The organism is Micromonospora sp. NPDC023644 (assembly GCF_040640115.1).
Lineage (GTDB): Bacteria > Actinomycetota > Actinomycetes > Mycobacteriales > Micromonosporaceae > Micromonospora.
In genome coordinates this window covers 1-41,480 of record NZ_JBFABA010000050.1, presented here as the reverse complement: position 1 = coordinate 41,480, position 41,480 = coordinate 1, and the positions used below count along the sequence as shown (strand labels likewise).

Below are 41,480 nucleotides of genomic sequence, written 5' to 3'. Positions count from 1 at the left end.
GCCAAGTCCGTGCCGGGCAGCGTGCAGCTGTTCAGCCCGGCGCTGGAGTCCCGGTCGCTGCGGCGGGGGGGGGGGGCCGGGGCCCCGCCGGGCGGGGGGGGCGCCCCCCCGCCCTCGGGGGGGGGGGGCGCCCCGCCGCGGGGGGGGCCGGGCGGCGCGAAGCCGCCGGGCCACCCCTGTCAGGTTCGGGCCACGGTCCCCGTCGCCGGCGGCGAGGGGACCCCCGCTCAGTCCGGTACGGCCGACGGGGCGACCCGGTCGGTCGCGGGGACCGGCGCCGGCGCCTGAGCACCGTCGTCGCGGTGGCGTACCGCGGGCCGGCCCCGCGCCGGGCCGCCGCGCGCGCTGCCGAGCTGCCGGCCACCCCAGCGGCGCATGATCGGCCGCTCGACGCCGACGAAGAGCAGCCAGCCGGCGACCAGGTTCGCCACCAGGAAGGCGAGCAGGACGGCGATGGCGGTCGGCGTGCCGTACTGCTGGTTGTCCCCGAACAACGCACGCCCGTGGTAGAGCACGATGCCCTGGGCCATGTAGAAGCCGAACGAGACGTCGCCGAGCCACTGCATCGTCCGGCCGCCGAGCAGGGTCCGCCGCCCCTCCCGGTCGGCGTCGGCGGCGGCGCAGATCAGGATGCCGATCGGCACCATCGTGGCCAGGCTGAACGCGTACACCGTCGGCAGGAACGTCGACACGGCGTAGCCGGCGACGGCCACGGCCGCCGCGGGCAGGACGCCGACCTGCGGCCACCGCCCGGCCAGCACGATCCGGGCCAGCAGCATCCCGAACAGGAACTCGAAGATCCGGGCCGGCGGGAAGAAGTAACCGAACCAGAACTGCTTCATCGAGAGATCCGGAATGAACGGGCCCTTCGGCATGTCCGGCACGACGAACAACGTGACGAGCACGACGCCGATCCCGCCGAGAACGGCGGCGCCCGCCCACGCCCACAGCCGGTTGTCCGCGATCCGGCGAACCGGGTTGATCAGGAACGGGAACATCACGTAGAAGAGCAGTTCACAGGAGAGCGACCAGCTCGGTGGGTTGACGCTGATGGAGGTGGCCGGGTCGGGGGAGAAGGAGTGCAGCAGCAGCAGGTTCGGCAGCCACGCCGACATCGGGGTGAAGGTCGCCGCGAAGAGGATCATCGCGACGGCCCAGGTGACGAGGTGGGTCGGGTAGATCTTCACCAGCCGCCGGCGCAGGAAGGTGCCGGCGCGGTCGCCGGGCCGGGCGGCCCAGGTGAGGACGAAGCCACTGAGGATGAAGAAGAACGACACGCCCACGAAGCCGCCGCCGGCGAGCACCCGCGCGTAGCCCTGGCTCCAGTCCGGGTCGGCGAACGGGGTGACGGGCAGGTGCGGCGGCACGGGCGCCATGAACTGCGACGTGTGGTAGAGGAACACGAGCAGTGCCGCGACGAATCGGAGGCCCGTCAGCGACGGTAACTTGCTCCCGGTCCGCGGCGTGACCGCGGCGGGGTTTTCCGGACCGGATCTGGACATGCCACACCTTTCACTCCTTGTCGCCGACAATCGAGAGTGCGTGGGCAGCTCGATTTCACGACAATGACCGGGTCGAGACGCATTTCCGCACAGGAAGCAAATCGTCGGGCTCCCGGCCCGACGGTTTCTCCAATATGGTTCTCGTCGCCGCTCGGCCCCGCATCTTTGGAAATGCTGAATCCGGGCGCCACCGGTGACGGGTGGTGACGCCCGTGCTATGGCGACCGTTTCGCGGATGGCGGCGGGCCGGCACCCGCCGCACGTCCCCCGGCGGATCAGTCGTCGGCGGGCGTCCTCTCCCACCGCTGCGGGCGCGCCCGGCGGTCCCGGTCCGGTCCACCGGCGGGCGCCGCGGTGGCACCGTGGTCGTCCGCCGGCGCCGCGACCTCGTCGCCGGCGGGGTTCCCGGCCGCGCGAGCGCGCAACCGCAGCGCGAACAGGCCGCCGAGCAGCAGGACGCCCACCACCACGCCCAGCGCCGGTCGCACGGCCGGCAGGAAGGCGTCGGCGAAGGCCGCCTCGGCCAGGTCCCGGTACCTCTCCGCGAGCTCCGGCGGCGTCCCGGGCGGCACCACGAACCCGCCGGCCTGACCCGCGCCCAGCTTGGCGCCCTCCCCGGCGGCCCCGTCGAACCCCGCCAGGAAGTCCGCCCGCGCCTGCGGGGGCAGCTGCGCCGCCCCCGCCCGGGCGGCCTCGGGCAGGGTGTCGGCCAGCCGGTGCTGCAGGACGGCGCCGACGACCGCCGCGCCGAGCGCGCCGCCCACCTGGCGTGCCGTGTTGAGCACGCCCGCGGCCGCGCCGGCCAGCGGGGCGGGGACGTGGCGCATGGCCTCGGTCGTGGTCGGCGCGATGGACGCCCCCATGCCGACGCCGACGGCGATCAGCGGTACGACGAACGTCGCGGCCGTGGCGCGCGGCGTGACCAGCAGCGCCATGCCCAGCACGCCGAGCGCGTAGACGACGAGCCCGCCCGCGAGCAGGCGTCGGCCGCCGAGCCGGTCGGTGAGCCGCCCGGCGACCGGCGCGACGGCGCTGAGCACCACCGTCCAGGGCAGCGCGGCGAGGCCCGACTCCAGCGGGCTCATGCCGAGCAGCGCCTGCGTCTCGATCACGAAGACCAGCAGGAAGCCGTACAGCCCGAACGAGCTGACGAGCGTGATCAGGGTCGCCGGAGCGAAGTTGTCGAGGCGGAACAGGCCGGGCGGGACGAGCGGCTCCCGCTGCCGGCGCTCCCGCAGCGCGAACAGCACCCCGCACATAGCCGCGGCGACGAGGATCGCGGGGATGCCGACGGGCCCGCGTACCGTGCCCCAGTCGTGGCGTTCGCCCTCGATGAGGGCGTACATGAGGCCCACCAGCGCGGCGGTGGCCAGGAGCACGCCGACCACGTCGAGGTGGCGCGGCCGGCGGGTGCGCAGGTCGGGAACCAGCCACCAGGCCAGGGCGACACCCGCCGCGCTGAGCGGCACGTTGAGGTAGAAGATCCACTCCCAGCCGAGCCGGGTGATCACGAGGCCGCCGAGGGTGGGCCCGCTGACGGCGGCCACGCCCGCGACGGCCGTGAAGATCCCGAAGGCGGCGCCGCGCCGCGCGGCCGGGAAGATGCCGGCGATGAGGACCAGCGCCTGCGGCAGCAGCGCCGCGGCGCCCACGCCCTGCACCACCCGCGCGGCGATGAGCTGCCCCGGGGACTGGGCCGCCCCGCAGAGCACCGAGGCCACCGCGAACACCGCCATGCCGGCCATGAAGACGGTACGCGGGCCGAACAGGTCACCGAGGCGGCCGGCGACGATCAGCAGGGACGCCAGCGCCAGCAGGTAACCGTTCAGCACCCAGAGCATGCTGTCGATCCCGGTGTCCAGGGACCGCATCATGTCCGGCACGGCGGTGTTGACGATGCTCGTGTCGAGCAGGATGAGGAAGTTGCCGAGGCACAGCACCAGCAGGGCGGCCCACGGGTTGGCGGCTCTCGGTCGCGGCGGCGTCGTCACCGGCTCGACGCCCCGCTCCGGGTCACGGCTCGCCCGCACGCGACGTCCGGTCCTCGTACAGGCCCGCGCCGATGCGGCGGGCGGTGGCCAGGCTCGCCCAGGCCGTGACCGCGACCAGCGTGGCGTCGTCGGCCCCGCCGTCGCGGCAGGCGGCGACGTCGGCGTCGGTCACCCGGTACGGCGCGAGCGCGGTCAGCAACGCCAGCCGGGCGACGGGTCGCTCGGCCGGCGACAGCTCGGCGACGGCGGCGTCGAACCACCGGCCGCCGCCCGGCTCCGGCGGCGGCGGGTCGGCCAGGCAGGTCAGGACCCGCCGCCGGACGTGCTCCGGCAGGGCGGCCTCCCCGGCGCGGCGGACCGCCTGGCCGGCCCGGGCGAAGGCGGCGGCCACGTGCGGCTGGCCGACGGCCCAGGCCAGGTCGGCCTCCGGCGGCGCGGGCGGCAGCAGCTCCAGGGAGCGGCCGGGCGGGCGCCCGGCGCGGGCCAGCGCCCCCATGATGCGGGCGGCCGTCCGGCGGACCCCGGCGCGGATCCCGGCCGGCGCCGGCGGCAACGGGGAGTCCTGGAGGAAGACGCTCACCATCCGGTTGAGGTAGTGGAAGGTCACCGCCACGCCGATCAGCTCCGGCCCGTGCTCGGCGGGGAACGGCGGGGGCCGGCGGCGCGCGCTGCCGGCCCCGCTCTGCCGGGCCCACTCGGCCAGGGCCCGCAGCCGGGGGTCGCCGATGCCGCCGACCCCGGCGCTCAGCCACCCGCCCGCGTCGCCCAGCAGCCCGGCCGCCGTGGCGCCGTGCACCTCCACGCAGTACGGGCACCGGTTGCTCTCCGAGACGGCGGCGGCGACCACCTCCTTCGCCTCGCGGCCCACCAGGCCCTCGGCGAGCAGCGTCTCGCGCAGCATCGACCAGCAGGCCCGCAGCACGTCGGGGGCGGGGGAGTGCAGCAGCACCGGGGGCGCGAGGACGCCGAAGTCGTCGGCCATCTGCCGGTAGACCCGTTCCACGGGTCCGTCGGCGGCCTCCGGGGCGACCGGTGTCACGTGCCGGACGTGGGTCAGCATGGTGCGGCTCGTCACCCGAGCCAGTCGCCTGCCCATCGGTTTCCTTCCTGGTCGGGCGGACGCCGGGGCCGGGGGCGGGCGCGCCCCCGGCCCGCCGGGTTCCTAGCTGGGCACGACCTGGGGCACCGCGGTCACCGACCCGTCGGGCAGCGATCCGTGGTAGCTGACCGCCACGCCGCGCTCCTGCGCCGCGCGGACGATGCCGGGCACGGCCCGTTCGGCGAGCGCGGCGATGGTGAGGGCGGGGTTGACGGTGAGCGCGCCCGGCACCGCCGAGCCGTCGGTGACGAAGATGCCGGGGTGCTGCCGCAGCTCGTGCCGGTCGTCGAGGGCCGACGTCGCCGGGTCGTCGCCGATCCGGCAGGACGACAGCGGGTGCACCGTGTACGCCCCGACCACGTCGTTGGTCCACGGCATCACCCGGGCCAGCCCGTCGCGCTCCAGGATGTCCCGGGCGTCCGCGTCGGCGGCGGCCCAGCCCCGCCGCGTGTTGGCGGTGGGCCGGTAGCGCAGCGGGCCCCGGCCGAGCATCTGCTGGGAGATGCGGTCGGCGTTGCCGGTCGCCGGCGGCGGCCCGAAGACGCCCTCGTTGTCGTCCTCCGACATCGTGAACAGCGTCAGCCACGACTGCCAGCGGCGCAGCATCTCCTTCTTCTCCAGGCCGAACCAGCTCGGGCCCTGCGCGTCGGGGACCTGGGCGAGGATCGTGCCCAGCCCCAGCGGGAAGAACAGCTGCTCCAGCGAGTACCGCTCGTACTCGGGCAGGTCCGGGTCGAGCCGGTCCCAGGTCGCCACCGTCGGCCCCCGGCCGATCTGGTTGGCGTCGTAGCCCTTCCCGTTGGGCCGGCTGAGGCCGAGCACCTCCCGGACCCGGTCGTCGTCGAAGACGGCCGTGTTGAGCCGCTCCCCGTTGCCGGAGAAGTACCGGCCGACGGCGGGGGGCATCGTGCCCAGGGTGGGCTCCGAGCGTTGCAGGATCACCGGGGTGGCCCCGGCCCCGGCCGCCACGATGACGATCTTGGCGTCGATCGTCCCGCTGTCGTGCAGGATCCGGTAGTCCTCCGCGTCGACGATGCGGTAGTGCACCCGGTACCCGCCGTCCTCGGTGCGGGAGAGGTGCTGCACCTCGTGCAACGGCCGGATCTCGGCGCCGTGCGCCAGGGCCGCCGGCAGGTAGTTGAGCAGCAGGGAGCGCTTCGCGTCGAAGCGGCACCCGGCCATCATCCAGTTGCAGTTGGTGCACTTGTCGACGTCCACGGCGGAGGGCACGGGATTGGCCGTGCGCCCGGCGTGCGCGCAGGCCGCCGCGAAGAGGCCGCCGGCGTACGGCACCTTGTCCCAGCTCTGCATCGTCACCGGCAGCGACTCGCAGACCCGGTCGTACCAGGGGTCGAGCGTGGCGCGGGTGATGGCCGCCGGCCACATCCGCCGGCCGATGCTGCCCTGCCGCTCGAAGACGAACTGCGGCGCGCGCGGCATCGTGGCGAAGTAGACGACGCTGCCGCCGCCGACGCAGTTGCCGCCCAGCACGCTCATCCCGTCGCCGACGGTGAAGTCGAAGATCCGGGTGTACGACGAGCCGAGCTTGAAGTCGTGGTCGAACTCCTCGCTGGACAGCCACGGCCCACGCTCCAGGACCACCACGCGCGCCCCGCCCGCGGCCAGGTGGTAGGCCGGGATCGCGCCGCCGAAGCCGCTGCCGATCACCACGACGTCGGTGCTTGCGCTACTGGTCATGCCGGGCTCCCTGTGGGGGTGGTGTGCGGGTGCAGTCGCGACAGCGGGCGTCCGTACGAGTACTCGGGGAAGCGCCACAGCCCGTCGGCGTCGGGCTTGGTGATGCCGATCGCCAGCAGCCCCGGGTGCCCGGCGGCGAGGGCGTCGAGCGTGTTCATGTGCGCGGCGCTGTCGTAGGCCATGTTGCTGAACAGGGCGAGCCCCACCCACATCTCCTTCTCCGGGTTGTCCGGGGCGAGCAGGTGGCTCAGCAGCGCGGTGCGGTGGTCGAACGCGAGCGCGACGAAGGGCGGCACCGCCGCGTCGAGGGTCAGGCCGTTCGCCTCGGCGTACCCGGTGGCGTGCGCGTTGAGGGCCTCGGTGAGCGTGCCCAGCATCATCGACAACCCGCCGGCCGGGTCCTCCATCAGGGCCAGCGCCCCCGACTCGACGGCGCCGCCGTCGGTCGAGACGCCGGCGATCGCCCGGTCGTCGGCCGAGCGCTTCACCCCCGGGATGATGGTGTCGGCGAACGCTTCCAGCGTCAGGACGCGTACCTGCTGTTCCTCGGGTGTTTCCGGTTGCACGGCGGCTACCTCCTTCTGGGGCGGGCGCGTCGGTGACCCGCCAGACGTTTTTCGGGCAGCCTTGACCACCGCCCGGTAAGGCGACGGAAGCAAGGGATGAAATGGTGGTCGCCCGAAATGTTTCCGGGCGGTGGGGATGGTGCGCGAAGTCCTGCATCATCGTGGCTACGCAGGCAGATGGAACGCATCTTCTGTTTTGCTGAGGCCGACGTCTGCGGCGGACGGGCCGATTAGCGTGGAAATTGCGGCCGGGCCGCGCGCCGCACAATTTCCGCGACATCGCGCGGCCGCGCCGGCGGGCGCGGTGGACCGGGGTGGCGCGCGGCGCCGGTCGACGTGCCGGGGCGCGCCTGGACGTCCCCGGGCGGCGGGCATGGCGGCCGCGGGGCGGACCGGCCCGGACGGGCAGTCCGGCGGGCCGGGGCGCCCCGGCGGCGGCGGTGGGTCAGGCCGGTTCCGCGGCCCGGTGCGGCGCGGCGGTCGCCGGGAGCGCGGCGCGGCCGGCCTGCCGGCGGCTCAGCCGCCCGGTCCGGTGCAGCCAGCGCACGGTGTCGGCCATCGTCTCGTCCAGCGACCGGCTGACCGGCCCGAGCAGCTCCTCGGCGGGCGTGCCGTCCATCGGGCGGGCGGTGGCGCAGAGGTAGATCGCGCCGTGCTCGGCGGGCAGGTGCACGGGCGACAGCCGCTGCGCCGCGCTGACCAGGTGGCCCATCGGCAGCAGGGCCCGGGCCGGCAGGTGGAGGGTGGGCAGGGCCCGCCCGGTGACCCGGCGCAGCGCGTCGACGAACTCGCGGGTCGTGACGTACCGCCCGGGGGCCGGGAAGCGGCGGGGGCCGCGCCCCGGTTCGAGCACCGCCGCGTGCAGCCGGGCCACGTCCCGCACATCGCCGACGGGGAAGCCGCCGCTCGGCCACAGCGGCATCAACCCGCGCAGCACGTTGCGTACCCGGGTCGTCTGGTCGCCCAGGTGCGGGTCGTCGGGGCCGAGCGAGGCGAGCGGGTACGTGATGACCACCGGCGCCCCGTCGTCCTGGTGCCGGCGCGCTACGTGCTCGGCGGCGGCCTTGCTGGCCAGGTACGCCTCCCGGGGCGCGCCGACCGGCGAGTCGACGGTCAGCGGGGACCGGGCGGCCGGCAGCAGCACGCCGAAGGTGGAGACGTGGACGATCGGGTCGAGGCCCGCCGTCCGCGCCGCCTGGAGCACCACCTCGGTGCCGCGGAGGTTGACCGCCCGCATCCGTGCCCGGTCCCGGGAGTCGAAGCTGTACACGCCGGCGGCGTGCAGCGCGGCGGCGCAGCCGTCGGCGGCCCGGGCCACGTCGGCGGGGTCCGTCACGTCGCCGGTGACCAGCTCGACGCGCCCGACGTCGGCGCCCAGCGCGGTCAGCACCCGTCGGGCGCGCGCCGGGTCACGCACGAGCATCCGGACCCGGTGGCCGGCGTCGAGGACGGCCGCCGTCGAGTGGGAGCCGATGAATCCGGTGCCACCGGTTACCAGGACCAGCATCGCGACTCCCGTGGGTGGGGGACTGGGTCGTCGCCCATCATCGGCGCGCGCCGCCGGGGGCCCCTTCTCCCAGGGTGCTCAACAGGTGTCGATCGCGTTGCCTGCGCCCCCGGTTTCCCAATACTGGCATTGCCGCAGTCGTGGGAGCCGTCGTCGTGACCGCCCGGCGGGGCGGCGCAGAGCAGGAGGCAGATCATGATCGCTCGTCGGGTGGCCTCGTCGGTGGTGCAGCGCCAGGTCAACTACGTCACGCCGGTGCCGCAGGGGGCCGCACGGGGCCTGGTGGACACCGTCTACACCCAGGTCGCGCAGGAGATGCGACTGGTGGTGCCGCCGGCGCAGCTGCACTCCCCGTCGCCGGAGGTGCTGGCCGCGTACTGGATGGTCATGCGGGAACCGCTGCTGCCGACGGAGAACGTGGACCGGGCGACCAAGGAGGCGGTGGCCGCCGCCGTGTCGGTCGCGAACATCTGCCCGTACTGCGTGGACATGCACAGCGTCGGGCTCTACGAACTCTCCACGGAGCACGACGCGGAGGCGATCGTGGCCGACCGGCTCTCCGAGATGGTCGACGGGCGCCTTCGCGCGGCGGCGGAGTGGGGCCGTACGGCACACCAGCCGCAGACCTCCCGGCCGGTCCTGCCGTTTCCCGAGCGGGACCGCCCGGAGCTGGTCGGCGTGGTGGTGGCCTTCCACTACATCGCCCGCGTGGTCAACGTGTTCCTCTCCAACTTCCTGCTCCCGCCGGGGCTGACGCCGCGGGCGCGGCGGCGCCTGAAGCGCGGCATCGGCTGGGTGTTGCAGGGGACGCTGCGCGACGCCCGGGAGCCGGGCCGCTCGGTGGAGCTGCTGCCGCCGGCGCCGCTGCCGGCGGAGGCCGCCTGGGCGGCGGGCAGCCCGCACGTGGCCGGCGCGATGGCCCGCGCCTACGCGGCGTTCGGGGCGGCCGGCGAGCGGGCGGTCCCGCCGGCGGTACGGGAGCTGGTCGCGGAGCGCCTCGACGCGTGGCGGGGGGAGGAGACCGGCCTGAGTCGACAGTGGTGCGAGCGGCTGATCGCGCCGCTGCCCGAGGCGGAGCGGGCCGCCGGCCGCCTGGCCCTGCTGACCGCGTTCGCCTCGTACCAGGTCGACGAGGAGGTGGTCGCGGAGTTCCGCCGCCACCGGCCGGGCGACGCGGCCCTGGTCGACGCGGTCGCCTGGGCCAGCTTCGCGGCGGCCCGCCGGGTCGGCACGTGGTACGCCCCCGCCGGCTCGCCCGAGCCGGTCTGACGGGTTCCCGACCCGAACTGCGCAACATTGGAGACGTGTCGGCGTGTCCGAGCCGACACGCTGGGTGAGGGCGCGGTGTTCTCGCGCCCGTGACCCTTCCAAGGAGGCAACGTGACCAGCTACCAGGCGACCCTGCCCGGAGCGTCCGGGCGTTGGGCGGCACTCAACGGCGCGCACCACCGGGCGGCCCTGAACGGCTTTCTCGTGATCGTGCTGGCGCACTGGGCCGAGCACCTGGTGCAGGCGTACCAGATCTGGGGCCTGGGCTGGTCGCGGCCGGAGGCGCGCGGGGTGCTCGGCATGCCGTTCCCGTGGCTCGTCAGCTCCGAGTGGCTGCACTACGGGTACGCCATCGTGATGCTCGTCGGGCTGTGGATGCTGCGCCCCGGCTTCGTCGGGCGCAGCCGGAGCTGGTGGACCGCCGCCCTGGCGATCCAGTTCTGGCACCACATCGAGCACCTGCTGCTGCTGTTGCAGGCCCAGACCGGCCGGCACCTGTTCGACAGCCCCGTGCCCACCAGCCTGCTCCAGGTCGTGATCCCCCGGGTCGAGCTGCACCTGTTCTACAACACGGTCGTCTTCGTGCCGATGGTGATCGCGATGTACCTGCACCTGCGGCCCTCGGCGGCCGAGGCGAAGCTGATGTCGTGCAGCTGCCGGCATCCCGAGGCCGCCGTGCAGCCGTCGTGACCACCGTGGACGACGCCCGCCCGCCCGCGCCGCCCACGTCCGCCGGAGCGGTGCAGCGGGCGGCCATCGTCGTCGCGGTCGGCGTCGTGCTGTCGATCGTGGCGCTGCTGGCCTTCGGCACTCCGGCCGAGAGCCGGAGGTTCATGCTCAACCCGGGCGACGGTTCGGTCGTCGGGGCCGCGCCCCCCGAGGTGACGCTCACGCTCGGCGGCGCCGAGTCGGCCGGAAACCCGCACCTGGCCGTCACCGGACCCACCGGGGCGGTCGTCTCGACCGGGAGACCGGCCGTCCGCGACGGCCGCCTGGTCGTGGCGGTGCGCGACGCCGGGCCGGGCGCCTACCGCGTCGCCTACCGCGCCCTGTTGCCCGACGGTCGACAGGTCGCCGGCCTGGCCGGCTTCACCGTGACCCCCGGCGCCGTCCCGGCCGGGCCCGTCGCCGCGCCGATCGGGGACGCGGCCGCGAACGCCGGCCACGACCACGCCCGGATCGACGGCATCAACGGCACGCTCCTGCTGCTCGACCTGGGTCTCGTCGCGGTGGCCCTGCTGCTGATGTTCCTCCGCCCGCAGCGCGGGAGGAGACCCGTCGCAGGTTTGTGATCCGCCCGCCGCGCGCCCCCTCCGGGCCGCGGCGCGGCGGCGGATGAGCGCACAGCAGAAGAGGCGGCCCCGGCCGGCACGAGGTGACGATGAAGTCACCCGCCGGCCGGGGCCGGCGTCGTCGTACCGACAGGGGGATCTACCATGCCGACGGTACTGGGCTCCATGCGTCGCCTGCTGATGGCACCGAAGCTCGCGGAGGTGACCTTCGCGCGTCGCGGCTTCCCCGGCCCCGCCACGGACGTCACCCGTCGGTTGGAGGCGGTTCCGCAGTCGGTGGTCTGCGGGTTCGAGTGGGGCATCGACACCCGCGACCCGTGGGAGCTGGAGCGCCGGCTCGCGCTCGTCGACCGGGAACTGCTGGGCTTCGCCTACGAGGGCGCCACGATGGCCTGCACCATCCTGGACGTGATGGGGCCCCGGCGCGGCACCCGCACCCGCGACCTGCTGCGGGGCCCCGGCGCGCCGCACCTCTTCCTCGCCTACATCGGCATCGGGTTCGCGATGGCCCGCCTGCCGCGGCGCCTGTGGCGGCACGTGGTCCCGGACCTCACGGGCTCGCCGTACCACCCGACGATGACCTGGCTGGCCGTGGACGGCTACGGGTTCGACCGTGCCTACTTCGACCTCGACCGGTGGGTGACCCGGCAGGAGCGGCTGGCGGCCTACCCGTGGCAGGGGCACGGGGACTACTTCCTCCGGGCCACGGACCAGGGCCTCGGGCGGGCGCTGTGGTTCATCCACGGCGCCCGCACCGCCGACGTGGCCGGGGCCGTCCGGGCCTTCGCCGCAGACCGGCACGGCGACCTCTGGAGCGGGGTGGGGCTCGCCGCGACCTTCGCCGGGGGCGCCGACGCCGAGGCGCTCGTCGCGCTGCGCGCCGACGCCGGTCCATGCGCGCCGGACCTGGCCCAGGGCGCGGTCTTCGCCGCCAAGGCCCGCAGCCACGCCGGATACGTGCCGGCGCACAGCGAGGCGGCGATGCACGCGCTCGGCGAACGGTCCGTGGCCGCCGCCGCGACCCTCGCCGACGACGTGGCGGTCCGCGCCGAGACGGCCGGAGGGCTGCCCGCGTACGAGATCTGGCGGCGCAACGTCCGCGCCCACTTCGAGCCGGCCGACGTCGGTCACGCTCGCTGAGAACACCCGCGTCACCCTCCGGACGGCTGCCGTGCCGCCGCCCGGTCGACGCCGCACGTGAATGTTCCGGATAGTTGCGACGAATGCGCAAGGTTGAAGAAATCAAATCTTCCCCCTCTTGCCATCATCGAATTGGATGTCCATCCCCGGTAAACGGTAACACCGACCCTTTGGGGGAACGTGCGATGCAGAGCCTGCGTGATCTGCGGCGCAGAATCCTGACGCCAAATATCTCCGAGACGAAAATGGACGTGCGCGGCTTCCACGTGAAGAACGAGGAATCGAAGGCGCTGCTCGAAACCGTCGGCGCCTCGTTCCTCGCCGGTTACGGATACGCCGCCGAGGCGCCGACGACCGCGGCGGCCGAAGCCCGGCTGGAGACGGTGCCGACGCGCTTTCGTGGCTTCGCGTACGAGGGCGCCGGGATGGGTTTCGCCGTCCGGGACGCGCTGCGGCCGGGACGCCCCCGGCACGTGGCGAGCCTGCTCGCCGGCCGGGGCGACGCGCACGTCTACATGGTGTACGTCGGCGTGGGCTGGGCGATGGCCCGGGTGCCCCGGATCCGCTGGGGCCAGCTGTACGCCCCGGACCCGCTGCTGCGCTGGCTGGTGCTCGACGGCTACGGCTTCCACCAGGCGTACTTCCACACCGACCGCTACGTCCACGGGCAGTACCGCCAGCCCCGGTTCCCGTGGCCGGCCGACGGCCCGCACGAGTACGCCGACCGGGTCATCGACCAGGGCATCGGCCGGGCGACCTGGTTCGTCGGCGGGACCGACGTGGACCGCGTCACGGAGATCTTCCGCGCGTTCCCCGCGCACCGCAGAGCCGACCTGTACGCCGGGGCCGGCCTCGCCGCCACCTACGCCGGCGGAGCCGTCGAGGCGGACCTGCAACGGTTCCGCGACCGCGCCGGCGACTACCGCGCGAACCTCGCCCAGGGCAGTGCCTTCGCGGCCGGGGCGCGCGTCCGCGCCGGCCTGGTCGCCCCGCACAACGAGGTCGCCACGCAGGTGTTCTGCGGCATGTCCACCGCCGAGGCGGCGAAGGTGACCGACGTGACGCTGCCCCACGGCGGGGACGGCGCCACGCCCGCCTTCGAGCGGTGGCGCCAGGCCATCGCCGCGGAGTTCGAGGGGCGGTGCTGATCGTGGCGCCCCACCCACCGGCCGGTCCCGCGCCCCGGCGGTCCACCACCGCACGTAACGAAGGAGAGACCTCGTGACCAGGATCGCTGTCGTGGGGATGGCGTGCCGCTACCCGGATGCCACGTCGCCCCGTGAACTGTGGGAGAACGCCCTCGCCGGGCGGCGGGCCTTCCGCCGGCTGCCCGAGGTGCGCATGAGCCTGGACGACTACTGGGATCCGGATCCGGCCACCCCCGACCGCTTCTACGCCCGCAACGCGGCGGTCATCGAGGGCTACGAGTTCGACCGGATCGCCTACAAGGTCGCCGGCAGCACCTACCGCTCCACCGACCTCACCCACTGGCTCGCCCTCGACATGGCGGCCATGGCGCTGGCCGACGCCGGGTTCCCGATGGGGGAGGGCCTGCCCCGGGAGCGGACCGGCGTCGTCGTCGGCAACACGCTGACCGGCGAGTTCTCCCGGGCCAACCAGCTGCGGCTGCGCTGGCCGTACGTGCGCCGCATGGTCGCCGCCGCGCTCAAGGAGCAGGACTGGGACGACGACCAGCTCACCACGTTCCTCGACGACTTCGAGGCGACGTTCAAGGGCCCGTTCCCGGAGGTCGACGAGGACACGCTCGCGGGTGGCCTGTCGAACACCATCGCCGGCCGCATCTGCAACCACTTCGACTTCAAGGGCGGCGGCTACACCGTCGACGGCGCCTGCTCCTCGTCCCTGCTCTCCGTCGCCACCGCGTGCAAGACCCTCTCCGACGGCGAGGTCGACGTGGCGGTCGCCGGCGGGGTGGACCTGTCCATCGACCCCTTCGAGATCATCGGCTTCGCGAAGACCGGCGCGCTGGCGCGCGGCGAGATGCGGGTCTACGACCGGGGCTCGAACGGGTTCTGGCCGGGCGAGGGCTGCGGCATGGTGGTCCTGATGCGCGAGGACGAGGCCCGCCGGGCCGGGCACCGCATCTACGCCACCGTCGCGGGCTGGGGCATCTCCTCCGACGGCAAGGGCGGCATCACCCGGCCCGAGGTCGCCGGCTACCAGCTCGCCCTGCGCCGGGCGTACGACCGGGCCGGGTTCGGCATCGAGACCGTCGGGCTCTTCGAGGGCCACGGCACCGGCACGGCGGTGGGCGACGCCACGGAGCTCCAGGCGCTGTCGCTGGCCCGGCGCACCGCCGACGAGAACTCCGCGCCGGCCGCGATCAGCTCGATCAAGGGCATGATCGGTCACACCAAGGCGGCGGCCGGCGTCGCCGGCCTGATCAAGGCCGCGATGGCGGTCCACCACGAGGTCCTGCCGCCCACCATCGGCTGCGTCGACCCGCACGAGATCCTCACCGCCGAGCAGTCCGCGCTGCGGGCCCTGCGCAAGGCCGAGGCGTGGCCCCGCGACGTGCCGGTGCGCGCCGGCGTGACGGCGATGGGCTTCGGCGGCATCAACACCCACATCGTGCTGGAGAACGCGCAGCCGCGTCGCTCCGCCCGGCTGGACAGCCGCTTCCGCAACCTCGCCGCGTCGGTCCAGGACGTGGAGCTCCTCCTCGTCGACGGCGGCAGCCCGCAGGAGCTGCGCGAGCGGCTGCAGCGGCTCGTCGAGTTCGCGCCCACGGTGTCGTACGCCCAGCTGGGCGACCTCGCCGCCACCCTGCACCGGGAGCTGCGCGACCTGCCGTACCGGGCGGGCGTGGTGGTCTCCTCGCCGGAGGACGCCGAGCGGCAGCTGCGCCGGGTCTGCGACGCCCTCGACGCCGGCGAGTCGCGCCTGTTCTCCGCCGACGGCCGCTGCTTCCTGGGCCACGTGAGCGGTCCGGGCCGCATCGGCTTCCTCTTCCCGGGGCAGGGCTCCGGCCGGGGCACCTCGGGCGGCGCGCTGCGCCGGCGCTTCGCCGACGTGGAGGAGGTCTACCAGCGGGCGGCGCTGCCGAGCCGCGGCGACATGGTCGCCACCGCGGTGGCCCAGCCGCGGATCGTCACCGGCGCGCTGGCCGGCCTGCGGGCGCTGTCGCTGCTCAACCTCGACGCGACGGTCGCCGTCGGGCACAGCCTCGGCGAGATCGCCGCCCTGCACTGGGCCGGCGTGCTCGACGAGGAGGCCCTGCTCCGGGTCGCCGGCGTGCGCGGCCGGACGATGGGGGAGCACAGCGCCTCCGGCACGATGGCCAACATCGGCGCCCCGCCGGAGCGGGTGGCCGGGCTGATCGCCGGCCTGTCCGTGGTGATCGCCGCGTACAACGGGCCGGAGCAGACCGTGATCGCCGGCTCGGAGGCCGCGGTGGAGGACGCCTGCGAGCGGGCCCGCGCGGCCGACCTGCGGGCCACCCGGCTGTCGGTGTCCCACGCGTTCCACTCCCCGCTGGTCGAGCCGGCCGCGGACGCCTTCCTCGAGGCGCTGGCGGGGGAGCGGTTCGATCCCGTCAGCCGGCGGATCGTCTCCACCGTCACCGGCGAGCCGCTCGCCCGGGACACCGACGTCTCCGCCCTCCTGCGCCGCCAGATCACCGACCCGGTGCTGTTCAGCCAGGCCGTCGCCCTCGCCGCCAAGGAGGTCGACCTCTTCGTCGAGGTCGGTCCGGGGCAGGTGCTCTCCGGCCTCGCGGCGGCCAGCACCGACCTGCCGGCGGTGGCGCTCAACACCGACGACGAGTCGCTGGCGGGCCTGCTGCGCGTCGCGGCGGCCGCGTACGTCGTCGGCGCCGGCAGTGTGGAGGGCGCCCTCTTCCACGACCGGCTGGTCCGGCCGCTCGAGGTGGGCCAGGACTTCCGTTTCTTCGCCAGCCCCTGCGAGTCCGCGCCGGTGGTGAGCCTGCCCAAGGGCGCCGGCGTGCGGACGGCGGAGCCGTCGACGGCGAACGGGCGGCCGGCGGAGCCGGAGCGGCCGGCCGGCGAGTCGAGCCTGCAACTGCTCCGCCGGCTGGCCGCCGAGCGGGCCGAGCTGCCGCTGGAGATGGTGCACGACGGCAGCCAGCTCCTCGACGACCTCCACCTCAGCTCGATCACCGTCGGCCAGCTGGTCAACCAGGCGGCGCAGCAGCTCGGCGTGCCGGCCGCGCAGACCCCGACCAACTTCGCGACGGCCACCGTCGGGCAGCTCGCCGAGGCCCTGGAGCAGCTCGCCCGGACCGGTCGGGACGCCGACGCGTCCGGCCCGGTCCTCGTGCAGGGCGTCGCCGACTGGTGCCGGGCCTGGTCGGTCGACCTCGACGACGCGCCGGCCCCGGCCGCCGCCCGGACCGAGGCCGACGGCCCCTGGCAGCTGTTCGCCCCCGCCGGCCACCCGCTCGCCGAGCCGCTCCGCGCGGCCCTGCAGACCGCCGGCGTCGGCGCGGGGGTGCTGGTGTGCCTGCCGGAGCGGTGCGCGGAGGCCGATCTCGAACTGGCCCTGCGCGGCGCGCAGGCGGCGATCGCCGCCGCCCCCGGCACCCGCTTCGTCCTCGTCCAGCAGGGCCCGGGCGCGGCGGGGCTGGCCAAGACGCTGCGCCTGGAGGCGCCGCACCTGCGGACCACGATCGTGCACACCCCGCCGGTGCCGGAGGCCGTCTCCCGGGTGACGGCGGAGGTCGCCGCCACCGACGGGTTCGCCGAGGTCCACCACGACGCCGCCGGGCAGCGGCGGGTGCCCGTCCTGCGCGGGCTGCCGGTGCGGCCGGCCGAGACGCGTCAACCGCTGGGCGCCGAGGACCTGCTGCTGGTCACCGGAGGTGGCAAGGGCATCACTGCGGAGTGCGCCCTGGCGATGGCTGTGGACAGCGGCGCCAGCCTCGCCGTGCTCGGCCGCTCGGACCCCGCCCGGGACGACGAGCTGGCCGCGAACCTCAAGCGGATGGCGGACGCCGGCGTGCGGGTGCGCTACGCCCGGGCCGACGTGGCCGACCCGGAGCAGGTGCGGCAGGCCGTCGACGGGCTCGTCGCCGAGCTGGGACCGGTCACGGCGGTGCTGCACGGCGCGGGTCGCAACGAGCCGGCGGGGCTGACCGGCCTCACCATGGACGCGTTCCGCCGCACGTTCGCGCCGAAGGTCGACGGCCTGCGCGCCGTGCTCGACGCGGTCGACGCCGACCGGCTGCGCCTGCTGGTGACGTTCGGCAGCATCATCGGCCGGGCCGGCCTGCGCGGCGAGGCGCACTACGCCACGGCGAACGACTGGCTGGCCGAGTCGACCGTCGACTTCGGCCGACGCCACCCGAACTGCCGCAGCCTCTGCCTGGAGTGGTCGGTCTGGTCCGGCGTCGGCATGGGCGAACGGCTCTCGGTGGTCGAGGCGCTGACCCGCGACGGCATCACCCCGGTCACCCCCGACCAGGGGGTGCAGATGCTCCGGCGCCTGCTCGCCGACCCGCACGCGCCGTCGGTGGTGGTCGTCAGCGGGCGGACCGAGGGCATCGACACGGTCCGGGCGGACCTTCCGGAGCTGCCGCTGCTGCGGTTCGTGGACCGCCCGCTCGTGCGTTACCACGGCGTCGAACTGGTCACCGAGGCCGAGCTCAAGCCGGTCACCGACCTCTACCTGGACCACCACCGGCTGGACGGCAACCTGCTGTTCCCGGCGGTGTTCGGGATGGAGGCGATGGCCCAGGTCGCCGCCGCGGTGACCGGCCGGTCCGACACGCCGGTGGTGGAGCGGGCCGAGTTCCTGCGGCCCATCGTGGTGCCGCCGGAGGGCAGCACCACCATCCGGATCGCCACCCTCGTGGTCGACGACGACGTCGTGGACGCGGTCATCTACAGCGCGGAGACGGAGTTCAGCGCCGCGCACTTCCGGGCGCGGCTGCACTTCACCGGGACGCGACCGCCAGCGGGCCCGCCCGAGCAGGTGCCCGCCGGGCTGCCGGCGGTGCCGCTGGACCCCGGCACCGACCTGTACGGCGACATCCTGTTCCAGGGTGGACGGTTCCAGCGGCTGCGCCGCTACCACCGGTCGGCCGCCCGGCACGTCGACGCCGACGTCGTCACGGCGCCGCAGACGCGGTGGTTCGCCGACTACCTGCCGGACACGCTGCTCCTCGGCGACCCCGGCGTGCGGGACGCCCTCATGCACGGCAACCAGGTCTGCGTCCCCGACGCGACGCTGCTGCCGGCCGGGATCGAGCGGCTCCACCCGGCTGGCCCCCGCCTGACCGGGGCGGAGGAGCTGCGCTACTGCGCCGAGGAGCGCAGCCGCGACGGCGACACCTACGTCTACGACATCGCGCTGCGCTCCGCCGACGGTGCGGTCGTGGAACGGTGGGAGGGCCTGCGGTTGCGGGCGGTGCGCAAGAAGGACGGCCGCGGTCCGTGGGTGGCCCCGCTGCTCGGGTCGTACCTGGAGCGGGCCGTCGGCGACCTGGTCGGCGGCGACGTGGCCGTCGCGGTGGAGCCGACCCCGGCGGACGAGGCCGGGCGCGGCGAGCCGGCCGGGCAGGGCACGCCGGACGGGATCCGTCGGCGGCGGGCCCGGACCGCGGTGGCCGCCGGCCGGGCCGCGGGCGGGCCGGTCGAGGTCGCGTACCGGCCGGACGGCCGCCCCGAGCTGGCCGACGGGCGGTCCCTCTCCGCCGCGCACGCCGAGGACCTGACGCTGTGCGTGGTGGGGACCGGGCCGCTGGCCTGCGACGTGGAGGCGGTACGCGCCAGGGAGGAGTCGGTCTGGCAGGGGCTCCTCGGCGCGCACGTCGACCTCGCCCGGCTCTGCGCCGCCGACGGCGGGGAGTCCCTGGACGCGGCGGCCACCCGGGCCTGGGCGGCGATCGAGTGCCTGCGCAAGGCGGGGCTGTCACACCGGGCGCCGCTGGCCGCGGTGCCCTCGGACCGGGCCGGCTGGCTGGTCTTCGCCTCCGGCGACCTGCGGATCGCCACGCTCGTCACGACCGTGCGGGACCTGCCCCAGCCGATGGCGTTCGCGATCCTCACGGAAGGACGGGTCTAGGCGATGGACAAGTACTTCGAGTACCTGCACACGGTGGGCTTCGAGGAGACCAACCTCGTCGGCAACGTGTACTACGTCAACTACCTGCGCTGGCAGGGGCGCTGCCGGGAGATGTTCCTGAAGGAACGGGCGCCGGACGTGCTGGCGGACGTACGCGACGACCTGAAGCTGTTCACCCTGCGCGTCGACTGCGAGTTCTTCGCCGAGATCACCGCGTTCGACGAGCTGTCCATCCGGATGCGCCTGGTGGAGCTGGCGCAGACCCAGCTGGAGTTCAGTTTCGACTACGTCAAGCTCGACCGGGACGGCGGCGAGACGCTGGTGGCCCGGGGCCGGCAGCGCATCGCCTGCATGCGCGGCCCGAACACCCGCACCGCGCCGGCGAGGGTGCCGGAGGCTCTGGTGACGGCGCTCGCGCCGTACACCTCGGCGCGGCGCTCCTGACGGCGCGAGGAGGAGACGTCGTGGACGTACAGCGAACACTCACCGTCGGGACACCCGACGTGACGGCACTGCGGCGGGCGTACGGCGCATTCGCGACCGGCGTCACGGTGGTGACCGTCGGCGGCGCCACCCCGCACGGGATGACCGCCAACTCGTTCACCTCGGTGTCGCTCGACCCGCCGCTGGTGCTGGTGTGCGTCGACCGGAACGCGGTGATGCACGCCTGTCTCTCCGAGACCCGCGAGTTCGCGGTCTCGGTGCTGACCGACGGCCAGGAGAAGGTGGCCCGGTACTTCGCCGATGGGCGGCGACCGCTCGGCGGCGAGCAGTTCGACCAGGTGGACTGGCGGCCGGGCGCGGCGACGGGGGCGCCGCTGATCAGCGGCGCACTCGCCCACTTCGAGTGCGAGGTGTGGCAGTCGTACGACGGCGGCGACCACACCATCTTCCTCGGCCGGCTGCTCTCCCTGGAGCGCCGGGCGGACGGGGAGGCCCTGCTCTTCCTCTCCGGCCGGTTCCGTCAGGTCGAGCGGGAGCGGAGTGAGGCGGCATGACCACGATCGAGGGCGCGGCCCGGCGCACGCCGCCGGGCCCGCCCCGCCCCGCCGGCCTGCCCATGCTGGTCCTGATGGGTCGGGACCGGCTGCGGATGATGACGCTGGCGGCGGAGCGGTACGGCGACGCCGCGCGGCTGCCGGTCGCCCACAAGCAGCTCTACTTCTTCAACCACCCCGACCACGCCAAGCACGTCCTGTCGGACAACAGCGCCAACTACCAGAAGGGCATCGGCCTGGTGCACGCCCGCCGGGCGCTCGGCGACGGCCTGCTCACCAGCGAGGGTGAGCTGTGGCGCAAGCAGCGCAAGGTGATCCAGCCGGCGTTCCAGAACCGACGGCTCGCCCACTACGCGGGGGTGATCGGCGAGGAGGCCGCGCTGCTGGTCGAGCGGCTGGTGGCGCGGGCCGACGGCCCTCCGGTCGACGTGCTGGAGGAGATGACGACGCTGACCCTCGGGGTGCTCGGGCGGACCCTGCTCGACGCCGAGCTCAGCGGCTTCCACGGTGTCGGCGGGTCGTTCGCCGCCGTGCAGGACCAGGCGATGTTCGAGCTGGAGACGCTCAGCGCCGTGCCGACGTGGATCCCGCTGCCCCGGCAGCTGCGGTTCCGGCGCGCCCGCCGGCACCTCCAGCAGGTCGTCGACGAACTCGTCGCCGGCCGGGGCCGGGACGTGGACGGGCGCGACGACGTCCTCTCCCGCCTGATCGTCTCGACCCGGCTGGAGAAGGACCCGCGGGTGGCCCGGCAGCGGCTGCGCGACGAGCTGGTCACGCTGCTGCTGGCCGGGCACGAGACGACCGCCAGCACGCTGGGCTGGAGCCTGCACCTGCTGGACCGGCACCCCGCGATCCGGCAGCGGGTCCGCGAGGAGGCCGTGACGGTGCTGGGCGACCGGCTGCCCGAATTCGAGGACCTGCACCGGCTGCGGTACACGGCGATGGTGGTGGAGGAGGCGATCCGGCTCTATCCGCCGGTCTGGCTCCTGCCCCGCAAGGCCCAGGAGGCCGACGAGATCGGCGGGTACCACGTGCCGGCGGGGGCCGACATCCTCATCTCCCCGTACACCCTGCACCGGCATCCCCGGTTCTGGGACGAGCCGGAGCGGTTCGACCCGGACCGCTTCGACCCGGCGCGTAGCACGGAGCGCCCCCGGTACGCGTACATCCCGTTCGGCGCCGGCCCCCGGTTCTGCGTGGGCAACCACCTGGGCATGATGGAGGCCACCCTCGTCCTGGCCATGCTGCTGCGGGACGTGCGCCTGGCCGGGGTGCCGGGCCGTCCGGTGGTGCCCGAGCCGATGCTGTCGCTGCGGGTGCGCGGCGGCCTGCCGATGACGGTGCACAAGGTCGACTGATCCCCGTACACCGGTCCCGCGGGCGCCACGGCGTCCGCGGGACCGCTGCGTGTGCCGCCGGTGCGCTGGTCGCCGGCCTGCCCACCCGGCTCGCCGGACGCCACCTGCAGGCGGCGCGGTGCGAAGGCGACGACGCGGGCCGCGGCCGCGGGCGATGGCGGTGCCCCGTCCGCCTGCCCGGTGAGCGATCCGTCGGCGGACACGGAGGCATCCCCGCCTGCCCAGCGAGCGATCCGTCGGCGGACACGGAGGCACCCCGGCCGCTGACGCCGTCGCGGGCGTCGGCGGCCGGGGTGCCTCGTGGTCGACCCACGGGTGGCCGCACGGTGGGGGAGCGCCGCCGAGGGGTACGCGGTGCTCCCGCCGGTGCGCGGGGTCAGGCGGCGTACACCTCGGCCCGGTTCTCCAGCTGGGCCTGGCGCTCGCTCGCCGCCTTGCGGCTGTCGAGCAGGGCCAGGAGCACCGGCGGGTCTATCTTGGACACCTGCTTGAGATGGGCGTCGGCGGTCAGGGTCTGCCGTCCCCGGACGACCAGCGGACCCACCGCCGACACCATCATCGTGTCCTGCTGGAGCCGGAGCACGTCGCCGGAGACGGAGTGGCACAGCAGGTACCAGGTGCCGTCGGGCACGTTCGTGAAGCGGTAGCCGCCCGGCGACTCCAGGATGGCGCAGCGCACCGGCGGGCCCTCGGGGATGCGGTGCTGGAACAGGCCCATGAAGATGAGCCCGGGCACCGGCCCGCGGGCGGGGGCGGTGACCCGCCCGGTGATGGTGCCCTGCGTCAGACCCGTCGGGCGTTGGGTGGGAATGCGGGGGGTGAAGCCACCCATCCGCCGGTACGTCGTGGGTGGCAGGCCGACGCTCTTGGTGAACCTGGTGCTGAACGTGCCGACGCTGTTGTAGCCCACCCGGAGGCTGATGTCCGTGACGTTGAGCCTGGTCGTGGTGAGCAGCCGCTTGGCCTCCTGCAGACGGATCGCGGACAGGAATCGACCTGGCGAGATGCCGGTGACCCGCTGGAAGATCCGCGTGAAGTGGAACTTGCTGAACATGGCTGCGCGTGCCATGTCGTCCACCGTCAACTGCTCCGATAAATTGCTGCGCATCGTGTCGATGGCTCGTTCCACTGCCTGCTCTGCGCTGTCGTGCATTTGTCTCCCCCGGATTGCGTACAATCCCGATGTGCGGATGTGGCGAATTGGGCCGAGTCAATTGGGAGCGTCGACCACCACTATTCCCCGCTAACCGAAGTCGATGCTAGCGGAGGCTGCCTGGCGGGTCAACACGTTCTGCGTTCGGAGGGTAGCGCGGAGTGACGAGGGGGGGCTTATCAATTCTTGCCCAGAATTGGCAAGTGCCACTGTACGTTCGGGATGAAGATCGCTAGGATTGCTCAACGTATTGTGGAACTCGCCAGTATCCGCGCCGTGGACTATCAATCCTTAGCGTAATTTTTCGGACATCGGCGGCGCGTTCCGATGCGTGTGGATCAAGCAGCCGGCCGCCCCCGTCGCCGACGCGCCGATCTGCCATGGAAGAGTGTCGATCAATGACTAGCGATCGATCTCTATGGCAAGATTGCCCAAACGTTCGCCAGGGGCGGAGGACGCGTGCGTATCTCGGAGCTCAGTCGACAGAGTGGCGTGTCAGTCCCGACGATCAAGTTCTATCTGCGTGAGGGGTTGCTACCGGCGGGTCTGCCCACCGGTCGCAATCAGGCGGACTACAGCGAGCGGCATTTGCGGCGAATTCGGCTGATCCGGACCCTGAGTGGGATCGCCGGCCTCGACCTTTCCTCGGTCCGGGAGATCCTGGCCGCCATCGACGACGACGAGGTCACGCTGCGGGACGCGTACCAGATCGTGGACAACGCCCTCTACCTCGACGGGTCGGAGGCCCTGGGCCGGGCCGCCGTGGACCGCGCCCGCGAGGAGGTGGCCGAGTTCGCCGACGCGCTCGGCTGGTCCCGCGACGCCAGCGCGTGCGGCGGCGACGTGCTGGCGCAGGTCCTGGCCGGACTGCGCAGCCTCGGCTGCGCGGCCGAGGCCTCCTTCTTCGTCTCCTACGCCCGCGCCGCCGAGCAGCTCGTCGTCGCGGAACTTGACCTGCTCGCCGACGACGGCGAGATCGAGAAGGGTCCCGCGGTCGTCCGCAGCGTTCTGTTCGGGGTCGCCCTGTCCGCCCTGCGCCGCATGGCGCACGAGCACCACGCCGCGCTGCGATTCCCAGGGAATGCGGTCGACTGAAGGCCGCCAACGGCCGGGATGCCGGATCCGACCGGCGGGTAACGTGTGGCGCCCAGTCGGCCACTGAGCAACTTTTGAGAAGAACTCGGGCCGTGGTCCCGCGACCATAAGTGAGCCGGCGGCGACTTTCGCAACCGGTTCACCAGGCATCGTGAAGGGACCGCACGTCATGCCTCGATCGGCTGGGAATGGGCGGCGCCGGCCACGTACGCCGTAGCGCCCCGCATGGTGAATGCTCCGTTCCGACGGCAATGAACTGCTGGAGGATGACGGCGAGAAAATTGCCGCCGGGACAATTCATTCCATTTCTCAGCCACCGACACTGCCCGTCGCCAGACCCGGCCGCACGGCGCAATCAGCCGCTGCACGGCACGGGTGGTGGCCGAATCCGGAGGGGAACCCCTTGCCATCCCAACCCGTCGGCGCGACCCGCCGAATCATTCCCGCTGTCTTCGTGCTGGTCCTCGTGGCCGCGTTCTTCGCCGTCGCCCGGCTGCCCAGCGCCTCGGCCGAGGAACGCCAGACGATCGCCTCGCGGTTCGGCTTCACCGAACTGCCGATCGCGCTGCCGCCCGGCCTGCCCGAGCGCACCGTACGGCCGGTGAATCCCGAGTACGAGCACATCCGCGCCTGGGTGTCGTCGGTCGGCGCCGCCGTCGCCGCCAACGACCTCGACGGCGACCTGATCGCCAACGACCTGTGCCTGGTCGACAGCCGCAGTGACAGCGTGATCGTCACCCCGGCGCCCGACGGGCCCGCCCGGTACGCGCCCTTCGTGCTGGACCCCGCGCCCCTGCCCACCCACAAGGCGATGGCGCCGATGGGCTGCGTGCCCGGCGACTTCAACGGCGACGGCCGCACCGACCTGCTCGCCTACTACTGGGGCCGCACCCCGGTGCTGTTCCTGCACCGCGCCTCGGCGAAGGCGCCGCTGGCCATGGCGACCTTCCAGCCCACCGAGCTGGTCGGGCAGCCGTCCTCCTCCGGAGGCGAGTACCAGGGCAAGTTCTGGAACACCAACGCGGTCGCGGTCGCGGACTTCGACGGCGACGGCCGTCCGGACATCGGCGTCTTCAACTACTTCCCGGACAGCCAGGTCCTCGACCCGGCCGGGCAGCCGAACGTCGAGATGAACCACTCGCTGTCCCGGGCGCAGAACGCCGGCGGGGCGCACGTGCTGCGCTGGACCGCCGCCACCAGCGGCGACAACCCGACCGCGACGTACGTCGAACAGTCCGCCATCCCGCCGGAGTACGCCACCGGCTGGACCCTCGGCGCCGGCTCCGCCGACCTAGACGGCGACCTGCTGCCCGAGCTGTACCTCGCCAACGACTTCGGCCGGGACCGCTTCTTCCACAACGTCTCCACGCCGGGCCAGATCCGCTTCGCGCTCGCGGAGGGCCGCCGCGGCGCGCTGACCCCGAAGTCCATGGTGGTCGGGCACGACTCGTTCAAGGGCATGTCGATCGAGTTCGGCGACCTCGGCGGCACCGGCAAGTTCGACATGTTCGTCAGCAACATCACCACCTCCTGGGGCCTGGAGGAGAGCAACTTCGTCTGGCGCAACAACTCGTCGAGCCTGGCCGACGCCCGCAAGCGGTTGAGCGAGGGCAAGGCCGTCTTCGACAACAAGGCCGCCGAGCTCAACATGGCCTGGGTCGGCTGGGGCTGGGACGCCAAGATGGCGGACTTCGACAACAGCGGCGAGATGACGGTGGTGCAGACCGCCGGGTTCGTCAAGGGCAAGATCAACCGTTGGTCGTGGCTGCAGGAGCTGGCCATGAGCAACGACCTCATGCTCCGCAACCCGGCCATGTGGCCGAAGGCCGAGCCGGGCGACGACATCGCCGGCTCCGAGCCGTTCGCGTTCTGGGTCCGGGAGAAGAACGGGCGCTACGCGAACATCAGCGCCGAGCTCGGCATGACCGACAGCACCCCGAGCCGTGGCGTGGCCGTCGCGGACACCAACGGCGACGGGGGCCAGGACTTCGCGGTGGCCCGCCAGTGGGGCGCCCCGTCGTACTACCGCAACGACAAGCCCGGCAGCGGCAACTTCCTCGGCCTGCGCCTGTGCCGGCCGGGCGAGGACGGCCGTGGCACGCCCGCGTACGGCGCGCAGGTCCGGGTGAAGACCGCGGACGGTCGTACCCGCGTCGCCCAGCTCGACGGCGGCAGCGGCCACTCGGGCAAGCGCAGCTTCGACGTCTTCTTCGGCCTCGGCGACGCCGGTGACAAGCCGGTCTCCGCGGAGATCGCCTGGCGCGACCTCAACGGTGGCGTGCACAAGCAGACCCTCGACCTCGCCGCGGGCTGGCACACGATCATGCTCACGGACAAAGCCCAGGAGATGAACGCCAAATGACCGACGTCCGAGACAGCGCCCGCACCGGCACCGACGTGAGGGAGGCGGGGGGCACCGCGCTCGCCGACGCCCCGGTCAGCCCGGCGCCGGCCGTCACCTTCGACCGCAACGCGGCGGTGGCGGCCACGCCCGGAGCGCCCCCGCGGGTCGACCGGCGGGACCCCCGCTACCTGGCCCTGCGCAACTTCGCCATCTCCATGAGCGTCTTCAACATCCTCGGGTACACGGTGCTCGGCTTCGAGCAGCCCTGGACCTGGCCGTTCCTCGCCCTGGCGGTCGGCTACGCCACCGAGATCGTGGTCGAGCTGGTCACCGCGCGGGCCAACAAGCGCCCGCCCGCCTTCCTCGGCAACGGCGCCTGGGGGATGTACACGTTCCTGCTGCCCACCCACATCACCGCGCTCGCCGCGAACATGCTGCTCTACGCCAACGACAACTTCTGGCCGATCGCCTTCGCGGTGGTCGTCGCCATCGGCCAGAAGGCGATCTTCCTGGCGCCGATCAAGGGGCGCATGCGGCACTTCATGAACCCGTCCAACTTCGGCATCACGGTGACCCTGGTCGCCTTCTCCTGGGTCAACATCGCCCCGCCGTACCACTTCACCGAGGACGTCCCGGACATGATCCGGATCTTTGTCCCGCTGATCATCCTGACGGCCGGCACGGTCCTCAACGGGGTGCTGACCAAGAAGATCCCGCTGATCGTGGGCTGGGTGGGCGGCTTCGTGATCCAGGCGCTGGTGCGGCACTTCATCTGGGACGTCGCGCTCTGGGCGGCCCTGCTGCCGATCACCGGTGTGGCGTTCGTGCTGTTCACCAACTACATGATCACCGACCCGGGCACCACGCCCAGCTCGGGTCGCGCCCAGTTCATGTTCGGCGCGAGCGTCGCGGGCGTGTACGGCGTGCTGATCGCCTTCAACGTCGTCTACACGCTCTTCTTCGCGGTGACGATTGTCTGTCTCGCCCGGGGCCTGCTCTGGTGGGGCATCTGGCTGCGCGACCGCTCCCGCCGGGCGAGCGCGCCGCAGGCGCGGCCCGCCGTCACCTGACGCACGTCGGTCCGTCGCCGGCGCGGCCCCGGGTGGGCCCGCCGGCGACGGGCCTCGTCCCACCGGTTACGCATCAGAGACGAGAGCGAGGCGATGAGCGTGCACCCCACCCCGCAGGCCCCACCGCGACGTGCACCGGTGCGAATCGTGGCCCCGCCGGCGGCAGCCGGCCGCCGCCGGACGGCGGTGATCAGCGCGGCGGCGGGCGTGCTGCTCGCCGTGCTCTGGTCGTTCCACCTGGTCGACTCGGTCATCGGCGACACGGTCGCCGACGCCCTCCTCGGCCACGACGCGAAGGGCACCGCCATCAGCGGTACGGCGGCGGGGCTGCTGTTCGCCTTCGTGTCCGGCTTCGCCGGAACCTTCACCGCCTGCAACATCGCGATGGCGGCCTCGGTCGGCCCGATGAGCCAGGCCGGCGCGACCGGCCGCCGCCCGGGCGTACGGTCGCTGCTGCGCCCCGTCGCCTGGCTCAGCGTCGGCATGCTCGCGGTGTCGGCGACCTACGGCGCGGTCGGGGTGCTCCTCGGCGAACGCCTGCCGCAGCTGTCCAGCGACACCGTCGGCGGGATGCCCGTCCGCCTGGTGCAGTCCTCGGTGGTCTTCGGCCTGATCGGCCTGGCGCTGACGTACCTCGGGCTGGCGGCCCTCGGCCTGCTGCCCGACGTCTTCGCGACCCGGCCGGTGGCGCGGGTGGTCGTCATGGGCGCCCTGGTCGGGGGCTTCCTGATCGGTCGGCCGTACCCGCTGTTCAACAAGCTGTTCCACTGGGCGGCCGACACCGGCAACCCGGCGTACGGCGCCCTCGCCTTCGCCCTCCAGTCGCTGGGCAACATCCTGATCGTGGCGGCGCTCTTCGCGGTCCTCATCCTCCTCACCCGGGGACGGTTCCTCAGCTGGATGGCGTCGCCGCGCCGCGCCGCGACGGTGACCGGCTCGCTGCTGGTCGCGCTGGGCGTCTTCACCGTCGTGTACTGGGACCTGCGCGTGCCGGCCATGTTCGGCGTGGGCTGGTTCCCGACGATGCCGTACAGCTGACGACAACGGCAGGCGCGACGACGCCCCCCGGTCCGGAATGGACCGGGGGGCGTCGTCGACTCGGTCAGCGGGCGTTGCCGGGCACCGGTCCCGGGCGGGGCGCGGGGCCGTCGACGGCGGGCGTGGGCCGGGCCCGGCGGGCGGTCACGGCCACCCAGCCGGTGGTGATGAGCAGCAGGGCCGCGATGTAGGTGGTCATCACGGCCAGGCCGTGGCCGGGCACCCGGGACCCCGCGGCCTCCATGCCGATCAGCAGGTCGGAGATCAGGAACAGTCCTCCGCCCAGGGCCACCCGCCGGGAGACGCCGGCCGCGGCGGCGGCCATCAGGCTGAGCGCGAGGCTGTAGCCGAGCACCGGCAGCCGCAGTGGGCCGAGGGAGTTCCACAGCACCAGGTTGGCCACCGCCCAGCAGGCGAGGTAGCTGGCGACCGCGACGAACGGCGGCCGCCGGTGGCGCAGGAAGGCGGTCAGGAAGGCCACCTGGGTGCAGAGGAAGCACCCCATGCCGACGAGGAACGCCGTGTCGTCGGGAACGAGCAGCGCGATGTCGCCGCCGGTCGCGAAGACCAGCCCGACGGCGACGGGGTCGACGCGCCGGCGCGCCCGCAGCAGGTGGACCAGCAGCACCGGCGCGAGCAGGGGCTTGGCCAGCCACTGCAGGACGGTCGAATCGACCGCGACGCCGATCAGCTCGACGGCGGCCACCACGCCGAACGGCCAGAGGCGCCTCATCGGGCCACCGCCGGCTGCGCGTGCGGGGCGGGCTGCCAGCCCGGCCGGCCGAGCACGTAGCCGAGGCGGTGCCGCCAGGACGAGGCGGCCCGGGCGTCGGCCCAGATCGCCCGGTACTCGTGGGTCGCCACCCGCAGCGGGTTGTACGTGTCGATGTTCTTGGTCAGGCCGTACCGGACGGTGGCCCGCTCGGGCTCGAAGGTGCCGAAGAGCCGGTCCCAGACGATCAGGATGCCGCCGTAGTTGCGGTCGAGGTACTCGGCGTTGGCGCCGTGGTGGACCCGGTGGTGCGACGGCGTGTTGAAGATCCACTCAACGGGGCGGGGCAGCAGGTTGATCCGCTCCGTGTGCAGGAAGAACTGGTACAGCAGGCTGACCGACTGCTGGAGGAAGATCATCCACGGGGGGATGCCGAGCAGCGCCAGGCCCAGCCAGAACGGCACGGACGTCATCGGGGTCCAGCTCTGCCGCAGCGCGGTGGAGAGGTTGAAGAAGACGCTGGAGTGGTGCACCACGTGCCCGGCCCAGAGCAGCCGCACCTCGTGGTGGGACCGGTGGAACCAGTAGTAGGCGAGGTCGTCGGCGAAGAACAGCAGCACCCACGTCCAGACGCTGGTGGGGGAGAGCTGGAGCGGCGTGACGGTGTACGCGGCGGCGTAGAGGCCGATCGTCAGCAGCTTCCACGGCACGCCGATGACCTGGCTGCCGGCGCCCATGGTCAGGCTGGTGGCGGTGTCACGCAGCTCGTACCCGCGTTCGTCGTCGTCGGGGGCGAACCGGTAGGAGAGTGCCTCCACGACGATGAGGAGCAGGAACGCCGGTACGGCGTAGAGCACGGCGGGGATCATGCCCGGGCTTCCCTTCTCGGTGCTGCGACGGGGGTGGTGAGGGGGGCGGTGAGCAGGGCCCGTGCCTCGCGGGCGGCGTCGGCGGCCCGGCCGGTGACGACGGCGTCGGCGAGCCGGCGGTGGCCCGCGACGTCGAGCAGCTCCGCGGCGCGCCGCTCCGGTGGCACGTCGCCGACGGCGAGCGCGCCGGCCACCAGGCTGTTGAAGGCCAGCAGGTAGGCGGTGTTGCCGGAGCCGGCGACGATGTGCCGCCAGAGCACGATGGTGGCCTCGCCCATCCCGGCCAGGTCCGGTGCCAGGCCCGCGTACGCCTCGACAGCCCGCAGGATCGCGGCCCGGACGTCCGGGCCGCCGCGCTGCGCGCAGAGCCGGGCCGCGTCGACGCCGATGCAGGCCCGCATCTCCAGCATGTCGCGGACCAGGGTGTCCACCGGGAGGGTGTCGTGGAAGCGCGTGAGGGACAGGGCGAGGTCGAGCCCGGCGTGCACCCGCCAGTCCAGCACCCGGGTGGCGCCGCCCTGGCTGACCCGCACCAGGCCGAGCTGCTGCAACCGGCGCAGGGCCTCCCGGACGGCGTGCCGGTTGACCCCGAAGGTGGCGGCCAGCTCCCGCTCGCCGGGCAGCGCCTCGTCCGGGCGGTAGACGCCGCTGACGATGGCGTCGCGGATCTGGCCGAAGACGTGGTCGGAGACCGAGGAGCGGGGGACGGGAGCGAAGGCCATGCCGAGGAGTGTGGCGCAGCGCACATCAACCCGTCAACTGGTTGGACCAGTGGGCTGTCGGGGCCGCCGCCCCGGTCCGGCGACCGCCGACCCGGCCAGCGTGAGCGACCCCCCGGTCAGTCGTCGATCGTGACGCTGGTGATCCAGGACGGAGGCCGCGGCGCATCGGCGCCGATCAGCCCCGCGATCACCCGGGCCGACTCCGGCGGCGCGGCCGGCCACGGCGTCAACCCGTCGGTCAGCACCACCACGACGTGTGGCCGACCCGTCAACGCGGCCTCGATCCCGACCCGCATGTCGGTGCCACCGCCGCCGGCCAGCCGCACCTCGCCCACGGTGTGCACCCGCCGTACGACGTGCACGGCCGCGTCGCAGGAGAGCACGGTGACCCGGTTGCCGCCGACGCCGACGGCCCGCAGCACCCCGGCGACCTCGGTCAGCGCCGCGGCGAGCTGCGCGTCACCCATCGAGCCGGACGTGTCCACCACGATCGCCACCCGGGGCACCGGCCGACGCAGGCTGGGCAGGACCACCCCGCGCGTGGCGGCGGAGCGGCGCGACGGTCTCCGGTAGGTGTAGTCGACCGCCCCGCCCGCCCAGGCCGCGGCCTCGCGTACCGCGCCGGTCAGCGCCCGCCGCCAGTCCACCCGGGGTTCGAGCACCTGGGCGGCCCACCGCTGCCAGCCGGCCGCGACGGTGCCCCGGCCGCGGGCGTGGGCGCGTACCGCGTGTGCCGTCTCCCGGCGGATCGCCCCCGCCTCGACCGCGCTGACCCCGCCCGTGCCGCCGCTCTCCCACGGCCGGTCGATGCCGTGCGCCCCGGAACCGCAGTCGGGCCCCTCGTGGCCCCGCACCCGCGCGGGCAGCAGCGGCAGGTACGCCTCGAACAGCAGGCCCGCCGGCAGCCCGAAGGTCGCCGGCTCGATCCGGTCGGCCGGCAGCGGCAGCCGGTCCGCGACCAGGTCGTCGTTGATCTCGCAGTCCTGGGCGACGTTGACGCGGTGCCGGTCGCGTTGCTGCCCCGCGGGCAGGCGGTCGGCGCGCCCGTGGTGGTCGCGGAGCAGGTGGGCGACCTCGTGGATCCACACCGCTGCGAGCTGCGGCACCGGCAGCCGGTCGACGAAGTCCGGTGCGACGTGGCAGCGCCACCGCCGGTCCACCCCCATCGTGGGCACGTCCCGGGACTCCACCACCGTCAGGCTGTACAGCGCGGTGGCCAGGTAGGGCCGGTCCTGCGCCGCCCGGAACCGGGCCGCGAGCAGCTTCGTCCGGTCCAGCCGTCGGCCCTCGGGGCTCATCCGCTCAGGCGCCCCGAGAGCCCCAGCACCTCGGCGAAGGCGTGGATGGCCGGCGGCACCGGCCAGGAGGTGTCGCGCAGCGCCGCTAGGTCCATCGCGGCGCGCGCCGCGACGTCCGGCACCCCGGCCTCGACCGCCTTGCCCAGCACCACCCAGCCGGCCTCCCAGCGCGACCGGTCGACCTTCGCCTGCACCGCCGAGATCACCGCGGTGAGGAAGGCCAACTGCCGGTCGCCCCGCTCGGGCAGCCGGAACGCCCCCGGGTCGGCGAGCACCCGCTCCGGGTCGGGCAGGTCCAGGTTCTCCAGGTAGGTGACGAACTCCAGCCCCGCGCCGTCGCCCACCGCGCCGATCACGGCCAGCGCCAGCGCCTCCGCCCCGGTCCCGGCGGCGTGGTGCAGGGCGAGCAGTCGCAGCACCATCTCCCAGGTCCGCGGGGACGGCCAGGCGCCGCCCCGGGCCTCGGCGTCGGCGGGCAGGTGGTGGGTCAACCCCGGCCGGGCGGTGAGGAAGCCCGCGACCGCCCCCCGGGCCCGGGCCAGCGCCGTGGCGGCCCGGGCGGGCCGGACCGCAGGCACCGCCACCGCGGGCCAGGTGCCGGCCAGGCCCCGCGCGACGGTGCGCGCGTCGTGCGTCCAGTGCAGGTGCACGAACCGGTTCGCCAGCGGCGGTGCGAGGTGCCAGCCGTCCGCCGCGCTGGTCGGCGGGTTGGCCGCCGCCACGATCCGCACCGACGGCGGCAGCGCGAGGCTGCCGACCCGGCGCTCCAGCACGACGCGCAGCAGCGCCGCCTGCACCGCCGGCGGCGCCGAGGAGAGTTCGTCGAAGAAGAGCAACCCCGAGCCGGTACGCGTCAGCCGCACCGCCCAGTCCGGCGGCGCCATCGGCACCCCGTCGGTGGCGGGGGAGTCCCCGACGATCGGCAGCCCCGCGAAGTCCGACGGCTCGTGCACGCTGGCGATGACCGTCTCCAGCGGCAGGCCCAGCCCGTCGGCGAGCTGTTGCAGGGTGGCGGACTTGCCGATGCCCGGCTCGCCCCAGAGCAGGACCGGCAGGTTCGCCGACACCGCCAGGGCCAGCGCCTCGACCTTCGGATCGGCGGCCGGCTCCGTCCGCCACGCCCGCGTCGCGGCGACGAGGTCGTCCGCCGCGGCCAGCGCCCGCACCGCCGCCGTCATCGGCTCGTCCACTCGGCCAGTACGTCCCGGATCTCGAACACCGGCCGCACGTCGTCCCCGTCGTCGTCGTACATGCTCGCCTTCCCCTCCGCCAGGTCGCGGGCGGTGAGGTCGTCCCCGTCCGGGGCGTGCGGATCGGCGCCGGCCGCCAGCAGCGCGCGGACCAGCTCGGGGCTGCCGCCGTCGCCCACCGCCACGTGCAGGGCGGTGCGTCCCCGGCGGTCCCGCGCCCCGATCGGGACGCCGGCGTCGCACAGCCGCCGCAGCAGCGCGACGTCCTCCACGGCGCGCAGGTGGTGCAGCAGCGTCCCGCCCCGGCCGTCGGTCATCCTCGGGTCGAGCCCCGCGTCGAGCAGGGCGGCCAGGGCCGCCGCGCCGCCGTGCTGGATGCGGAGCAGCGCGTCGCGCCGCAGCTCGCGCAGCGGCCGGGGCAGCCGGCCGGTGCCGCCCCGCCACGCCTGGACGGCCGCGAAGCAGCCCGTCGACCGCCCGCCGAGGGCGCGCAGCAACTCCTCCGCGGCGACCTCCTCGGCGGTGTGCGAGACCGGGTCGAGCCGGCCGTCGCCGTGCCGGAGGGTGTGCCACTCGCTCCCGCAGCGCACCGGCACGCTCACCCGCAGCCCGGACGCCGCCGCCGGCCGCGTCGCCGGTCCCACGGCCCCCGTCCCCGTCGGTCGCGTCGTCACCGGCCGCGGATCCGGTGCCCCGGTCACCCCGTCGGCCGTCGGGGCCCGGCCGGTCGCGGCGCAGCGGGCCACCGGCGGGGTCGTCGGCGCGGCGGAGCCGGCCACCGGCGGTGTCGCCGGGAACAGGGCCCGGCGCACCAGGGGGTGCAGCTCGGCGGGGTCGAGCAGGCCGTGCCGCAGCAGGTCCAGGTCGGCGGGCCGACCGTGCACCAGGGTGGCGAACCGGGGGCGGGTGAAGTGCCGCCGGTCGTAGCCGACGAACGAGGCGGCCACCGAGCCGTCGCCCCGCCGGTGCACCTCGGCCACCAGCTGCCACCGCGAGCCGATCATGACCTGGTCGACGCCGTAGCGGGCCTCGAGCCGGGCGAGCTCGGCGTCCAGCCCGAGCGGGACCAGGCGACCCCGCTCGGCGTCCGCCACCCCGTGGTCGAGGCCGTGGACCGCCGGATCCAGGTCGACGCCGGCCACGGCCCACGCCTGGAGCACCTCGCCGCCGGCGACGAGCCGGTCGAAGACCTCGGCCCGGCTCGCCGGGTCGTCCGGGTCGACCGTCGTGGCGTACGACTCGAACGGCCGGAGGGCGCCGTCGGCCCCGAAGCCGGGCAGCCGGGCCGGCGAGCCGCCGTACGCGACGGCGAGACCGTCCACGTGCGAAGCGCTCCAGTAGGCCGGCGGCAGGTCCTGCAAAATGACGTCCTCCGCCCGCACGGGGCCGACGGTCAACCGCAACCGCTGCGACCCGTCCACGGTCTTCGGCGTCCGCACCACCAGCGCGACGTCGTCGTCGCCGAACCGCCCGTCCCGCGTGGACAGCAGGATCCGCTGGTGGGTGGCGACACCGGTGCGGCCGCCGAGCACCCGCGGCAGATGCCAGCGCAGCAGGTCCGGAGCGAGCACGCCGAGGTCCGCCTCGATCCGGCCGGCCCGGGCCCGGCCGTGCTCCCGGGCCACCTCGGCCAGGTCGAACGCCACGTCGATCCGCCCGGCGGCACAGGCGGCCCGCCAGTCGCCGGCCTCCCGGGCGGCGGTGCACGCCTCGATCATCGACGCGGGCACGGCGTACCGGCGGACACGCTGCCAGGTGCGGATCTCGTCGATGACGGGCGGGTTCACCGGTAGACGCTCGCGATCGCCTGGATGTCCTCGTGTGGCGCGCCGACCGGCCGCTCGGCGAGCAGCGCCGAGGCGCGGCGGCGCTGCCGGCGCGGCACGCCGCCGTTGATGCCGAGGTACTCCAGCGTCGGGTGTCCCTCGATGGCCTCGACGAGCCGCCGCGCGCCCCGCCCGCCGATCTCCGTGCGCCGCAGGTCCAGCCGACGCAGCCGGGCGGCGGGCAGCGCGTCGGCGAGCATCGTCGCGCCCTCGTCGCCGACGACGTTGCCGCGCGCCCCGAGGGCCCGCTCCGACGGCGGCCGGGCCAGGTCGAGCGCCCGCCAGGACCCCAGGTGTCGGGCCAGCGCCGCCACCCCGGCCGGGGTGATCCCGTTGCCACCCAGCCCGAGCGTCAGCTCCACCCCGTCGGCCAGCTCGGCGAGGGCGGCCACGCCGGCGTCGCCGAGGTGGTTGGCCGCCAGGTACAGCTCCCGCACGCCGGCGGAGCGGACCAGCGCGCCGAGCACCGGCACGGCGTCCGGTCCGAAGCCGTTGCCGCCGAGGAAGAGCCGCTGCACGGGTCGCTCGCGGGCGGCCAGCGCCTCCGCGAGGGCGGTCAGCCCGGGCACGCCCATGCCGACGTTGACCAGGTCGAGCGTGCGGATGGCGGAGTTCACCGCGAGCGCCTCGGCGAGCCGGCGGACGCCCTCGTCGCCGACCGGGTTGCGCTTGAGCCACAGCGCCCGCACGGTGTCGTCGCCGGCCAGCCGGTCGGCGAGCGCGTCGACCCCGGCCGGGTCGATCCGGTTGCAGCCCAGGTAGAGCGTCTGGAGGTGGTGGCCCGGACGCAGGGCCTCGGCCACCGCCCGGGCGCCGTCGGCGCCGAGCCCGTTGGTGCCCAGCAGCAGGTGCCGCACCAGCGGGGAGTCGACGGCGGCGGCCACGATCCGGGCGGTCTGCACCGGGCCGACGCCCTGCTTGCACAGGTCCAGCCGGCCGTCGGGCTGCACCGTGCCGCGCGGGAACACCTCGGGCCCGGCGACCGTGTCCGGCGCGGCGAGGCGGACCAGCAGGGGGTCGAAGTCGCCGGGATCGGCGAGGCCGGCGTCGGGGTCGGCGATGGCCGGGCAGCGCACCGGCGTCGGGTCGGTCACCAGGGCACGCTCCGGTAGTCCTTGAGGAACTGGCCGCTCACCGGCGCCCCGCGTACGCCGCGCACGATCGGGTCGTAGACCCGGGCGGCCCCGTCGACGACGTCGAGTGGCGGCCGGAAGCCGAGGTCGCGCTGGGCGCTCTTGCCCGGGTGCGGCCGCTCGTCGGTGACCCAGCCGGTGTCCACGCTGTTCATGTGGATGCCGCCGGCCAGGTAGTCGGGCGCGACCGTGCGGACCAGCATGTTCAGCGAGGCCTTGGCCATGTTGGTGTGCGGATGCCGGGTCGTCTTGCCGGAGCGGGAGTAGCTGCCCTCCATCGCGGAGACCTGCACGACGTGCCGCTGCGGGTGGGCGCTCGCCTGCATCAGCGGACGCAGCCGGGAGGTGAGCAGGAACGGCGCGAAGGCGTTCACCACGTGCACCTGCAACCACTCGTGCGGGCTGACGTCGGCGTCGCTGAGCACCCAGGAGTTGACCTCGCGCAGGTCGAGCGGCTGGCCCGTCTCGTCGACCCGCCCGGCGGGGAAGAAGGCGTCCAGCCCGGCGGGCAGCCCGGCCGACGCGGTGGTGGCGGGCGCGGCGCCGATCGCGATCCGCGCCGCCGGCCCCTCCATCGCCGCGGACTCGGCCGCCCGGACCTCCCGGTGGTAGGCCTCCGGCCGGTGCAGGGTCTGCGCGGCGTTGTTGACCAGGATGTCCAGGCCGGCGAAGCGTCGCCCGACCAGCGCGACGAAGTCGAGGGCGCCGGCCAGGTCGAGCAGGTCCAGCCCGTGCACGTAGAGCCGGCCGGCCCATTCGTCGGCGTCCGGCAGGGCGGCGAAGCGACGGGCCGCGTCGCGGGGGAACCGGGTCGTCACGATCACGTCGGCGCCGTCGCGGAGCAACTTGAGCGCGGTGTGGAAGCCGATCTTCACCCGGCCGCCGGTCACCACGGCGGTGCGGCCGGTCAGGTCGCAGCGGGCGTGGCGCCGCTCGCGGTTCTCCGCCGCGCACGGCGGGCACATCAGGTGGTAGTCCACGTCCACCTGCCGGTAGGCGACCTTGCACACGTAGCAGTGCCGTGCCCTGCGCAGCGTCCCGCGCCCGGCCGCGTCGGGGTCGGCGCCGGGCGGTGCGGGGGCGGGCGGTGCCGGGTCGGGGATCTCGGTGTGGAAGCGCGTGGCGGTGGCCAGCAGCGCGCGGTCCGCCGCCCGGGTCGTGGCGTCCCGGCGCGCTCTGGCGCGCCGCTTGATCCCACGCTGGGCGGCGGTGACCGCCCGCTCCAGCTCCTGCCGGGTCGCCTCGTCGAGGTCGGCGTCGTCGAGCCGGCCGAGAACGGCGAGGCAGGCCGCCAGCTCGGTGGGATCGACGGGCACGGCGCTCCTTCGTGGAGGGTCAGGTGGCGAGACCGGCCGGATTCGAACCGGCGTCCTCCAGCTTGCTGTCAAGGCGCGTCGACCTCTGCGCTACGGCCTCGCCGCGCGGGAGCATACCGAAGGCCACCGACAACCGGTCCCCTAGCGTCGCGTCAGCGTCCGTGCGAAGGCGAGCAGTTCGGCGGCGGTGCGACCCCGCTCGTCCACGGCGTCCGGATCGGCCCCGGCCGCGAGCAGGACCTCCATCACCGCGGTGTCCAGCGCGAGGGCGGCGGCGTGCAGGGGGTGTGCCCGTCCCGGTCGGGTGCGTCGAGGTCGAGCCCGGCCGCGGTGAGCGCCGGGAGCACCCGGTGGTGGTCGACCCAGGGCAGCCAGTGCACCAGCGTGCGACCCCGGTTGTCGCGCAGTTCCGGGTCGATCCCGTCGGCGAGCAGCGCGAGCAGTCCTTCGGTGTCGCCGTGGAACGCGCGGGCGAAGAGGTCCTGCCGGAGCCTGCGGATCTCTTTCGGCACCGGCTTCGCCCCGGTACGCCAGGCGCGCACCGCCGCCGCGCAGCCGCCGAGCGGCCCGCCCAACCCGGCGAGCAGGAACTCCCGGCGCAACTCCTCGTCGGTGTGTGCGGTGACGAGGCGGCCGGCCGCGACCTGGACGGGGTGCCAGTCCCGCCCGCACCGGATTCGGATCGGCGGGCACGGCGCCGGCTCCGGAGCCCGCCACGCCTGGGCCCGCCCGGGGAAGAGGGCCTCGTGCACCAGCGGGTGCAGCTCGTCCGGCGCCAGGTCGCCCCAGCGCAGCAGCGCCACGTCCGCCGGCGCGGGCACCCCGAAGGCGTACGGCCCGGCCGCGGGCTCGTTCCAGGCCGCCTGGCGGACGGTCAGCCGGCCGTCGGCGGCGAGCTCGACGGCCAGCCGGTGGCCGTCGGCGAACTGCGTCGTCGTCCCGTAGCGGTGGGCGAGCCGCCGGGTCTCGTCGGCGAGCACGGGCAGCGCCGGCGCGTGGGCGACGAGTGCGGGCGCGAGCCAGGCGGGGTCCTGCCGGCCCACGTCCGGGTCGACGGCGAGCCCGGCCGCCTCGTACGCCGCCACCGGCTGTCGGGCCGCCAGCAGCGCGGCCACCGCCTCCACCTCCGTGGCGCGGTCGTCGGCCCGGCCGGGCGCGGCCGGGCCGCCCTGCGGGTACGGGCGGCCGTCGGGCGTGTGCCAGGCGAGCCGGCCGGCCGAGGCGCCGTAGGCCCAGCGGCGGGCGGCGACAGCGTCCGCGTCCCAGCACCAGCCGGGCAGGTCGTGCCACCGGGTCGGCAGGCGCAGGCTGTCGGTGACCCGCAGCCCGATCCGCTGGGGGCTGTGGTCGGTGAGCGGCAGGGTCGCCACCAGCAGCGGGACGCCCCGGCGGAGCAGCCGCGCGTGCGTCCGGACCGGGCCGGGCAGCCGGGAGAGCACGACGGCGGCCCGGGGCAGCAGGGCCAGCGACCCGGTGCGGGGCAGGAAGCGGCGCAGCAGGTCGGGGGCGAGGCGCGACGACCGCTGCGCTACGACCCGCTCGTCGGCGAGTGTAGGAGTGCGGGCCGGCCGGATTCGAACCGGCGTCCTCCCGGTTTTGGAGACCGGGCGCGACGACCGCTGCGCTACGGCCCGCACGGGGCGGCTGGACGGCGCCCGGGTGGCGGACGGGCCGGATTCGAACCGGCGTCTTTCTCCTTGAGAGGGAGACGCGACGACCTCTGCGCTACCGCCCGCCGCGGGCAGTGTAGGGCACCTCACGGGCCCGAGCTTGCTATGCAACGAGTTGCATAGCAGGATGGCGGCCATGGCGCTCGAACACGCGATCCTGGTGTCCCTGCTCGAACGGCCGGGCTCCGGCTACGAGCTGGCCCGGCGCTTCGAGCGCTCCATCGGCCGCTTCTGGACCGCCACCCACCAGCAGATCTACCGGGTGCTGAAGCGGATGGAGGCCGACGGCTGGGTCACCGCCGAGGAGATCGGCCAGGACGGCCGACCCGACAAGCGGTCCTGGTCGGTGGCGCCCGCCGGCCGGTCCGCGCTGGTGAGCTGGCTGCGCGCGCCCGTCCAGCCCGAGGCCGTCCGGCACGAGCTGGCCGTCAAGATCCGCGGGTCCGCCTTCGACGACGCCGCCGGTCGCGCCGCGCTCGTCGCCGAGGTCGAGCGCTACCGCGCCACCCACGAGGAGACGCTCGCCCGCTACCTGGCCGGCGAGGGCCGCGACTTCCCCGACCCCGCCGCGCTCGACGCCGCAGCGGCGCTCCAGCACGTCGTGCTGCGCGGCGGCATCGCGTACGAGCGGATGGTGCTCGCCTGGCTCGACGACGTGCTCGCCACCCTGCGCACCCTCGACCACTGACCCACCCCACCGAAGGGAGTCCCGCCGTGGCGGACTCGCCGCTGCTCAACCCGCACACCTACGACCCCGCCCACCTCGACGACACCTCCCGCCGGCTGCTGCGGGTCACCGTCGACTGGTTCGAGGGCCGGGGCAGGAAGGCGCTGCTCGACAGCTACGACCGGCACGAGTGGTACGCCGACTTCCTGGACTTCGCCGCGAAGGAGGGGCTCTTCGCCGCCTTCTGCACCCCGGCCGCCGACGGGGGAGGGGACCCGGCGAAGCGCTGGGACACCGCCCGCAACGCCGCGCTCAGCGAGATCCTCGGCTTCTACGGCCTCGGCTACTGGTACGCCTGGCAGGTCACCGTGCTCGGCCTCGGACCGGTCTGGCAGAGCGACAACGCCGCCGCGAGGGCCCGCGCCGCCGCGCTGCTGGACGACGGCCACGTGATGGCGTTCGGCCTCTCCGAGCGCGCCCACGGCGCGGACATCTACTCGACCGACATGGTCCTCACCCCCGACGGGGACGGCGGCTTCCGCGCCACAGGCGCCAAGTACTACATCGGCAACGGCAACGTCGCCGGGCTCGTCTCGGTCTTCGGCCGCCGCGCCGACGTCGAGGGCCCGGACGGCTACGTCTTCTTCGCCGCCGACAGCCGCCACTCCGCCTACCACCTGGTCCGCAACGTGGTGAACGCGCAGATGTACGTCAGCGAGTTCCGCCTGGCGGACTACCCGGTGCGCGCCGAGGACGTGCTGCACACCGGGCGGGCCGCGTTCGACGCCGCGCTCAACACCGTCAACGTGGGCAAGTTCAACCTCTGCACCGCCTCGATCGGCATCTGCGAGCACGCCATGTACGAGGCCGTGACCCACGCCCACAACCGGGTCCTCTACGGCCGGCGGGTCACCGACTTCCCGCACGTGCGGCGCGAGCTGACCGACGCGTACGCCCGCCTGGTCGCGATGAAGCTGTTCAGCGACCGCGCCGTCGACTACTTCCGCTCGGCCGGCCCGGACGACCGGCGCTACCTGCTGTTCAACCCGATGACCAAGATGAAGGTCACCACCGAGGGCGAGCGGGTCGTCGACCTGCTCTGGGACGTCATCGCCGCCAAGGGCTTCGAGGCGGACACCTACTTCGACAAGGCCGCCAAGGACATCCGCGGGCTGCCCAAGCTCGAGGGGACGGTGCACGTCAACCTCACGTTGATCATGAAGTTCATGGCCAACTACCTGTTCCACCCGGCCGCGCACCCGCCGGTGCCCACCCGGCACGACGCCGCCGACGACGAGTTCCTCTTCCGGCAGGGCCCGGCGCGGGGCCTCGGCGCGATCCGGTTCCACGACTGGCGCGCCGCCTACGACGCCCACGCCGAGGTGCCCAACGTCGCCCGCTTCCGCGAGCAGGCCGACGGCTTCTGCGCGCTGCTGGCCGCACACGCCCCGAGCGAGGAGCAGCAGCGGGACCTCGACTTCCTGCTCACCCTCGGCCAGCTCTTCGCGTTGGTCGTCTACGGCCACCTGATCCTGGAGCAGGCCGAGCTGACCGGCCTGGACCGCGACGTGCTCGACGAGATCTTCGGCGTCCTGGTCCGCGACTTCTCCGCGTACGCCACCGAGCTGCACGGCCGGGCGGCGACCACCGGGGAGCAGGCCGCCTGGGCGCTGGCGCACGTCCGCCGGCCCGTGGCGGACCCGGCGCGGACGGCGCGGATGTGGGCGCGGGTGGCGGCGCTCAGCGGCGCGTACGAGATGCGCCCCTGAGCGGTGCGGGCCGGGGCGGCCGAGCGTCGCCTGCCCGGTGCGGACGGTCGGCCGCCGTCGGCTCAGCCGGCGGCCAGCACCTGGTGCGCCGGCTGCGGTGCCGGGGCCTCGGCCGGGGCGCCCTCGCCGTCGCCGGGCCCGGTC

31 protein-coding genes and 3 tRNA genes are annotated in these 41,480 nt (G+C 74.4%); 15 read left to right on the top strand and 19 right to left on the bottom strand.

All coding sequences use genetic code 11. The features are described 5' to 3' along the window. Positions 1-227: 227 nt before the first annotated feature. The 6 genes from AB0G08_RS25360 to AB0G08_RS25335 all read right to left on the bottom strand — a co-directional run bounded on the left by AB0G08_RS25360 (position 228) and on the right by AB0G08_RS25335 (position 8,363). Positions 228-1,502 carry an acyltransferase gene (locus AB0G08_RS25360; protein ID WP_358092094.1) on the bottom strand — a complete coding sequence of 425 codons (1,275 nt, stop codon included), beginning with the start codon at positions 1,500-1,502 and terminating at the stop codon, positions 228-230. 275 nt (positions 1,503-1,777) lie between these two features. Beyond that, on the bottom strand, positions 1,778-3,532 hold the full coding sequence (locus AB0G08_RS25355) for a DHA2 family efflux MFS transporter permease subunit (protein WP_358092092.1): 1,755 nt from the start codon (positions 3,530-3,532) through the stop codon (positions 1,778-1,780). After that, positions 3,516-4,553, bottom strand: a complete 1,038-nt coding sequence (locus tag AB0G08_RS25350; RefSeq protein WP_358092100.1) for a hypothetical protein — start codon at positions 4,551-4,553, stop codon at positions 3,516-3,518. Before AB0G08_RS25350 ends, AB0G08_RS25355 begins: the two co-directional genes overlap by 17 nt. Positions 4,554-4,655: 102 nt before the next feature. Further along, positions 4,656-6,290 carry a GMC family oxidoreductase gene (locus AB0G08_RS25345; protein WP_358092090.1) on the bottom strand — a complete coding sequence of 545 codons (1,635 nt, stop codon included), beginning with the start codon at positions 6,288-6,290 and terminating at the stop codon, positions 4,656-4,658. Continuing rightward, the gene (locus tag AB0G08_RS25340; protein WP_358092088.1) at positions 6,287-6,856 is read right to left on the bottom strand and encodes a DUF5987 family protein; all 570 of its coding nucleotides are present in this window, start codon (positions 6,854-6,856) and stop codon (positions 6,287-6,289) included. The genes AB0G08_RS25345 and AB0G08_RS25340 overlap by 4 nt, the downstream gene beginning before the upstream one ends. A 445-nt stretch (positions 6,857-7,301) precedes the next feature. Next, on the bottom strand, positions 7,302-8,363 hold the full coding sequence (locus AB0G08_RS25335) for an SDR family NAD(P)-dependent oxidoreductase (RefSeq protein ID WP_358092086.1): 1,062 nt from the start codon (positions 8,361-8,363) through the stop codon (positions 7,302-7,304). A 195-nt stretch (positions 8,364-8,558) separates the two neighbouring features. On the opposite strand from AB0G08_RS25335, the gene AB0G08_RS25330 reads away from it, so the two are divergent. From AB0G08_RS25330 to AB0G08_RS25290, 9 genes are all read left to right on the top strand, one after another. Beyond that, positions 8,559-9,632 (top strand): carboxymuconolactone decarboxylase family protein, encoded by a 1,074-nt coding sequence (locus AB0G08_RS25330; RefSeq protein ID WP_358092084.1) that lies wholly within the window; start codon positions 8,559-8,561, stop codon positions 9,630-9,632. 111 nt (positions 9,633-9,743) lie between these two features. Continuing rightward, a complete protein-coding gene (locus AB0G08_RS25325) occupies positions 9,744-10,322 on the top strand; it encodes a hypothetical protein (RefSeq protein ID WP_358092082.1) in 579 nt (192 codons plus the stop codon). Next, positions 10,319-10,924 carry a copper resistance CopC family protein gene (locus AB0G08_RS25320; RefSeq protein ID WP_358092080.1) on the top strand — a complete coding sequence of 202 codons (606 nt, stop codon included), beginning with the start codon at positions 10,319-10,321 and terminating at the stop codon, positions 10,922-10,924. Before AB0G08_RS25325 ends, AB0G08_RS25320 begins: the two co-directional genes overlap by 4 nt. A 144-nt stretch (positions 10,925-11,068) precedes the next feature. Further along, positions 11,069-12,064, top strand: coding sequence for a DUF1702 family protein (locus tag AB0G08_RS25315; protein WP_358092078.1), 996 nt, complete (start codon positions 11,069-11,071; stop codon positions 12,062-12,064). A gap of 185 nt (positions 12,065-12,249) precedes the next feature. Continuing rightward, on the top strand, positions 12,250-13,212 hold the full coding sequence (locus tag AB0G08_RS25310) for a DUF1702 family protein (protein ID WP_358092076.1): 963 nt from the start codon (positions 12,250-12,252) through the stop codon (positions 13,210-13,212). Between the two features lie 73 nt (positions 13,213-13,285). After that, positions 13,286-19,108: a type I polyketide synthase gene (locus AB0G08_RS25305; protein WP_358092074.1), complete on the top strand. Its 5,823-nt coding sequence runs from the start codon at positions 13,286-13,288 to the stop codon at positions 19,106-19,108. Between the two features lie 3 nt (positions 19,109-19,111). After that, positions 19,112-19,552 carry an acyl-CoA thioesterase gene (locus tag AB0G08_RS25300; protein WP_358092072.1) on the top strand — a complete coding sequence of 147 codons (441 nt, stop codon included), beginning with the start codon at positions 19,112-19,114 and terminating at the stop codon, positions 19,550-19,552. Positions 19,553-19,611: 59 nt separating this feature from the next. Next, entirely contained in the window at positions 19,612-20,106 is a 495-nt protein-coding gene (locus AB0G08_RS25295) for a flavin reductase family protein (RefSeq protein ID WP_358092098.1), read from the top strand. Then, on the top strand, positions 20,103-21,464 hold the full coding sequence (locus AB0G08_RS25290) for a cytochrome P450 (RefSeq protein WP_358092070.1): 1,362 nt from the start codon (positions 20,103-20,105) through the stop codon (positions 21,462-21,464). The genes AB0G08_RS25295 and AB0G08_RS25290 overlap by 4 nt, the downstream gene beginning before the upstream one ends. Positions 21,465-21,840: 376 nt before the next feature. On the opposite strand, the gene AB0G08_RS25285 is transcribed toward AB0G08_RS25290, so the two are convergent. After that, positions 21,841-22,617, bottom strand: coding sequence for an AraC family transcriptional regulator (locus AB0G08_RS25285; RefSeq protein WP_358092068.1), 777 nt, complete (start codon positions 22,615-22,617; stop codon positions 21,841-21,843). 459 nt (positions 22,618-23,076) lie between these two features. Between AB0G08_RS25285 and AB0G08_RS25280 the strand changes: the two genes are divergently transcribed. The 4 genes from AB0G08_RS25280 (at position 23,077) to AB0G08_RS25265 (ending at position 28,164) form a co-directional block, all read left to right on the top strand. After that, positions 23,077-23,712: a MerR family transcriptional regulator gene (locus AB0G08_RS25280; protein ID WP_358092066.1), complete on the top strand. Its 636-nt coding sequence runs from the start codon at positions 23,077-23,079 to the stop codon at positions 23,710-23,712. Positions 23,713-24,166: 454 nt separating this feature from the next. Beyond that, positions 24,167-26,074: a CRTAC1 family protein gene (locus AB0G08_RS25275; protein WP_358092096.1), complete on the top strand. Its 1,908-nt coding sequence runs from the start codon at positions 24,167-24,169 to the stop codon at positions 26,072-26,074. Beyond that, entirely contained in the window at positions 26,071-27,126 is a 1,056-nt protein-coding gene (locus AB0G08_RS25270; RefSeq protein WP_358092064.1) for an enediyne biosynthesis protein, read from the top strand. The genes AB0G08_RS25275 and AB0G08_RS25270 overlap by 4 nt, the downstream gene beginning before the upstream one ends. 138 nt (positions 27,127-27,264) lie before the next feature. Continuing rightward, positions 27,265-28,164, top strand: a complete 900-nt coding sequence (locus AB0G08_RS25265; RefSeq protein WP_358092062.1) for a hypothetical protein — start codon at positions 27,265-27,267, stop codon at positions 28,162-28,164. 64 nt (positions 28,165-28,228) lie between these two features. Here the strand turns inward: AB0G08_RS25265 and AB0G08_RS25260 are convergent, their stop codons facing one another. The 12 genes from AB0G08_RS25260 to AB0G08_RS25205 form a co-directional block, all read right to left on the bottom strand. After that, the gene (locus tag AB0G08_RS25260; RefSeq protein WP_358092060.1) at positions 28,229-28,897 is read right to left on the bottom strand and encodes a lysoplasmalogenase; all 669 of its coding nucleotides are present in this window, start codon (positions 28,895-28,897) and stop codon (positions 28,229-28,231) included. Continuing rightward, positions 28,894-29,745: a sterol desaturase family protein gene (locus AB0G08_RS25255; RefSeq protein WP_358092058.1), complete on the bottom strand. Its 852-nt coding sequence runs from the start codon at positions 29,743-29,745 to the stop codon at positions 28,894-28,896. Before AB0G08_RS25255 ends, AB0G08_RS25260 begins: the two co-directional genes overlap by 4 nt. Then, positions 29,742-30,467, bottom strand: a complete 726-nt coding sequence (locus AB0G08_RS25250) for a GntR family transcriptional regulator (RefSeq protein ID WP_358092056.1) — start codon at positions 30,465-30,467, stop codon at positions 29,742-29,744. The genes AB0G08_RS25255 and AB0G08_RS25250 overlap by 4 nt, the downstream gene beginning before the upstream one ends. Before the next feature lie 116 nt (positions 30,468-30,583). Then, the gene (locus AB0G08_RS25245) at positions 30,584-31,765 is read right to left on the bottom strand and encodes a VWA-like domain-containing protein (protein ID WP_358092054.1); all 1,182 of its coding nucleotides are present in this window, start codon (positions 31,763-31,765) and stop codon (positions 30,584-30,586) included. After that, on the bottom strand, positions 31,762-32,955 hold the full coding sequence (locus AB0G08_RS25240; RefSeq protein WP_358092052.1) for a MoxR family ATPase: 1,194 nt from the start codon (positions 32,953-32,955) through the stop codon (positions 31,762-31,764). Before AB0G08_RS25240 ends, AB0G08_RS25245 begins: the two co-directional genes overlap by 4 nt. Beyond that, positions 32,940-34,742, bottom strand: a complete 1,803-nt coding sequence (locus AB0G08_RS25235) for an ankyrin repeat domain-containing protein (protein ID WP_358092050.1) — start codon at positions 34,740-34,742, stop codon at positions 32,940-32,942. Before AB0G08_RS25235 ends, AB0G08_RS25240 begins: the two co-directional genes overlap by 16 nt. Then, entirely contained in the window at positions 34,739-35,875 is a 1,137-nt protein-coding gene (locus tag AB0G08_RS25230) for a gala protein (RefSeq protein WP_358092048.1), read from the bottom strand. Before AB0G08_RS25230 ends, AB0G08_RS25235 begins: the two co-directional genes overlap by 4 nt. Next, positions 35,872-37,230: an SDR family oxidoreductase gene (locus AB0G08_RS25225; RefSeq protein ID WP_358092046.1), complete on the bottom strand. Its 1,359-nt coding sequence runs from the start codon at positions 37,228-37,230 to the stop codon at positions 35,872-35,874. Before AB0G08_RS25225 ends, AB0G08_RS25230 begins: the two co-directional genes overlap by 4 nt. Before the next feature lie 24 nt (positions 37,231-37,254). Beyond that, positions 37,255-37,330: transfer RNA gene (locus AB0G08_RS25220), tRNA-OTHER, on the bottom strand. Positions 37,331-37,475: 145 nt separating this feature from the next. After that, on the bottom strand, positions 37,476-38,669 hold the full coding sequence (locus AB0G08_RS25215) for a hypothetical protein (RefSeq protein WP_358092044.1): 1,194 nt from the start codon (positions 38,667-38,669) through the stop codon (positions 37,476-37,478). Between the two features lie 120 nt (positions 38,670-38,789). Next, positions 38,790-38,864 (bottom strand) — tRNA-Trp (locus AB0G08_RS25210). A 28-nt stretch (positions 38,865-38,892) separates the two neighbouring features. Then, positions 38,893-38,965 (bottom strand) — tRNA-Glu (locus AB0G08_RS25205). Between the two features lie 71 nt (positions 38,966-39,036). Here AB0G08_RS25205 and AB0G08_RS25200 point away from each other — a divergent pair. Together AB0G08_RS25200 and AB0G08_RS25195 are read left to right on the top strand one after the other, a co-directional pair. After that, positions 39,037-39,588, top strand: a complete 552-nt coding sequence (locus AB0G08_RS25200; protein WP_358092042.1) for a PadR family transcriptional regulator — start codon at positions 39,037-39,039, stop codon at positions 39,586-39,588. A 26-nt stretch (positions 39,589-39,614) separates the two neighbouring features. Continuing rightward, the gene (locus AB0G08_RS25195) at positions 39,615-41,336 is read left to right on the top strand and encodes an acyl-CoA dehydrogenase family protein (RefSeq protein WP_358092040.1); all 1,722 of its coding nucleotides are present in this window, start codon (positions 39,615-39,617) and stop codon (positions 41,334-41,336) included. The last annotated feature ends 144 nt before the right edge of the window (positions 41,337-41,480 follow it).

Excerpts from the sequence above, each read along its gene's own strand:
- AB0G08_RS25360 (WP_358092094.1), bottom strand. The coding sequence starts at position 1,502 with ATGTCCAGATCCGGTCCGGAAAACCCCGCCGCGGTCACGCCGCGGACC.
- AB0G08_RS25350 (WP_358092100.1), bottom strand. The coding sequence starts at position 4,553 with ATGCTGACCCACGTCCGGCACGTGACACCGGTCGCCCCGGAGGCCGCC.
- AB0G08_RS25345 (WP_358092090.1), bottom strand. The coding sequence starts at position 6,290 with ATGACCAGTAGCGCAAGCACCGACGTCGTGGTGATCGGCAGCGGCTTC.
- AB0G08_RS25335 (WP_358092086.1), bottom strand. The coding sequence starts at position 8,363 with ATGCTGGTCCTGGTAACCGGTGGCACCGGATTCATCGGCTCCCACTCG.
- AB0G08_RS25330 (WP_358092084.1), top strand. The coding sequence starts at position 8,559 with ATGATCGCTCGTCGGGTGGCCTCGTCGGTGGTGCAGCGCCAGGTCAAC.
- AB0G08_RS25315 (WP_358092078.1), top strand. The coding sequence starts at position 11,069 with ATGCCGACGGTACTGGGCTCCATGCGTCGCCTGCTGATGGCACCGAAG.
- AB0G08_RS25310 (WP_358092076.1), top strand. The coding sequence starts at position 12,250 with ATGCAGAGCCTGCGTGATCTGCGGCGCAGAATCCTGACGCCAAATATC.
- AB0G08_RS25300 (WP_358092072.1), top strand. The coding sequence starts at position 19,112 with ATGGACAAGTACTTCGAGTACCTGCACACGGTGGGCTTCGAGGAGACC.
- AB0G08_RS25290 (WP_358092070.1), top strand. The coding sequence starts at position 20,103 with ATGACCACGATCGAGGGCGCGGCCCGGCGCACGCCGCCGGGCCCGCCC.
- AB0G08_RS25285 (WP_358092068.1), bottom strand. The coding sequence starts at position 22,617 with ATGCACGACAGCGCAGAGCAGGCAGTGGAACGAGCCATCGACACGATG.
- AB0G08_RS25270 (WP_358092064.1), top strand. The coding sequence starts at position 26,071 with ATGACCGACGTCCGAGACAGCGCCCGCACCGGCACCGACGTGAGGGAG.
- AB0G08_RS25260 (WP_358092060.1), bottom strand. The coding sequence starts at position 28,897 with ATGAGGCGCCTCTGGCCGTTCGGCGTGGTGGCCGCCGTCGAGCTGATC.
- AB0G08_RS25255 (WP_358092058.1), bottom strand. The coding sequence starts at position 29,745 with ATGATCCCCGCCGTGCTCTACGCCGTACCGGCGTTCCTGCTCCTCATC.
- AB0G08_RS25250 (WP_358092056.1), bottom strand. The coding sequence starts at position 30,467 with ATGGCCTTCGCTCCCGTCCCCCGCTCCTCGGTCTCCGACCACGTCTTC.
- AB0G08_RS25245 (WP_358092054.1), bottom strand. The coding sequence starts at position 31,765 with ATGAGCCCCGAGGGCCGACGGCTGGACCGGACGAAGCTGCTCGCGGCC.
- AB0G08_RS25200 (WP_358092042.1), top strand. The coding sequence starts at position 39,037 with ATGGCGCTCGAACACGCGATCCTGGTGTCCCTGCTCGAACGGCCGGGC.